The sequence below is a fragment of the Alteribacillus iranensis genome, assembly GCF_900113025.1.
GTDB classification, from domain to species: domain Bacteria; phylum Bacillota; class Bacilli; order Bacillales; family Marinococcaceae; genus Alteribacillus_A; species Alteribacillus_A iranensis.
On sequence record NZ_FONT01000005.1, the window covers coordinates 173,014 to 230,684 of the forward strand.

General features: G+C 40.4%; 59 protein-coding genes and 1 riboswitch (2 of these 60 only partly in view). Of the genes, 9 read left to right on the plus strand and 50 right to left on the minus strand.

The features are described 5' to 3' along the window. The 17 genes from BM095_RS12265 to BM095_RS12355 all read right to left on the minus strand — a co-directional run. Nucleotides 1-276, minus strand: the 5' portion of a protein-coding gene (locus tag BM095_RS12265) for a DUF2179 domain-containing protein (RefSeq protein ID WP_091662218.1). It extends 261 nt beyond the left edge of the window; 276 of the gene's 537 nt are visible here — the first part of the coding sequence; the start codon lies at nucleotides 274-276; the stop codon falls past the left edge of the window. 176 nt (nucleotides 277-452) lie between these two features. Next, nucleotides 453-992 (minus strand): isoprenylcysteine carboxyl methyltransferase family protein, encoded by a 540-nt coding sequence (locus BM095_RS12270; RefSeq protein ID WP_322787614.1) that lies wholly within the window; start codon nucleotides 990-992, stop codon nucleotides 453-455. Beyond that, entirely contained in the window at nucleotides 993-2,054 is a 1,062-nt protein-coding gene (locus BM095_RS12275) for a type III polyketide synthase (RefSeq protein WP_091662219.1), read from the minus strand. It abuts the gene before it with no gap. Between the two features lie 509 nt (nucleotides 2,055-2,563). Beyond that, nucleotides 2,564-3,874 (minus strand): NCS2 family permease, encoded by a 1,311-nt coding sequence (locus tag BM095_RS12280; RefSeq protein WP_091662521.1) that lies wholly within the window; start codon nucleotides 3,872-3,874, stop codon nucleotides 2,564-2,566. A gap of 151 nt (nucleotides 3,875-4,025) precedes the next feature. Further along, nucleotides 4,026-4,126, minus strand: a riboswitch (purine riboswitch). 86 nt (nucleotides 4,127-4,212) lie between these two features. Further along, nucleotides 4,213-5,751 carry a glutamine-hydrolyzing GMP synthase gene (gene guaA / locus BM095_RS12285; protein ID WP_091662222.1) on the minus strand — a complete coding sequence of 513 codons (1,539 nt, stop codon included), beginning with the start codon at nucleotides 5,749-5,751 and terminating at the stop codon, nucleotides 4,213-4,215. A gap of 70 nt (nucleotides 5,752-5,821) precedes the next feature. After that, on the minus strand, nucleotides 5,822-7,927 hold the full coding sequence (locus BM095_RS12290; RefSeq protein WP_245757902.1) for a transglutaminase TgpA family protein: 2,106 nt from the start codon (nucleotides 7,925-7,927) through the stop codon (nucleotides 5,822-5,824). Nucleotide 7,928: 1 nt separating this feature from the next. After that, nucleotides 7,929-9,143, minus strand: a complete 1,215-nt coding sequence (locus tag BM095_RS12295; protein WP_091662227.1) for a DUF58 domain-containing protein — start codon at nucleotides 9,141-9,143, stop codon at nucleotides 7,929-7,931. Continuing rightward, on the minus strand, nucleotides 9,144-10,100 hold the full coding sequence (locus BM095_RS12300) for an AAA family ATPase (RefSeq protein WP_091662230.1): 957 nt from the start codon (nucleotides 10,098-10,100) through the stop codon (nucleotides 9,144-9,146). A 173-nt stretch (nucleotides 10,101-10,273) separates the two neighbouring features. Beyond that, entirely contained in the window at nucleotides 10,274-10,852 is a 579-nt protein-coding gene (locus BM095_RS12305; protein WP_091662232.1) for a CDP-alcohol phosphatidyltransferase family protein, read from the minus strand. Further along, on the minus strand, nucleotides 10,846-11,832 hold the full coding sequence (locus BM095_RS12310; RefSeq protein WP_091662235.1) for an ABC transporter ATP-binding protein: 987 nt from the start codon (nucleotides 11,830-11,832) through the stop codon (nucleotides 10,846-10,848). Before BM095_RS12310 ends, BM095_RS12305 begins: the two co-directional genes overlap by 7 nt. 24 nt (nucleotides 11,833-11,856) lie before the next feature. Then, a complete protein-coding gene (locus BM095_RS12315; RefSeq protein ID WP_245757894.1) occupies nucleotides 11,857-12,678 on the minus strand; it encodes an ABC transporter permease in 822 nt (273 codons plus the stop codon). 1 nt (nucleotide 12,679) lies between these two features. Continuing rightward, nucleotides 12,680-13,552, minus strand: coding sequence for an ABC transporter permease (locus BM095_RS12320; protein WP_091662237.1), 873 nt, complete (start codon nucleotides 13,550-13,552; stop codon nucleotides 12,680-12,682). After that, complete coding sequence (locus tag BM095_RS12325; protein ID WP_091662240.1) at nucleotides 13,524-14,804, minus strand: ABC transporter substrate-binding protein; 1,281 nt, start codon at nucleotides 14,802-14,804, stop codon at nucleotides 13,524-13,526. The genes BM095_RS12320 and BM095_RS12325 overlap by 29 nt, the downstream gene beginning before the upstream one ends. 253 nt (nucleotides 14,805-15,057) lie before the next feature. After that, nucleotides 15,058-16,215 carry a TVP38/TMEM64 family protein gene (locus tag BM095_RS12335; RefSeq protein WP_091662245.1) on the minus strand — a complete coding sequence of 386 codons (1,158 nt, stop codon included), beginning with the start codon at nucleotides 16,213-16,215 and terminating at the stop codon, nucleotides 15,058-15,060. 17 nt (nucleotides 16,216-16,232) lie between these two features. Then, nucleotides 16,233-16,931, minus strand: coding sequence for a YdjY domain-containing protein (locus tag BM095_RS12340; protein ID WP_091662248.1), 699 nt, complete (start codon nucleotides 16,929-16,931; stop codon nucleotides 16,233-16,235). Between the two features lie 23 nt (nucleotides 16,932-16,954). Beyond that, nucleotides 16,955-17,644 (minus strand): glycine/sarcosine/betaine reductase selenoprotein B family protein, encoded by a 690-nt coding sequence (locus BM095_RS16770; protein ID WP_245757903.1) that lies wholly within the window; start codon nucleotides 17,642-17,644, stop codon nucleotides 16,955-16,957. A gap of 25 nt (nucleotides 17,645-17,669) precedes the next feature. After that, nucleotides 17,670-18,644 carry a lysylphosphatidylglycerol synthase transmembrane domain-containing protein gene (locus BM095_RS12355; protein WP_091662255.1) on the minus strand — a complete coding sequence of 325 codons (975 nt, stop codon included), beginning with the start codon at nucleotides 18,642-18,644 and terminating at the stop codon, nucleotides 17,670-17,672. A gap of 204 nt (nucleotides 18,645-18,848) precedes the next feature. On the opposite strand from BM095_RS12355, the gene BM095_RS12360 reads away from it, so the two are divergent. Beyond that, a complete protein-coding gene (locus BM095_RS12360; RefSeq protein ID WP_091662258.1) occupies nucleotides 18,849-19,709 on the plus strand; it encodes a YihY/virulence factor BrkB family protein in 861 nt (286 codons plus the stop codon). A 24-nt stretch (nucleotides 19,710-19,733) separates the two neighbouring features. On the opposite strand, the gene BM095_RS12365 is transcribed toward BM095_RS12360, so the two are convergent. Genes BM095_RS12365 through BM095_RS12380 form a run of 4 tightly spaced genes read right to left on the minus strand, consistent with a single transcriptional unit; the run spans nucleotide 19,734 to nucleotide 23,722 of the window. After that, nucleotides 19,734-19,916 carry a hypothetical protein gene (locus BM095_RS12365; RefSeq protein WP_091662260.1) on the minus strand — a complete coding sequence of 61 codons (183 nt, stop codon included), beginning with the start codon at nucleotides 19,914-19,916 and terminating at the stop codon, nucleotides 19,734-19,736. A 14-nt stretch (nucleotides 19,917-19,930) separates the two neighbouring features. After that, nucleotides 19,931-21,103 carry a Ger(x)C family spore germination protein gene (locus tag BM095_RS12370; protein ID WP_091662263.1) on the minus strand — a complete coding sequence of 391 codons (1,173 nt, stop codon included), beginning with the start codon at nucleotides 21,101-21,103 and terminating at the stop codon, nucleotides 19,931-19,933. Then, nucleotides 21,096-22,202: a GerAB/ArcD/ProY family transporter gene (locus tag BM095_RS12375; protein WP_091662265.1), complete on the minus strand. Its 1,107-nt coding sequence runs from the start codon at nucleotides 22,200-22,202 to the stop codon at nucleotides 21,096-21,098. The genes BM095_RS12370 and BM095_RS12375 overlap by 8 nt, the downstream gene beginning before the upstream one ends. Continuing rightward, a complete protein-coding gene (locus BM095_RS12380; protein ID WP_091662527.1) occupies nucleotides 22,199-23,722 on the minus strand; it encodes a spore germination protein in 1,524 nt (507 codons plus the stop codon). Before BM095_RS12380 ends, BM095_RS12375 begins: the two co-directional genes overlap by 4 nt. A gap of 166 nt (nucleotides 23,723-23,888) precedes the next feature. Here BM095_RS12380 and BM095_RS12385 point away from each other — a divergent pair, with 166 nt between their 5' ends. Beyond that, entirely contained in the window at nucleotides 23,889-24,383 is a 495-nt protein-coding gene (locus tag BM095_RS12385; RefSeq protein ID WP_091662268.1) for a hypothetical protein, read from the plus strand. Between the two features lie 353 nt (nucleotides 24,384-24,736). On the opposite strand, the gene BM095_RS12390 is transcribed toward BM095_RS12385, so the two are convergent. The 9 genes from BM095_RS12390 to BM095_RS12430 form a co-directional block, all read right to left on the minus strand. Then, nucleotides 24,737-26,347: a gamma-glutamyltransferase family protein gene (locus BM095_RS12390; protein ID WP_091662271.1), complete on the minus strand. Its 1,611-nt coding sequence runs from the start codon at nucleotides 26,345-26,347 to the stop codon at nucleotides 24,737-24,739. A 122-nt stretch (nucleotides 26,348-26,469) separates the two neighbouring features. Next, on the minus strand, nucleotides 26,470-27,783 hold the full coding sequence (locus BM095_RS12395; RefSeq protein WP_091662274.1) for a TRAP transporter large permease: 1,314 nt from the start codon (nucleotides 27,781-27,783) through the stop codon (nucleotides 26,470-26,472). A 24-nt stretch (nucleotides 27,784-27,807) separates the two neighbouring features. Next, a complete protein-coding gene (locus BM095_RS12400; RefSeq protein ID WP_091662277.1) occupies nucleotides 27,808-28,296 on the minus strand; it encodes a TRAP transporter small permease in 489 nt (162 codons plus the stop codon). A gap of 185 nt (nucleotides 28,297-28,481) precedes the next feature. After that, complete coding sequence (gene dctP, locus BM095_RS12405) at nucleotides 28,482-29,495, minus strand: TRAP transporter substrate-binding protein DctP (protein ID WP_177194807.1); 1,014 nt, start codon at nucleotides 29,493-29,495, stop codon at nucleotides 28,482-28,484. Between the two features lie 42 nt (nucleotides 29,496-29,537). Further along, complete coding sequence (locus BM095_RS12410; protein ID WP_177194808.1) at nucleotides 29,538-30,515, minus strand: ornithine cyclodeaminase family protein; 978 nt, start codon at nucleotides 30,513-30,515, stop codon at nucleotides 29,538-29,540. 122 nt (nucleotides 30,516-30,637) lie between these two features. Next, complete coding sequence (locus BM095_RS12415) at nucleotides 30,638-31,804, minus strand: M24 family metallopeptidase (RefSeq protein WP_177194809.1); 1,167 nt, start codon at nucleotides 31,802-31,804, stop codon at nucleotides 30,638-30,640. 290 nt (nucleotides 31,805-32,094) lie between these two features. Next, nucleotides 32,095-33,048, minus strand: a complete 954-nt coding sequence (locus BM095_RS12420; protein WP_218151633.1) for a branched-chain amino acid transaminase — start codon at nucleotides 33,046-33,048, stop codon at nucleotides 32,095-32,097. 89 nt (nucleotides 33,049-33,137) lie between these two features. Beyond that, entirely contained in the window at nucleotides 33,138-34,625 is a 1,488-nt protein-coding gene (locus BM095_RS12425) for an aldehyde dehydrogenase family protein (RefSeq protein ID WP_091662291.1), read from the minus strand. 226 nt (nucleotides 34,626-34,851) lie between these two features. Beyond that, on the minus strand, nucleotides 34,852-36,636 hold the full coding sequence (locus BM095_RS12430; protein WP_091662296.1) for a thiamine pyrophosphate-requiring protein: 1,785 nt from the start codon (nucleotides 36,634-36,636) through the stop codon (nucleotides 34,852-34,854). Between the two features lie 153 nt (nucleotides 36,637-36,789). Here BM095_RS12430 and BM095_RS12435 point away from each other — a divergent pair, with 153 nt between their 5' ends. After that, entirely contained in the window at nucleotides 36,790-37,404 is a 615-nt protein-coding gene (locus BM095_RS12435) for a Crp/Fnr family transcriptional regulator (protein WP_091662302.1), read from the plus strand. Here the strand turns inward: BM095_RS12435 and BM095_RS12440 are convergent. From BM095_RS12440 to BM095_RS12530, 19 genes are all read right to left on the minus strand, one after another. Then, a complete protein-coding gene (locus BM095_RS12440) occupies nucleotides 37,396-38,028 on the minus strand; it encodes a Crp/Fnr family transcriptional regulator (RefSeq protein ID WP_091662306.1) in 633 nt (210 codons plus the stop codon). The two genes, BM095_RS12435 and BM095_RS12440, sit on opposite strands and share 9 nt — an antisense overlap. Nucleotides 38,029-38,052: 24 nt before the next feature. Further along, nucleotides 38,053-39,333 (minus strand): TRAP transporter large permease, encoded by a 1,281-nt coding sequence (locus BM095_RS12445; protein WP_091662312.1) that lies wholly within the window; start codon nucleotides 39,331-39,333, stop codon nucleotides 38,053-38,055. Beyond that, nucleotides 39,321-39,809 (minus strand): TRAP transporter small permease, encoded by a 489-nt coding sequence (locus BM095_RS12450; RefSeq protein WP_091662317.1) that lies wholly within the window; start codon nucleotides 39,807-39,809, stop codon nucleotides 39,321-39,323. Before BM095_RS12450 ends, BM095_RS12445 begins: the two co-directional genes overlap by 13 nt. A gap of 17 nt (nucleotides 39,810-39,826) precedes the next feature. After that, on the minus strand, nucleotides 39,827-40,900 hold the full coding sequence (locus BM095_RS12455) for a TRAP transporter substrate-binding protein (protein ID WP_091662321.1): 1,074 nt from the start codon (nucleotides 40,898-40,900) through the stop codon (nucleotides 39,827-39,829). A 17-nt stretch (nucleotides 40,901-40,917) separates the two neighbouring features. Next, entirely contained in the window at nucleotides 40,918-41,439 is a 522-nt protein-coding gene (locus tag BM095_RS12460; RefSeq protein ID WP_091662324.1) for an FAD synthetase, read from the minus strand. A gap of 48 nt (nucleotides 41,440-41,487) precedes the next feature. Continuing rightward, on the minus strand, nucleotides 41,488-41,679 hold the full coding sequence (locus BM095_RS12465) for a 2-hydroxymuconate tautomerase (RefSeq protein ID WP_091662327.1): 192 nt from the start codon (nucleotides 41,677-41,679) through the stop codon (nucleotides 41,488-41,490). 16 nt (nucleotides 41,680-41,695) lie between these two features. Continuing rightward, complete coding sequence (locus BM095_RS12470) at nucleotides 41,696-42,469, minus strand: 2-keto-4-pentenoate hydratase (RefSeq protein ID WP_177194810.1); 774 nt, start codon at nucleotides 42,467-42,469, stop codon at nucleotides 41,696-41,698. Nucleotides 42,470-42,483: 14 nt separating this feature from the next. Further along, a complete protein-coding gene (dmpG, locus tag BM095_RS12475) occupies nucleotides 42,484-43,497 on the minus strand; it encodes a 4-hydroxy-2-oxovalerate aldolase (RefSeq protein ID WP_245757896.1) in 1,014 nt (337 codons plus the stop codon). A gap of 24 nt (nucleotides 43,498-43,521) precedes the next feature. After that, the gene (locus BM095_RS12480) at nucleotides 43,522-44,409 is read right to left on the minus strand and encodes an acetaldehyde dehydrogenase (acetylating) (protein WP_091662333.1); all 888 of its coding nucleotides are present in this window, start codon (nucleotides 44,407-44,409) and stop codon (nucleotides 43,522-43,524) included. A 15-nt stretch (nucleotides 44,410-44,424) separates the two neighbouring features. Next, nucleotides 44,425-45,204: a 2-keto-4-pentenoate hydratase gene (locus tag BM095_RS12485; protein ID WP_407639170.1), complete on the minus strand. Its 780-nt coding sequence runs from the start codon at nucleotides 45,202-45,204 to the stop codon at nucleotides 44,425-44,427. A 19-nt stretch (nucleotides 45,205-45,223) separates the two neighbouring features. Further along, entirely contained in the window at nucleotides 45,224-46,693 is a 1,470-nt protein-coding gene (locus tag BM095_RS12490) for an aldehyde dehydrogenase (protein ID WP_091662336.1), read from the minus strand. Between the two features lie 92 nt (nucleotides 46,694-46,785). Beyond that, on the minus strand, nucleotides 46,786-47,256 hold the full coding sequence (locus tag BM095_RS12495) for a RidA family protein (protein WP_091662339.1): 471 nt from the start codon (nucleotides 47,254-47,256) through the stop codon (nucleotides 46,786-46,788). Further along, nucleotides 47,204-48,259, minus strand: coding sequence for an amidohydrolase family protein (locus tag BM095_RS12500; RefSeq protein ID WP_091662539.1), 1,056 nt, complete (start codon nucleotides 48,257-48,259; stop codon nucleotides 47,204-47,206). The genes BM095_RS12495 and BM095_RS12500 overlap by 53 nt, the downstream gene beginning before the upstream one ends. Further along, on the minus strand, nucleotides 48,256-48,810 hold the full coding sequence (locus tag BM095_RS12505) for a 3-hydroxyanthranilate 3,4-dioxygenase (protein ID WP_091662342.1): 555 nt from the start codon (nucleotides 48,808-48,810) through the stop codon (nucleotides 48,256-48,258). Before BM095_RS12505 ends, BM095_RS12500 begins: the two co-directional genes overlap by 4 nt. A 17-nt stretch (nucleotides 48,811-48,827) precedes the next feature. Beyond that, complete coding sequence (locus BM095_RS12510; RefSeq protein ID WP_091662344.1) at nucleotides 48,828-49,583, minus strand: IclR family transcriptional regulator; 756 nt, start codon at nucleotides 49,581-49,583, stop codon at nucleotides 48,828-48,830. A 60-nt stretch (nucleotides 49,584-49,643) separates the two neighbouring features. Then, a complete protein-coding gene (hpaB, locus tag BM095_RS12515) occupies nucleotides 49,644-51,116 on the minus strand; it encodes a 4-hydroxyphenylacetate 3-monooxygenase, oxygenase component (RefSeq protein ID WP_091662347.1) in 1,473 nt (490 codons plus the stop codon). 13 nt (nucleotides 51,117-51,129) lie between these two features. Beyond that, a complete protein-coding gene (locus BM095_RS12520) occupies nucleotides 51,130-51,615 on the minus strand; it encodes a flavin reductase family protein (protein ID WP_091662348.1) in 486 nt (161 codons plus the stop codon). Nucleotides 51,616-51,807: 192 nt separating this feature from the next. Continuing rightward, the gene (locus BM095_RS12525; RefSeq protein WP_091662352.1) at nucleotides 51,808-52,572 is read right to left on the minus strand and encodes an arylamine N-acetyltransferase family protein; all 765 of its coding nucleotides are present in this window, start codon (nucleotides 52,570-52,572) and stop codon (nucleotides 51,808-51,810) included. A 19-nt stretch (nucleotides 52,573-52,591) separates the two neighbouring features. Next, nucleotides 52,592-53,476, minus strand: a complete 885-nt coding sequence (locus tag BM095_RS12530) for an alpha/beta hydrolase (RefSeq protein WP_091662355.1) — start codon at nucleotides 53,474-53,476, stop codon at nucleotides 52,592-52,594. 156 nt (nucleotides 53,477-53,632) lie between these two features. On the opposite strand from BM095_RS12530, the gene BM095_RS12535 reads away from it, so the two are divergent. Both BM095_RS12535 and BM095_RS12540 read left to right on the plus strand, forming a co-directional pair. Further along, nucleotides 53,633-54,463, plus strand: coding sequence for an MOSC domain-containing protein (locus BM095_RS12535; protein WP_245757897.1), 831 nt, complete (start codon nucleotides 53,633-53,635; stop codon nucleotides 54,461-54,463). 30 nt (nucleotides 54,464-54,493) lie between these two features. Continuing rightward, a complete protein-coding gene (locus BM095_RS12540) occupies nucleotides 54,494-55,177 on the plus strand; it encodes a phosphoribosylaminoimidazolesuccinocarboxamide synthase (RefSeq protein ID WP_091662360.1) in 684 nt (227 codons plus the stop codon). Between the two features lie 47 nt (nucleotides 55,178-55,224). On the opposite strand, the gene BM095_RS12545 is transcribed toward BM095_RS12540, so the two are convergent. After that, on the minus strand, nucleotides 55,225-55,467 hold the full coding sequence (locus tag BM095_RS12545; protein WP_091662363.1) for a YgaP family membrane protein: 243 nt from the start codon (nucleotides 55,465-55,467) through the stop codon (nucleotides 55,225-55,227). A gap of 354 nt (nucleotides 55,468-55,821) precedes the next feature. Between BM095_RS12545 and BM095_RS12550 the strand changes: the two genes are divergently transcribed. The 4 genes from BM095_RS12550 to BM095_RS12565 all read left to right on the plus strand — a co-directional run. Further along, complete coding sequence (locus tag BM095_RS12550) at nucleotides 55,822-56,553, plus strand: YqjF family protein (RefSeq protein WP_177194811.1); 732 nt, start codon at nucleotides 55,822-55,824, stop codon at nucleotides 56,551-56,553. A gap of 91 nt (nucleotides 56,554-56,644) precedes the next feature. Continuing rightward, nucleotides 56,645-57,022, plus strand: a complete 378-nt coding sequence (locus tag BM095_RS12555) for a PH domain-containing protein (RefSeq protein ID WP_091662368.1) — start codon at nucleotides 56,645-56,647, stop codon at nucleotides 57,020-57,022. A gap of 143 nt (nucleotides 57,023-57,165) precedes the next feature. Then, nucleotides 57,166-57,492, plus strand: coding sequence for a DUF3870 domain-containing protein (locus BM095_RS12560; protein ID WP_322787615.1), 327 nt, complete (start codon nucleotides 57,166-57,168; stop codon nucleotides 57,490-57,492). Between the two features lie 112 nt (nucleotides 57,493-57,604). Beyond that, nucleotides 57,605-57,671: the 5' end (the start) of a DUF819 family protein gene (locus tag BM095_RS12565; RefSeq protein WP_091662373.1), read on the plus strand. Its footprint extends 1,106 nt past the window's final position; the window shows 67 of its 1,173 coding nt (coding positions 1-67); the start codon lies at nucleotides 57,605-57,607; the stop codon falls past the right edge of the window.

Here is a 57,671-nt window from a genome sequence, read left to right on the forward strand (position 1 = left end):
AAGTGCCAGTTTTTCTTCAATTTTCATGCCAATAAGTACACCAGCCCCGAAACCAATCGCATATGCAAGTAAATTAAAAATGTTATCTAAATTATCCAAAACAAGTCCTAATCCCACGACATATATTAAGATTTCAATGACGCCCAGCCCGCCGGCAAAATACCTCTGTCCTTTTAGTGTAAATATAACGCGGAGTGTGTATAAGGACACATAAACGATATTAATTAAAAAAATAATTGCTACGAGAGACCAAGCGCTGTCATAAAAATTTTCCATGTTCATTCCTCCCACATAGGCTTTTCATTTTCAGTTTAGCCAGCGGATGATTCATCCCTTGCTGACATTCACTTTTTTCTGAAAAAATATATCACGTTTTTTATAGTGTGGGAAGAGTATAATTAACGTAATATAACAACATATTCCGACAAAAATCAGTAGATTATCGATAGGAGCTATTTACTTATCCCTTTTTCCTCTGGTTGTTCTAATTTTTCCAACGCTTTTTCTTCTGCAGGGATCCGTACTAATAATAATAGAAGGGCATTACTAATTGTAAATAGGAAGGATGTAATCCAAGCCCCAAAAATAAGTGGGAGTGATATGATTTCAAGGGCGACAATGACATAATTGGGATGGGGTAACCATTGATACGGTCCTTTCGTTACTCGTTTTGCTCCTGGCAAGACGATTATCTTTGTATTCCAAAATTTACCCAAAGACATTAATGTCCATACCCTCAGCCCCTGAGCCACAAGGAAAACAAACAAAAATAATGGCCAACCTACCCCTAGTGACGCTCCTTTTCCTAGCACTTCGAATAATAACGAAAGAAAAAATAAAACATGGAGCATGACAATCCATTTATAGTGGGATGCACCTACTTCAACCGCGCCTTCCTGTTTCATGCGTTTCTCATTATGGCGTGCGTAAACCACTTCGGCTAACCTTTGACAAATGACAACACTAATTAGAACGATAAACAATACCATCATCTATTCTCTCCATTCTAACCAAACCATTTCAGAGCTGAACCCCGGTCCTAGTGCTGTTAATAACCCTTGATCTCCATCTGATGGTCCCTGTTCCATAATATACTTTAAGACATAGAGAACAGTAGGAGACGACATGTTTCCATAAGAGGATAATATGGTTTGAGAAGGCTTTGTTTTTTCATTCGGAAAACCAAGGGATTTCTCATACGCATGGAGTACCTTCTTTCCTCCCGGGTGTGCTACAAAATGGTCAATATCTGTTTCCTTTTTTCCTAATCTATGTAGGAACTGTTCTACATTAGGTTTCAGCCAATTTTCAATGATAGCAGGAATACTTCGTGAAAAAATCACATGAAGACCACTGTCTTTTACATCCCACCCCATTACGTCTTCCGAATTTGGCATCAACGTCGATTGAGTATCTACTGTTTTGGGCTTTAAGCCTGTGTGAGCAAGTTGGTCTCCGCTCATTAATACACATGCCGCTCCATCAGCAAATAAGGAGGTCCCAACAAGGTTACTTTTTGAAAAATCTTCTCTTTGGAACGTAAGACTGCAAAGCTCAATACATAGTACAAGTACTTTTGCTTGTGGATAAGCTAGTAAATAATCATGAGCTCTGCTAACGCCAGCCGCACCGCCTGCACATCCTAATCCCCATACAGGTATTCTCTTTATGTGTAAGGGTAAAGATAATTCATTTATGATACGAGCATCTATGGTAGGAGTTGCCATTCCTGAACTCGAAATAAATATGATGGCCTCGATTTCATTTGGATCAGTGTTTGTCTGGCTCAAACAGTTTGCGATGGCTTGAGATCCCATTTTCACGGATTGTTCAATATATAATTGATTTTTCTCTTCTAATCCATGTTCCTCTTGAAACCAAGACAAGGGAGCGGCCAAATACCTGTTGTTAATTTTCCCGTTTTCAAATACTTGCAGCAGCCGTTCAATATCTCGAAAGTGATCTCCAAACAATCCACGAACAACTTCTACTGTTTCTTCCTGGGATACTCGATAAGGCGCATTTTGTGTAACGACATGTTCTATAACCGGCATTTTATCCCGTTCCTTTCTTATACCACGACCTATTTCCCGGGCAATAATAAACGACAAAAATCGACAGAGACCAACAGGGTTATATGACACTTTACGTGAAAATAGTAGACAGTATCCTTCCTATATGTAATTTCCCCAATACTAGCCTGTTCAATCCAACTTTCACGTCTTCAACTATATATGAAAAGATGTTGGGACATTCTCAGTGAAGAACGCTCTCTCTATATGTGAGTTTTTTTCCTCAAGCTGCACTTCTCTTGCTTTCACTTCGCTTTTTGCCGCAGACAAGTGAGCCTGAATAGCCATTTATGGTTGTTAGTGGATGCTAGATAATAAAATTAAAAAAAGAGCTGTCAAAAGATCATTTTAAACAGCCCCCGGAGTACTAAATTTTTGTTAATCTCATCAAACACAAAACGCTTCCACCTATCATTTTTGATAGCCGGAAGCGTTGTTTACTCTTTAGAGACCGTTTATGTCACAGCCTCTTCTATGCTTCATACATTTCATCAACCAAGAAATCCAAAGTAAGCAATAAATACAAAGAATAATACGTACATTACTGGATGAATTTCTTTTCCTTTTCCTTTTAAGAGCATCGTAATAGGATAAAAGATAAAGCCCAGCGCAATACCTGTTGCGATACTATAAGTCAACGGCATAGCCGCCACAGTCAAAAAGGATGGGATGGCAATTTCGATTTTATCCCATTCAATAAGGCGAAGGGAAGAAGCCATCAACACACCAACAAGGATAAGAGCAGGAGCGGTGACTTGCTCTGTTACTACCACCAACAGAGGTGAGAAGAACATGGATAGTAAAAATAACATCCCTGTAATAACAGATGTAAAACCAGTACGTCCTCCTGCAGCTACTCCTGACGAAGACTCGATAAAAGCTGTAGTCGTAGAGGTACCCACGATAGCACCGATAGAAGTTGCAGATGAGTCGGATAACAAAGCACGTGTCGCTCTTGGCAGCTTATTGTTCTTCACATAGCCGGCTTGATTTGCAACTGCGTATAGTGTTCCAGCCGTATCGAAAAAATCAACAAATAAAAAGGTTAAAATGACCACAACCATCTGAACGATAAGTTGGCTTGTCCATTTGATGTCACCTAATACAGCGAAGGCCTGTCCGAATGTTGGAGCTAAACTAGGAACAGCTCCTACCACCTGTTCAGGAAGTCCAATTAAACCAACAACTATCCCAGCAACAGCTGTCAACAGCATTCCGTAGAAAATACCACCATTCACGCCAAGGACCATAAGAATAGCCGTAATAACAAGCCCAACGCACGCAAGCAAAGTAGCCGGATTTGTCATATCTCCAAGTGAAACGGCGGTAGCCTCATCCGCTACAACGATGCCGGCATTTTGAAGCCCAACGAAAGCGATAAATAATCCAATACCTGAGGCCACTGCATATTTCAACTGTGCTGGAATCGCATTGATAATTTTTTCCCGGATGCCAATGGAAGTAATAATAATAAAGATAATTCCCGAAACAAATACACCAAATAAAGCAAGTTGCCACGGTAAGCCAATACCCAATACAACCGTATAAGAAAAGAAAGCATTCAATCCCATCCCCGGCGCTAACGCAATTGGATATTTAGCAATAAGTCCCATAATCAGAGTACCGATCGCAGCAGATAGAGCAGTAGCCGTGAAAACAGCTCCCTGATCCATGCCAGCGTCTGATAAAACGAGCGGGTTTACAAAAAGAATGTATGCCATAGACAAGAACGTCGTTAGGCCGGCCATACTTTCCTGCTTGTAGCTTGTACCCCATTTCTTAAATTCATAAAATCGTTCCACAACCGTTCCTCCTTCAGTAGTTATGTTATATTCTTCAAAGCCCGCTACAGCAGTATCCATCCATAAAAAAAGCCCCAGGTTTCACTACCTGGAGCTTCGACGCCAAAAAATTAATCACTCGGATCAGACGCAGGAGGACTTCACTCGCTGTCTTGAGCAGTCAATTTTTCGTAGTCAAGCTATTTACGGTAGCCTGTAGAGACTCACGAGCCGTATTCTCGTGATTATACGAAATAAAGGAATATTGTTATGCGACTAAAGTATAAGTCTTTCGTCTCCTATTGTCAACCATTTTCCGAACGATAAACTTTTTAGACAATTAATTGTTCGTGTAAAAATCATTCCCACTCAATGGTGGCAGGTGGCTTCGATGTGATGTCATAGACAACCCGATTCACATGGTTCACTTCATTCACAATGCGCGTGGATATTTTCTCTAATATGTCATAAGGGATACGAGCCCAGTCAGACGTCATGCCGTCGACTGATGTTACGGCACGTATTCCAACGGTGTAATCGTACGTACGAGCATCCCCCATGACACCAACACTTCTCATATTCGGCAAAGCCGTGAAATATTGCCAGATTTCACGATCAAGTCCGGCATTCGCAATTTCTTCCCGCAAAATGGCATCGGATTCCCGGACAATTTCCAGTTTTTCATCGGTGATTTCACCAAGAACTCGGATTCCTAACCCTGGACCTGGGAAAGGTTGACGCCACACAATTTCATCTGGCACTCCTAGTTCCGTTCCCAATTTTCGAACCTCGTCCTTAAACAGACTATTTAAAGGTTCAATCAAATCAAATTGCATGTCCTCTGGAAGTCCTCCAACGTTATGGTGGGATTTAATCGTCTGGGCCGTGTCTGTTCCACTTTCAATGATATCTGTATAAAGTGTACCTTGAGCCAGAAAATCCATATCTTTTAGTTTGTTTGCTTCTTCTTCAAACACATAGATAAATTCGTTCCCTATGATCTTACGCTTTTCTTCCGGATCAGAAACTCCTTCCAGCTTACCCAAAAACCGCTCTTTTGCATCGATTTTTATAATGTTCATATGAAAATCTTCACCGAAAGTTTTCATCACACTGTCTGCTTCATTCTTGCGCAGCAAACCGTGATCAATGAACATACAAGTAAGTTGATCTCCAATCGCTTTATGAATTAATGCTGCGACTACAGAGGAATCCACCCCTCCACTTAACGCACAAAGAACATTCTTCTCCCCTACTTGTTCGCGAATCTCTTCTACTTGCTCGTCTACAAAGTTTTTCATCGACCATTCGCCAGTGCAACCACATACCTGGAACGCAAAATTCTTTAACATGTCATCTCCAAACTGAGTATGACGGACCTCTGGATGAAATTGCACCCCGTACATGTTGCGGTTAGCATCACTCATACCTGCCACCGGGCAAGAAGGATTCACCGCGTCTACCTCAAACCCTTCAGGAGGCTCCACGATTAAGTCCCCGTGACTCATCCAGACACTTTGCTCTGCCGGCAGCCCGCTATACAATAATGACTCATTCTGAATCGTGATGACTGCCTTACCATATTCCCGATGATTAGCGGCTTCTACTTTTCCACCAAAATGATGTGTTAACAGCTGCATACCATAGCAGATACCTAATATAGGTACTCCCAGTTCAAAAATATCCGGATCCACAGATGGTGCTCCCTCTACATACGCACTGTTGGGACCGCCCGAAAATATAATTCCAGCTATGTTCATGCCCTTCAGTTCTTCTGCTTTGATGGTATGCGGATGGAGCTCACTATACACACCCAAGTCTCTAATCCTACGAGTGATCAGCTGGTTATACTGACCCCCAAAATCCAATACTGCAATCATTTCGTTTTCTTGTCCCATTTTCATCCACCTCGTTCTACTCAATCGCCTAAAACATGCCTATCATTGTAGCAGTCGCTTATAAAAGCGGTCAAGCCTTAATGCGCTGAATCATACATTCCCACACTGCCAGTAATTTATCTGGATTTCCTTCTTGATTTCCATAATGAATTTTTTCATATTCCTTTGTCAGAATTGACATATCCTCTGTTTTAAAAGTATCATCCATTCGTGCTGCATACTCTCTTAATGTTTCACTTGCCTCTTTTTTATAACCGGCAAGACCTAAAAGCCACAGGAGAGAATGAAAAGCTTTCGTATAGCCTTCGCTGTCATCTACATGTTTAAACCGCCATACGATTAGTTTCTTTAAAATTCGCATACGGAAAATATAGACTACCAAGGCTATGAGAGATACACCCAGTAGGAAAGGCCACCACGGAAATTGATTGCTATTAGCAGCAGAGGAATCCTTTGACTCCTCTTCTTCCTCCTCCTTTTCTTCTTCCTGAACAGATTCTTGTTCTTCCGGTTCTTCCGTTTCTGTATTTGTATTGTTGTAATCGAAACTGCCTGCAAAACCTTTTGTAGGCTCAAATGGCACCCACCCTACTTCCGGAAAATACACTTCCACCCACGAGTGAGCATTTGCATTGGTCACCTCATAAACAGTCTCATTTTCTTGACTTTTTATCTCTTCTCCAGAGGTGAATCCTTTTACCCAGCGAGTTGGAATATCTAGAGTCCGTAACATCACGGCCATACTTGTCGAGAAGTTATCACAATACCCACGCTGTGTTTCAAATAAAAATTGCTCAACATAGTCTTCCCCTTCTTCCGGAATAGGAATATTTTGAGTCTCATACGTGAAATCAGGTCCGTGGAAATAACTCTCTATGGCTCGGACTTTATCGTACCGGTTATCCATTCCTTCTGTTATTTCTTCCGCCAGATTCTGAATGGAAGCCGGCAGCTCATCAGGTAAAGAGAGATAATGATCTGTTATATGGCGGGGGTCCTTTTTGGGAATCTCCTTCATTTTTTCGACCGGAAATTCAGGATCTTCGTATGTTATTTGATAGGTGCGGAGCTGATAACTGTTTCCATCGATGAAAGTACGGGCTTTTCCAGAATAGCGGTCTATCTCTGTTTCCACTTCTTCTTCCGGTGCTTGCAGATGGAGAAGTTCGCCAGGATAGAAAGCAAATTGAAAGTCCCAATTCCCTTGTACACTTACTTCTATTTCCTTTTCTTCCCGCGGGACCGACTCATCATAAAAATCACTTTTATGATGGGGCTCTTGGGGCGTATTTGATTTCCAGCCATGCCCCGTATAGACATTTTTGGACTCACCGCGCCAATAGTCTCCCCCTTCTCCTACTGCTGTGAAGACCCGCGTATCATCCATAGCAAAACCGCCACCGAGTTGTTCATCATTTTCCCCATATCCAATAACGCGCGGGCTATCACCGTGTAAGTCCTTACCTTCACCCAATCCTGCAGCTGTCTTTAGGTAAGGCACGGGATCAGGCCATTGAGGGTCCATCTTGGGAGCAGTCATTCCTACACCAGCTGCAATAACTAAGATACCGAGTGAAACGGTAATCCACTTCAGCCAAACACTTATACTTCTTTCTCCAATAAAAAATGCAGAAAGGCGATCCCATTGAAGCAAGGCTAACAACAGGAACCCAATAATAAATACACGCATGATTGCAAACTGACCATCATAAACAGTAAACGTGTCCATCACAGCGATATATATTACAGTGAATACAAAAAAGAATAAGATCCTTCGTGCTTGGACCACCCAAAAGTATAGTAAGTAACTCATAATGGCTAGCAGCAATAAAAATAGAAAACTTCGAAATGAATCACTTAGATGAAACCATTCTCCTCGCAGAAGAAAATGAACGTTTTGGAAGACGTCCTGAAAAAGAACAGACCACCAGCTCATACTCAAAAATGTATTTTCGTAAAAGATAAGGTGGAGACCAAATAATAATCCTCCGGTAAAAAGTAAGACGGACGCCCACCATGGGAGAGATAAAAATGTAATAAGAAAGAAGACACCGGCAATTCCCATAAACAGTGGGAGATACCCCGTGTCTGTGATTTCTGGCAAAGGCAGGAGCCATTCCATAAAAAGCAAATACCCAAGTACATAAGACAAAAAAAGACGGGGATAATTATACATTCTATGCAAATAAAGCCCCCCCTTCTTTGTCATCCACTGTATATTTCCCACCACTCAATTGAAGCAATAAAACAGAGCCCCCTGACTGCCTGTATTTGTTTAATTCTTCTCTTTCTATGTCCGTTGCACTATGGCCCGGAGTATAAACTACTACGATATCTCTGGTTGGTGATAACATAGGTTCCAAGCACTGTCTTTCTCGAGAGGTAAACCGAGATGTAATATAAACAATGGATGGAACGTTATGATTATCGTTTAATAGGTGACTTAATTGGGACTCTCCCTCTGTCTTCTGTAAACGCGCCAGCTCTTTAAATATGTGTTGATGATACGCGCCCTGCGTTTCCATCTCTAATGTTTTTGTCGTTTGAGCCGTATCATAAAAGGTAACAGGACGTCCACTTGATAAGCTGTGATTTACTAATGAGGCTGCAAATTCGATTTGTATCTCAAAATCGTTCTCATCGAGCTTTCCTGTGTTTTCTACAATTAACACATACCCTTTGCTTGACTGAGACTCAAATTCTTTGGTTACTAATTTACCCGCGCGAGCTGTGACTTTCCAGTCAATGCTAGTCAGTCGATCACCTGCCACGTAATCTCGCACACCTGCGATCGAGAGCGCATCATTCATGAATGGAGCGGTTACGGACCCTGTTACTTCATTGGACTCCTGTAAAGCCCTCCAATCACGCAGCGGACGGATTTTTGGGAGCACGGTAAGAGTATCTGATATTCGTCTTTCCCCTTCTCTCTGATAAAAGCCAAATAAATCACCCGTACCCAGTGCTATTGTTGAAAATACGTGATCCCCTCGTTTCCCTCCCTCGATGTGGTAAGTATAATGAAGAGGGCTCGTATGAGGGAAAAAGGTAATAGTTCCAGGAGGCGTTCCTTGACCGTTCAGTCCTCCCGGTACGCTGTCGTACATACTTATAAATAGTAATGGGAAAGGGTATTTCTTTCTTATGGTTAGTGTTACTTCCGTCGTTTCCCCTAAATGGATAAGATTATTATCCAATGTACGCTCTAGATGAAATAAGCGAAAAGGGTAGATACAAAGAAGGAAATTGACGATTAATACACCACATACACTATAAAACAAAAACCAGCTGACATAACCGCCTTGGAACATCGCATAAGCATATAAAGCTCCTGTCATGAAGAGAATAGACAGGAGCTTTCCGGTTTTCAACAGTTGTCTTTTAACATTCATTTATCGCACCGCTTCCTTCTTTGTTAACGGTACCTGGAGGGTAGAGAGGATATCCTTGACAATCGCTCGCCCGCTGTTGTCAGAAACCGGAAAATCAGCACGCAAAATAATACGATGAGAAAGGGTGAAAGGTGCCAAATATTTCACGTCATCTGGAATCACATACTCTCTCCCTTGCAGAAATGCATAGGCTTGGGCAGCTTTCATCAAAGCGATAGAACCTCGCGGACTCACTCCCAGTCGAACATCTCGGTGTGTCCTTGTCTCGTTAACAATAGAAACAATGTAGCGTTTCACAGAATCTTCCACATATACTTTTGATACTTCTTCCTGCATGGTAAGCACACTCTCTAGAGAGAGCACATGATCGATTTGGTCGATGGGATGACTTTTTTCCACTCGCTTCAATACTTCCAACTCATCTTCATAAGTTGGATAGCCCATATTTAATTTAAGCAGGAAACGATCTAGTTGTGCCTCTGGGAGGGGATATGTCCCCCCATATTCAATTGGATTTTGAGTAGCCATCACGAAAAACAGTTCCTGGAGCCGTCTCGTTTCCCCATCTACTGTAATGCTCCCCTCTTCCAGGGCCTCTAACAGAGCTGACTGCGTTTTTGGAGACGTACGATTTATTTCATCAGCCAACACCACATTTCCCATCACCGGTCCTGGCCTGAACTCAAAAACTTGTTCTTTTTGATTATATATAGAGACTCCGGTAATGTCCGATGGTAATAAATCAGGGGTAAATTGAATTCGTTTAAAATCAGCTCCGATAGAACGGGCAATCGCACGAACCATCATCGTTTTCCCAACCCCAGGTACATCTTCTATAAGTACATGTCCTTTGGCTAATAGAGCCGTTAAACTTAATATGATTTCTTCACGCTTCCCTACAACCACACTCTCGATATTTTCTATCACTGAATGCAAGGCGGAACGTTCTTTGTTCACTTGGCCATTCCCCCAATAAAAGACTCGATCTCCACTAATATCTATTATTCTATCATATCATAATTTATGAGGAGCACGTAAAAAATGGTATAAGGTATCCATATCCTATTCTTTTTGAGGGGCTGCTGACTTGAACTGGTTTCATCTATTTCCGAGAGGGAAAAACGCACCAGCTACAATATTCTTTTAGCCTCTATCACTCGTTGCCCAGCAGTTATAAGAATCATAAAGAAAAACAGTAAAGTAAAGAATACTAACAAATCTGTCAACACTATCATGAAGGAGAATAGAATAAATGTTTCACTACGCTCCGCTAAGCCTGCTTGATAATAAAATGATTTCATGCCGGACTTTTCTGTCAAGGCGCCAACTGTTAAAAATACAGTCATTGACATAACAATGGAGGCCGTTAACAACAATAATGCCCACATAGCGTCGGGAAAACGAAAAGCTAACCCTATGATGATCCCTAATTCTACGAGCCGATCGAATATGATATCAAGTAACGTTCCCCATGGGGAGGTTTGTGTCTGTCTGGCAATGGCTCCGTCTACAGCATCTAGAAACCCAGACAGCCATAAGGTGATTAATGCTAGATACGTATACTCAAAATAGACAAAGACACCAGCGGAAACCCCTATTCCAAAACCTATAACCGTGACTTGATTTGCTGTTAATCCCCATCCCGACAATGTCGCAGCTGATTTATAAATAAAGGGCTCTACATATTTTCTTGCGTGTGTATCTAACATTCCCTTACCTCTCCATTAATGTTATTTAACTCGGATATATACTTTTTCTCTACAGTGAGCTGCACGGTCTCCTCTATTTCAACTTCCTCCTCACTAGGCATGATAATATACTGCGACAGATGAGGAATTTCCACTTGGTAAAATAATTGAGCGGAACGCATCCACTTTCCGAGCACGGTTCCCCTAATAGTGAATTCATTTTCATTTCCCTGCCATGACTGATTTCTTAGCCGTAAAAATCGACTTGAAATAAAATAGTGATCTTCTAGTATGATTCCTTCTGAATAATGCTTAGCAGTCACCAAGTTATCAGGATATTTATACACTTCGAGAGGGGAGCCTGTTTGATGGATCATTCCATTCGCCATGACGGCAATTTGATCTCCTACTATCATTGCCTCTTCCTTATCATGAGTGACAAATAAAGCCGTCATCCCTTCGTCCTTCAGCATGTTTCTTACCCACGTGCGAAGGGACATTCGAAGGACGGGGTCTAAGCTGCTGAATGGCTCATCAAACAACAGTAATTTCGGCTTTATAACAAGAGCTCTAGCAAAAGCTACCCGCTGCTGCTGCCCCCCTGATAACTCATAAGGGAAGACATGAAAGTAGTCTTCCATCCCCACTCGTTTGAGAATGTCCATGCTCATTTGCTGACTTCTTTCCCGCGGTATTTTCTGAAGTTTAAGCCCATAGTTTACATTTTCTAATACAGTCATATGTGGAAAGAGAACGGACCGCTGAAACATTAATACGACGGGACGGTGTTCAGGTTTATGTCGGGTTACACTCTTTCCGCCCAAAACAATTTGTCCTTCTTTCACTGGTACTAATCCAGCTATGGTACGAAGAAGGGTTGTTTTTCCCCCACCGGAAGGACCTATAATACACATAATGTCGCCTTTGGTTACACGGAAGGAGACACGGTGAAGAATTTTTTTTCCGTTATAACTGATCGATAGATTTTTGCATTCAAGCATTCGGGATGATAGCTCCTTTTATAGTCACGTTTCATCTCTCATTTGATTAGTTGTTACTACTTTCCGGCTAAGATGGCTAACGAGCTCGAAGATACAGACCAAAAGAATAGGAAGTAACACGAATAGTAATGAAAGAGCAGCGGTGACCGATCTGTCTATTCCAGCCAAGTAAGGATAATAAATCATGGCCAGAGTTACTACCTGTCCTCCTCCAATCAGCGCTGTTAACACATACTGACTGAGAGAAATGACAAAGGTTAATGCCAGGACAGCACGTAAACTAGGGAAAAGAAGCGGAACAGTGATTGTCCAAAAGGCTTTCCAGGAAGATGCACCTAAATTCCTTGCTGCTTCTTCATATCCTGCCCCTATATTTTCATAACCAGCTCTCAATATTCTTATCGTATAAGGAAGAGTAGGCAAAAGATGAATGAGCACAACGCCTGCCCAATGATCAGCCAGCCCTACCCGAATCATAGTTAAAAGCAATCCCATTCCTATGGCAAGACTCGGGATCAAGATAGGCAGCAACAAGAAAGTCTCAACTAATGACTTACCTTTAAATTCGTAATAAGCAAGAGCCTTCGCAGCTGGTAAACCTAATAGAAGGTTCAAACATACAACCATTGATCCAATAAGGACCGTCCATCCAATAGAAGACCAAATATGCGGGTCACTGAACACAACCGACCATGCCCGCAAACTGAATGAGGCTGGTATTATTTGCGGCCATCGCCATTCGTGGGCAAAACTATTAAGGAGCAGTAATAGAAGCGGTGTAACGAGCGCAAAGAAAACACATCCAAGCAAGAACATTTTCACTAATTGAACGATACTCGGCTTCATGTTACCGCCCCCTCGCAATATGCATCCGACGCCTTTGTGTGACCCAGAATGAAAGGAAGGCGATGAATAATATAATAAGAGTAGTAATGATCATAACAGCCATGGCAAGCGGGCGGTTGCTCCAATCATTTTCAAAAAACCATTGATAAGATAATACAGGGAGCATTTTCGGATAGGTAATGCCAAGCACAGATGGGACTTCAAACGCAGCTAGTGTAAAAGCAAAGAGTATAATACCTGTTTCAATTAATACCGGGAAAAGGGATGGCCATTCTGTAGTCTTAAATACGTCCCAGGAATTACCACCTAGCGTGCGAACCGTAGCTTCCTCTTCTGGACTAAATTGTTGGTAAATCGGTAAAAGCATCAATATAACAAACGGAACTTCCTTCCAGATATAAGTAAAGATAATACCAGCACTATGTTGTGATTGAATAGAGAAAGGAAAGTCAGCAATTTCATTCACCCATCCGAAATGATAAAAGAGAGAAGATAGGATGCCACTCTCTGATAAAAATAAAATAATTAAATACGCGGCTACGAAATGAGGAAAAAGCATAGGAAGCCAAACAAGAGACTTCCAACGGTAATTCATAAAATACCGCTGCAAGACTCTTGTGAGAAACAATCCAATGAGTAGAGAAGCGAGCGTAGATGAAATGGCTATATACATACTAAGGAACAGAGAATCCCAAAATGCTTCCTTCATTAGCAGCTCTTCGTAATATTGAACGGTCCATTTTCCTGTTTCCCACTCCCTAAAGCTTTCCGCTATCGCTTCCCATACTCCGTATCCTACTAAGAATCCGATCACTATTACACTTGGTAATAATAATAGCCAAGGTTTAATTGTTTCCGGATTGAACCACTTCACTTATCCAATACTCCTTTATCCATTCGGTATACTCTGGATCCATTTCATTTAGAAAAGAATCCTGCAGTTCGTCGGCAGACAACACACTTTCCCCACGTTCTATATCCTTCAGCTTCTCTTGATAAGAATCAGGCAGCTTATTTATATCGAGAACGGTGTTATCTCCCCATACGGAAGGTTCAAGCTTTTTTAACTGAGCTTCAGGAGACAAAAGTTCATTAATGGTGACTAATGCACCTGCTGTATTCGTACTGTTAAAAGGAATGGATAGAAAGTGTAAATTCCCAATAGAACCCGGCTCCATTACAAAACTTCTTGTCGTTTCCGGGAACGTACCATCAGCTATTAACCGCTCTGCTCTCCCTTCATTATACCCCATTGTAAATAACACTTCCCCCTGGCTGTATAAATGGTCCAGATCGGAAAGAGTAGACGGATACGTTTCACCTTCTCTCCATAAATGAGGTTGTAATTCATTGAGGTAACCCCAAATCTCATCTGAATGCTGCTGCAATAAAGACGGGTTATATTCTTTCCCATCTAAAGCTTCTATTCCTATTTTGTCATAAAGAACATGTTTCAAGAATCCACTCCCGCTAAAATCTTGAGCTTCCGGGTATGTAAATGTGCCGGGATTCTTTTTCACCCATTCGGCTAAATCTGCAAAACTTGCCGGCGGTTCTTCCACTTTAGCAGAATCATATAAAAATACATATTGGACTTTCCCCCAAGGAGCTTCCATCCCCTCTATAGTAGTCCCAAAATCATATTGCTGCTCTGAATTTTCTTTATTTACATATTGCTGGTAGTTTGGCAAATAATCCGTAAATGACCCCCAGAGTAAATCATTTTCCTTCGCATTTTTAAAATTTTCCCCGTTTATCCAAACGACATCAATAGAGCCATCTTCTTTCCCGGCTCTTTTTTCCGTCTGTAACTTTTGAAGGATCTCTGTTATATCCATCGGATGCCTTGTAAGTGTTATATTGTATCTCTCTTGCAGCCGGGGTGCTACCCAATCATCAATATAATGATTAATTCCTTCATCGCCCCCCCACATATAAAAGTGGACTTCACTGCCTTCTGCTTCTGCCAATGTATCTTCCCATGATTGGTTTAAGATACTTTCAGAAGTATTTTCACTTTGTTCTTCTAATTCTTCCTTGTCATCAGTTGAACAGCCAACAAGAAAGAATAAGAGGCACAACACGGCTACACAGCTCTTAGCTGATATTTCTTGGATTCTACTCATATTTCTCCCCCATTTATAACGAGCAATTAGCCCGGCATTCGAAATATCCCTCCCATTGACCTAAGAAAAAGTAAACCGCCCAAGTGATACCCTGCACACATAAGAACGGGAGTATGTCCACGGAAACCATCCAGGCAATAACACTAAATAGAATAATAAAAAGAAGCAGCGCCCAACGGATATGCCATAAAATCCGTTGTAAAAGCGCTCCTGTCTTCGCGTTCACTCTCATATTCGTCTCCTTTATTCTAACCTAAGCTTTCTTTTCTCCTAATAATTTCGGGCCTATAATGCTTCCAAGGACAGCTATTGCAATAACGACAGTAAATACAAAAAAGAGTATTTGTACACTTCCGGAAGCTGTTTCTCCTAAATAAGAATACAATAAAGTTGCCGGAAGCTGGCCAAGTCCTGTGGCCCAGAAAAAATGACTGAACTTAATAGCTGTAACACCAGAGGCATAGCTTACCAAATCGAAAGAAACAATAGGAACGAGGCGTGCAATAAATACGGAATGCTTTCCGTACTTCTCGAAAAATCTATCCCACCAGTTCAACGCACGTTTGCTTACCATTTTCTCCACGAGCGGACGCCCAAAAAACTTGGCGATGAAAAAACATAGGACAGCACCAGCCATTGCACTCGTCCAAGATAGAACAGCTCCCCAAAACCACCCAAACAATAATCCATTGGCAAATGTGATAACAAAGGCAGGTAGAGGAGCGGCTACAGATTGAAAAATCATCAAGAGGCCGGATACAACAGCAGCAAGCGGACCAAAGGATAATAAATAATCACGAAACGCTTCTACATCCGCTTCCATTAATGCACTTGCAGCACGATTAGCGCTTGCCTGCATCTCGCTTTGACCTAAATAAACGAATAACAATAGGGCACTTAATATAAAAAAGACAGATATTCCGTAACGGGACGATCTACTAAAAGAACTCCACGCCATCCTCGGCGAGCTCTTTTTGAAGTCAAGCGGGTATCTTGCAGCTCCGTAGAGTGAAAGCAGGCCAATGAGCACCCAAACAAGAATCAGAATGTTCATTTGAGGAAGAGTCAGCATGGAGTCTAGCATTAACCCTTTTCTCGTTACGTACGCCGGCATCACGAATAAAGAACTTTTAATAGCTGTAAGTATAATAATAACCGCTGCACTAAGAGGCAGTATTACTCTCATAAAGAGCGGCCGAGTCCAAATGATAAAATGACTCGCACTCATAAATAGGGCAACAAAGTAAAACCAAACACCTGTTAACATCATGACCAAGATGAAATACTCACTATCGAATCTCATATCAAGCCATTTGTTTTGTATCAACAATAAAGAAACCGCTAGACCAATTACATAAAAAAGAAAAAGGGAGGCGAGAAAATGCCCGCCAAACTTCACTATTCCTTTCATTTTCTCTCAACCCTTCCTTACTTATCAAACGAATAAGTTACGACAACCGGTTCTCCATCTTCCGGTAAAATATCTGGATTACCATGGAACTCTGCTTCCCCATCATCAAACGTACCTACAGGTTGAGCGGAGTTGCTTATCACTCCCACGGGACAGCTATCAAAACACATAAAGCAACCCGTCATGTTTTCCTTCGCATTATCGTAATTACCACCATAGCGGTAAGCAATTTCCCTACCCGTGGAGTCTACCATTACTTCGTTCACATCATATTCTTTTTCTGCACCTTCCCAGGAAATAGTCACGTTCACTGGGTCCCCTTGAATCACTTTTCCTTCTTCGGTTTCTTCAAAACCGTCATCGGAGTCCTCTCCTTTAGCCGTTGCCGGTTCCCCGCCGATCGTTTCCAATGCTTCATAGAATGATAGCGGGTTTGCATAGGATTTAAAAACGGCTTCATCTCCATAATTGCCTTCCACCCAATTTAACCCATGTCTCGTCGGTTCACTCAAATACTTCCCGTTTACAGTAGCGTATACTTTCACCGTGTTGTTCTCTTCATCTATATATATACCTTTTTCCTCTCCAAGTTCATCTTCACTGGAGGCGTAAGCTGCATCTAAATTATCTTCGTCTATCTCCGCATTAGAGGAACATGCTGCTAAACCAAGTAAAAGTAAGGCAACAGAAATATACAATATGAATAATCTTTTCATTCTAGAAACAATCCTTTCAATATTTATGATTTTTTCCACCGATATGGAAGTTTTTGGATCGTCCTCGGTTGTTGAACCGTCTCTACCGTTTCTAACATATCGAGTACAATTCTCTTTTGGAGCTCTTTTTGGCCCGCAGCCCCAAAGCTTCTTCCCAGGGGAAATCGAAGGTGCAACGCTCTAGGCACACCAACTTTTTCAGTCAAATCGGATAAATGTGTGATCGACGCGGTGGCAATTCCTGCTTTTTCCACTTCCTGCTGTATCAACCCCACGGATTGATGACATATATATCAGCCGGGAGAAAGGAGCAGAATGTTGACGTTCTCCTTTTCCAAGAGCTTGATAATTTTTGGCACAGAGTTATCAATAAGAGCTTGGGTATTCGGAATATAACCCATCATTCCAATATGCATGCTTGATAAACCGCCGATTTCTCCTTCTGCTTCTAAATCCTTTAGTTGCTCCAGTGGAAAAACACAGCTAATATCTTTCTTTGCATCGCTCGTGTCATAATGGGTGTGACTGATCATGAGATCTGTCTGCTTAGCGTTATTTGGGATATAGCGAAGACTATAATCTCCCTCTTCCACCTGAAAAATTGGATCTGACTTTAAATGAACGCCGGCTGTTGTTAAAAATGCTACTTTCCATTGGTTCCTCTCTTTTTTAGGAATCGACAATTCCACAGGCCCATCGTTTTTTTCAATCATTCCTTTTGCTTTTTGTTTAAAAAATTCATGGCGCAGTCTTTTCCGCACTTCCCCTCTCCCCCCTTTCCAGGAGGTAAAAGACCCCTCCAATTGAAGTGGCAGCCAGAACAATGACAAAGAATAGAAGAGAAACCGCAACAGAAACCGATTGCTCTACGCCAATTAACATAAATAAATAAGCGTAAGATCCTTCGCGTATCCCAAGGCCATTAATCGATACTGGTATCATTGTTAAGGCAGATATTAATGAAACAAAACCGAGCTGCGTGATAAATGGGATGGAAACACCCATTGATCGATATAATAAATCGGTAACCCACACGAAACACACTTGAAAAACTATAGAAAAGCATAAAAGTTCCAAGAACAAGCGAAGTTTTTTATAAGAATGAATGGTGTCATAAAACTTAGCTGTTTTCTCTCCAAAGCGCTTTTTCATGAGCAATGTAAAGCGGTAGTTAAATAATAGATTATACGCGATGACACACATAGCAAATACCATCACCATTTCAAACAGAAAGCTACCACTTCGATTAGCAGACAAAAGCCCCACCATCATAACGAGAAACAACGCAATACCGGCAAATACTCTCTCTGTCACGACAGAAGCGACTGCTCTCGCGCCTCCAATTTTTTTCCCCGCGTAATACATTCTCGCCCCATCTCCCCCCAAACTCCCTGGGAGAAAATTATTAAAGAAAAAACCTATATAATACCACCGTAAACATTGGAAGAAGCGTACGTTATCTTCCTGTCGGCAAAGAATATACCACTTGTAACCGCTAATCCAAATACAGAGATGCACAGCCAAAAAAGCGGACAACATATAGCCAAAGTGAGCGCGGGCCACGTAGTTCGTAAACTCGCTCCAGTCTATATAGAATGCTAAAAAAATCAATGCCCCGCCTGATATGAGCAAGCGAACAAGGAATGACAAGACTTGCCTCCAATTACTATTGTTTCTGATTGTTGTTCTATGGTTCACTTCTTGTTCGAGCATGTTGTAACCCCTTAACTCCTATGATAAGTCGTTCTCTCTATTATTATGACAAAAGGTTATAGGTGCAATAATAAATGATCATATAGAGGGTATCACGATTCTGTCACAACCACAAAGGAAAATGCTCACATAGAAATGCTCCCTATGGATTAGATACATGACAACAAGGGTATAGAAGTCATACATTGAAAGAGGAGGTACATGATGAACCAGATAAAAAAATATATAAAAGACTTAGTAGCTGAATTTCAAAAAGACAATGTTCCCTTGCTGGCTGCGGCTCAAGCTTATTATTATTTGTTGTCCATTGTCCCATTGTTAATTGTGTGCTTCTCTCTCATTCCGTATTTAAATATAAGTTCAGAAGAAGCAATGAGTTTTATTGAAACGATGATGCCAGGTGAAATGGCTACTATATTCGAGGATAATATCGTCAGTCTGGTTGAGACACCGAAAGGCGGATTACTAACTGTGGGCATTATTGGTACGCTATGGTCCGCTTCAAACGGTATCAACGCATTTATCAAAGCATCAAACGAAGCCTATGAGGTCGAAGAGACAAGATCATTCATTAAAGCACGTCTGCTCGCCTTAGGTTTAACCTTAGGACTTATCGTCTCCGTTATCATAGCGATGCTTCTACCTGTGTTTGGTAATGTTATTTTGGAATTTGTAAGTTCATTGATTGGTCTTGGCGGATCCTCTGTTGTTTTATTTCAGGTCCTGCGCTGGGCGATAAGTATTATCGTCTTAACGGCTTTATTGTTAATTCTTTATCGAGTCGCCCCTAACAAAAAACTACCTTTTAAGCATGTCTTGCCAGGCGCTTTAGCGGGAAGCTTGCTTTGGCAGTTAATTTCACTCGGTTTCTCATTTTACGTGAGCAATTTTGGCAGCTATTCCGCGACGTATGGGAGTCTCGGCGGTGTTATTATATTGATGATTTGGTTTTTCTTAATTGGCATCATCTTAATGGTTGGTGCAGAAATTAACGTAGTGTATCACCGACGTAAAACAAACCGCTATGACTATGCGAGTAGCAGATCAGGACAAATGACAACGTAAGAAAAAAATCAGCCGAACGGAGATTTAATTCTCCCGTTCGGCTCTTGTTTCCCCCATGCTTGTTTCCTCGCTTCTTTTCCATGGCGGATCCCCAAAGTCATGAAGTTTTTTATTTATTTTAAATACCGCATACGGAACGGCAAAAGCAAGAAACGTACAGAATAGACGCAGCCAATCTGTCAGACTGTTGATCAAAGTTTCTCCCATTTTCCGACCTCCTATTAATCATATTGGTAAGTTTCAGAAGTACCGGTTGATTTAACACTGACATCAACGTTAATAGTAAAATCAGCTTGAGAGAATAACTGTTTTCCGTCCGTCCAATTCCCTTCGAGTCGCTCCCACTCCTTGTAATGATGATATCTAAGTTTGTCATCAATCTGAAAAATATCCGAGTGCAACTCATTCTGCGCTTTACTAATCGTTCGTTCGATACGACTCTTCACTTGATCTTCCACCGCTTTCTCTATATCCCGGAGGCCTTTATGATCAATTTGTTCTTCCGTACCAAACACCTCTGTAATATGGCCTCCAGAGGTAATATCTACAGTGACATCGATGTTTTCTATATCTTTCGGATTTACTTTGATATTACTTTTGGTATAATCAAGCGCGTATGCAAATATGTGATCCTCTACTTTCACTTCAATCATCCCGGCATCCGTGTCTCCCTTTACTATATTTAACCCAAGGACCTCTTCCTTCGATAGCTCCCCCGATGTCGTAGTTCCTCCTCCATGAACCACAATTCCGCCTTCATAATTAATTCGATCTTTTTTTGCAGTGAACAAGGGTAGAATATAGTCATTTTTTGCTAATACGTACTCGTGAATCTCCCCTACACGGTTTACCTTCATGATACCTGTTTTATCTTCACTGTTTTCTAACAGCAAGTCGACGTACATCGACGGCAATGGTTCTTCTTCCGCCTCTATTTCTAATATTTTTTTTGCTTCCCCTTTTGCAATAAGTACTTTTATGCCACGCCGCATCTCTTGGTTCCGTATAAATATATCAAGCACACTGCTAAAGAGATGGGGTGTTTCTAAAACCTTGTCCGAGATAACAAGCACTTTTAAATGCTCGTAAAAAGGTAGTTTTCTTGTCACAGTAGCCATACGCTGATCAATGGTATATAGAGAAGTCCCTGTGTCAGTAATATTCATATAGGGTTTTTTATCCCCTCCTCCTTGCTGAGAAGGAGCGCCAACCCCCGCCGGTACGACGAACTGATTTGTCAACATCATAACGGGATCTCCATTCTCGTTTTCTCCCGCCACATCGACGGCTGTGCCAATCACAAACCCTCGTTCCTCGATGGCAACTTCATCCCAACATCCCGCAAGAACGCTCAGTAGTATAATCATGATCAAATAAGTTCTATACTTACCCACTCCCTCCCACTCCTCTTACTTTCATAATGATAAAAAGCACAATAACCATGATATAACTATAAGCGGTCGCAATAATTCCAAATATAGATTGAAAATCCTGTAATTCCTTAAAATCTTCGGGAAACATACCAATGAAAAAAATAATCGGTGAAATCGTAAAAAGTATTTTTTCTTTGGACACTTTTTTAAATAGCGGCTGTAAAGCTAACAGAGACGTATCAATTGCTAAAGCCGTAGAATTAAAAACAGCCATAATCCAAACGACGAAAAAAAGCGATTCAATTCTTTCTAAAATACCTCCTGTTATCTCCACTCGTTTCGCCAATTCAATAACAGGATATACCATATTAGATGTAGCAACATTGCCGAATACAGTTAAACAAAGGAAAAATACAATGAGATAAAAGGCAATCGGGAAGCCCATCCCGAGTGCTAACATTTTCGGTGTTTTCTCTGGCTGTTTGACGAGAAAAACATAAAAAAGAAAGATAGTAGCTCCCATATAAGCCATGACACTATCTGTCGCTGCGTTTAAATAGCCACGGATATCCGATTGAAACACAGGCAAAAAGTTATTCGGGTCTGCCCATCTCATATTAAATAACAGAACCATAAATGTTATGAAAAAGATAATAGGGAAAAACATCATATTTAAGCGAAATAAACCTGCTCTTGAACCGGCAACGGCATACACAACAACTAACAAAAAAGCAAGCGCAATCATCTCAGATGGTGTCTGGGTAAACAAATATTGTTTTGCGATATTTGTAAGTGTACGCATAATTAAAGCAGCTAAACAAATGCCTATGACCCCGTAACTAAAAGAAAGAAACATTGCTACAGGTCTGGAAACAAGAGTAGAGGTATATGTTATAAACGGCTGATTAGGAAAAGAAGCGGCAAGCTTTCCAGTGAGCCAAATCATGACCATCGTAAACAGCCCCGCCGCAAGGATGGAAATCCAGCCATCCGCAGCCGTTGTTGTTTCGGTAATTTGCTTAGGAAGAGACAGAACTCCTACTCCGATAATCATAGAAGGCACCGCTATTAAAATTTCCTTATCCGTGATTTTCTCATCACCATATTTAAAGGACTTCATGCTTTTTCTCCTCTTCGCTGATCTTTCGTCTGCAAAAATGACGGCCTTTTCACCAAAGTAGTTAACGGAGCTCTAATGACGAGATCTTTCCAATCATGTTTAAATGTTGGGGCAAAGGGGGTGGAATAAGGGATTCCAAAACTTTTTAAATTAACAATATGAATATTAACCATAATGTACACCAATACGATGCCGTAGAGACCGAAAATAGCCGCCCCTATCATGATGGCAAATCGAATAAGTCGGAAAGCAATCGCGACACTGTAGAGAGGGATAGAAAACGTAGCGATCGCCGTTAAGGCAATAACGATGACCATAATAGGGCTGACGATTCCAGCCTGGACAGCCGCATCCCCGATTACTAGTCCCCCTACAATTCCAATCGTTTGACCAATAGTCTGGGGCAGTCGTGCTCCCGCTTCCCGTAAAAACTCCATCGTAATAACCATAAGTGCCGCCTCGACGACGACAGGAAAAGGGACCCCTTCTCTCGTGGCCGCTATCGAAAAAGCTAATTCAGAAGGAATCAAATCTTGGTGATAAGACACAAGCGCAATATAAAGGCCAGGCAAGAACAAGGAAAAAAAGGCTCCTAAGTATCTCAATAATCGGATAAAACTACCTATCATCCAGCGTTCATAATAATCTTCCGGGGATTGGAGCACATTTCCCAAAGCAATAGGGGCTATGAGTGCAAAGGGACTTCCATCCACAAGAATCACTGCTTTCCCTTGGAGAATCGCAGCTGCTGACTTATCAGGTCGTTCTGTGTTTATAATTTGAGGAAAAGGAGATAGAAAGCTATCCTCAATCCATTCCTCGACATACCCGGAATCAATGGCACTGTCGATATTGATGGAGTCCAATCGTCGATTCATTTCCGCTAATATTTCTGGATGGATCACTCCATCAATATAAAAAACAGCTAATGTTTTTTTACTACGTTCTCCTATTTGATGGGTCTTCATCCGCAGGCTAGGATCATGAATTTCACGACGTATCATCGCAGCATTCGTCCCTATGTCTTCGATGAAGCCAGCCCGCGGACCTCGTATGAGAGATTCCGAAACAGGCTCTTCAATCGATCTATTTTCTCCTCCTGCTGTATTCAACACTAATATCTCGCTTATTCCATCTAAATAAAAGACCGTCCCTCCAGACAGAAGAGTACTTAGCACTTTTTCCATCGTGCTTGACTTTTCAGTGTCTGCGACGGAGATAAATTCCCTGTACAGCTGATCAAATAACGTTACCGCTTCTTTTTCTTTTAACTCGAGTGTTTTGGTTTGAAGGTTTTCAAGGATGTTATTTTGAACGAGAGCCGTGTCGATTAATCCGTTAATGTACACGATTGCGGCAGCATGTTCTTTATCGCCAACCGTGAAATAACGAACCACTAAATCGTCCGGATCACCAAGGATTTGTTTGAGATCCGAAATATTTGCCTCTATCGTAGTCTTTAGCGGTTGATCGTGTACTCTTTCTTTCTGTATATCTTTTTTCTTTTCCGTCCGTTTCATCAATGAACGTCGCAGCACGTCATCACCTTCAATCAGCCATTTGGTTGCTCTCCCTTCTTTTGCCCGAATTGGCATGCATTTATACAAAAATAACGTGTATAAAGTTGAATAAGCCCTCCAACAATAATAAAACTGTGATTTTTTTAGGAAAGCGATGGGGAATACAATGGAGACAACAAATAAAAAACAACACTACGGAAAGTTAGAAATGATATTGTGGAGCATAGCACTCCCAGGCTTTGCACAACTCTCCATGGGAAGCTATATAAAAGGAGTTTTATTCGTAGGCTTAGAAATTGCGATTAATGTCATGGCGAACTTAAATCATGTTATCTTACTTAGTTTTCATGGGCACATACAAGAAGCGGTACATCAGACAAATTATCAATGGCTCATGTTTTATCCTTGCCTCTATTTATTTGCTATTTGGGATGCCTATAAACATTCCGATGGAGACGAGGAGAGATTTGCATTTCTTCCCTTCGTTACAACTGCTTATGTCATGACTGTTGGCGTTATATATTCACCGATTTTCACTATCTCCGGACATCTCATTGGCCCGGTATGGCTTCCCATTTTATCAGCCCCCGTCGGTATTCTTCTAGGTTTATTTATTCGACGTGTTTTGCTTAACATTGAGAAACAATCAATAAAGGGCTAGCAAATAGCCCTTTTGTTAAATTCACCTTTAATTATAATAGAATCAATTGCATCATTCAGTTTAGTTTATTAATACCCGAACTATTTTCATATAGGATTGCTTTCAGTACAAGTGGATATTTTACACCACAAACAAAAGAGCGACATCCCACAGGAGTGCCGCCTATCGTTAATACAAACAGATAACTTTATTAAATAAAGAATACTCGAATAACAATGTATTTTAATGTTTTCAACCTGATGGAACACTTATGAAATGGATACATATTGATGACATCCAGGCATTTATGTGGTATTTATTTAACAGAAACGTAGTATTTTCACTTCATGTCTATGACTAAGGTACTTACTTAATCATAAAACTGCAACACTACCATCTGTCCTTGATTCAGTGCCTGCAGCTAAAACGCCTGTGCTTGGATCTCTCCATATTATTTGCCCGCGCCCAAAATTACTAGAATCTACCGCTTTATAAATCTCATGTCCTTTGCGTGCCAACCCTTGAGCGATATGATCTGGAAAACTTGGTTCAACTTCTATAACCTTATTTTTGATCCACTGCCAGCGTGGGGCGTCTAAAACGGTTTGAGGATTAAGATGAAAATCAATGCTGTTCATAACAACTTGAAAGTGGGCTTGAGGCTGAATAAACCCTCCCATCACACCGAAAGGTCCTATTGGTTTGTCATCTTTAGTTATAAAACCAGGAATAATAGTATGGTATGTTTTCTTTCCAGGCTCTAGGGAATTGGAATGTGAAGGATCAAGTGAGAAAGATTGTCCACGGTTTTGAAGACTGATCCCCGTACCAGGAATAACAATACCAGAGCCAAATCCTTTATAATTGCTTTGAATAAAAGAAACCATATTTCCATCTCTATCAGCAGTAGCCAAATAAACAGTTCCTCCTCTAACAGGCTGTCCTGCTTGCGGCAGTGTTGCTTCATGGGTGATGAGCTTCCTTCGTCTGTTGGCATATGAATCGGATAATAGTTCTTCGACTTTCACCTTCATTTTTTCTGAATCAGTAATATAATGAAGACCATCAGAAAAAGCCAATTTTAACGCTTCTATCTGTCTATGGTAAGTCTCTATACTATCCTTTTCTTTAAATTTGTATTCTTTTACTAAATTCAATGCCAGTAAGGCAACTAATCCCTGTCCATTAGGAGGGATTTCCCAAATATCAAAACCACGATAATTGACTTTGATAGGATCTACCCACTCGGGCTGATACATAGCCAAATCTAATTTAGAAAGAAACCCTCCATGTTTTTTAGAAAACTTATCGATTTTTTCAGCTATTTCACCCTTGTAAAAATCCTCGCCTTTTGTTTCCGCAATTGCCTTTAAAGTACGAGCGTGCCCTTTTGAGGACCATATCTCACCAACTTCAGGAGCCCTCCCTGTTGGAGCGAACGTATCGAACCAAGACTCGAATTCCTCTCCTTGGAGGATATTACAAAATTGCTTGTATGCCTTTTGCCAATGAAAACCTAGAATTGGGGTAAGCGGATATCCTTGTTCTGCGTACTCAATTGCTGGTTCTAAGAGTGTCGAAAAAGGAAGAGAGCCAAAACGATCCGACAAACTTACCCAGGCACCAGGTGCTCCTGGTACAGTCACGGGTGTTAAACCGTAGTTAGGCATTTCCTTGTACCCTTTTGCTCTTAAACTCTCAATAGAAATAGATTGAGGAGCAGCTCCACTTGCATTAAGTCCATGCAGTTTATTTCCCGTATATACAAGAGCAAAAGCGTCTCCTCCAATCCCGTTAGAAGTAGGTTCTAAAACAGTTAAAGCAGCTGCTGTGGCAATAGCTGCATCGATTGCATTTCCTCCTTTTTTTAACATTTCAATACCAGCTTGAGAAGCCAAAGGTTGAGAGGTAGCAACCATTCCGTTACGGGCGTAAGTTGTCATTCGTTGAGAAGTATGCGGGTTATATAAAGGATCAAATCTCATATCATTTCCTCCTCATTTTTCTATTAATACACGTATAACTACTATTCTTATAATTACGACATTATTGAACACTTATCGATATAAACCAAATAGTAAACCCATTGCGTGAACGTTTAGTTCAATTATTCGCTCATCATGCTAGGTAACCATGTCGCAACCTCTGGAAATAGAATGATGAAAGCAATAACAACCAAGTAGATCGCGATAAACGGTAAGGCCGCAGTATATATTTGTCTCATACTCGTTTCAGGTGTAACAGACTTCATGACGAACAATCCCAGACCAAATGGAGGAGAGATAAACCCAATCTCAATTGATATTAAAATCAGTACACCGAACCATAAAGGGTCAAATCCTAGAGTCGCTGCGATAGGCATGTAAATAGGTAAAGTTACCATTAAAATCGACAATCCATCCATAAAAAAACCTAAAATTAATGTTACTCCTAACAAAATCAGTAAGATATATATTGGTGCAAACTGCACGTTTTCAATTACCTTCACAAGATTTCGTGTGACTCCTGAAAATGATAGTATCTCACTAAATAATCTAGAGCCCGTAATAATTAATAAAATTCTACCTGATATTTTAATAGTACCGATCAGTGACTTCTTAAGTGTGTCCATACCAAGCTTTCGATGGAAAGCGGCCAGAATAATACTTCCTAATATACCCATAGCTGCCGATTCGGTTGGTGTTGCTATTCCGAGAAATATTAAACCAATCACAAGAAAAATTATTAAACCTAAAGGCAATATATATATAATTGTGTATTTCATTTTTTCCGATAAAGATACTGACTCTACTTCATAAACTGGAGCAAGTTCCGGCTGTAGTTTTGCTCTAATAATAACGTACGCCCCAATTGAAGCAGCCATTAATAGCCCTGGAATGATGATAGCAATCAAAAATCCACCGATAGAAATTCCACCTATTGAAGCTAGCAATACTCCAATTGCACTTGGAGGGATCATGGCAGCTAATACGCCGCTTGCTAAAATAGGCCCTATCGTCAATTGGTGTTTGTACCCTTTTTGCCTCATCTGGGGTAACAAAGTCGATCCTAAGATGGCAGTGCTCCCCATACTTGAACCAGTCAAAGTTGATAACAAAGTCCCCCCCGATACTGTCATAATCCCTAAGCGACCAGGCACTTTCCCAAACCACTTATCCAACGTCTCAATCATCCTAGGGGCCAAACCACACTGGAACATGATTTCTCCCATAAAAATAAAAAGGGGAATAGGAACAAGCGAAAATGAGGTTACGGAGGATTTAATGCTTTTCGTCACTTGTATTAATCCGGCGTCCCCTCCCCATAAATAAAGCGCTGCAATTATATTAAGAAATGTAAAAGCAATAGCTACAGGAGTTCTAATGAGTAACAATAAAAATAATCCAACCACTATGATTATTAATGTTTGTACCCACTCCATACACACCCTCCTCCCTTTTAAAACCTACCTTTTCGGAGAAATTTTCTGATATAGGCTCCGAATAAACTCAAACAAAAATAATAATGAACCTAACGGTATAATCACCGCAATATATGCTTGAGGAACCCCGAGGTTGGTCTGGCTCCGAACTCCATTCACAAAAAAATCTAACGTAGCAAGCATTCCAAACCACACAAGGACTGCACATACAAAAATACCAATAATCCCAACGATCATATCAAGAACAAATTTAAGTCGTGAAGGAATCACTTCTTCAATTAGATCCACTACAATATGTTCATTGTAACGTAGTAACCACGCCGCAGTTAAAAATGGAATATACAGAAGGATGTATTCGTTTATCTCATGCACCCAGGTATAAGAAACATTAAATAATGCTCGACTAAATACTTCAAAAATTACGGATACTGTTGAAATGATGACGAGTAACGCTGCGACTGACGCGAATAAATTTTCCGATATATCTAAAGCTCTTGAGGCCTTTTTGATCATACCGTCTCCCCCTTCTGCTAGAGTACCTACTAAGTTCAGTTTCTTTCTTACAAAATATATAGTAGTAAGTAACACGAAGCCCGCAAACCCGTGAGTGATCTTTCGACTTTAAACGAGATTTGCGGACTGAGTGCGCTATGCTGTACACGGAAGGGTCCTTATTTCTAAAATCTGGATAAAAGAATTTATTCTACTAATAAGTTTTGAACTGTTTTATAATCTTCATCAGATAAAAATTCTTCAAGATCCTGCCAAATTACATCATTTACGAGCTTGTGAAACCTTTCATTATCTTCATCAGATAACTCAATAACGTTAACACCAGAATCTGTTACAGCTTGCATCTCTTTTTCATTTGCTTCCTCAAAATAACTAATCATAGAATGTTCAAATTCTGCAGTGACTTCTTTTAATTTTGTTTGGTCCTCTTCTGTGAATTTAGCAAACGCATCAGGGTTCATAAGAATCACGGCCGATTGTTCAGCAAATTCTGCGTCAATGAGATAACTGGTTACTTCCGTCCAACCATCCTCTCTTGGTCCCAACAGAGGAAAAGCAAAGCCATCGACCAAATTTCTCTCTAATGCAGTGTAAACCTCCCCTGGCGATGTATTCACGGGGGACGCACCCAATTCATTAATAATGTCTAAATAAAAAGGATTGGAACGTATTTTCTGTCCCTCAAAATCTGCCAGTGAGTTCACCTCGTTATTCGTCCAAAAATAGTAACCGAAACCACCTAACCATCTACCCAAGTAAGTTATCCCAGCTTCTTCATACTCCTCGGATAGAAAATCAAAGTATCCTACTTCTCTTTCTTCCGCTGGAGTTAATTGAGAGAGTCTCAGGGACTCAGTAGCCGGTACTAAATCTCGGGAATCCGATCCGAAGAAAAAGGCAACGTCCACAATGCCATTTTGAACTGCACTAAATAAATTATCTTCAGGAATCGATTCGGGACCTCCAATCCACTCGATGTTTACATTATCTATTTCAGACTCAACCATATCGCTCCACATTGGTACAATATCTCTCGTATAAGCATGGTCAGTTCTTAAAAAACTAGCGACTTGGATTGTTTTTTCAGCACTTTCATCACTAGCCTCACCTTTACTAGGTTCCGATGAATTACCACATCCAGCTATCACTAATAAGCTAAGAAAGACAACACCTAAAATAATTGTCAATTTCCTATTCATTCGTAACACCTCTTTCATTTTATATTGTTAATTTTTATAAAATTAAGAAAACGGGAGAATTATCCCCACGTTTTCTTTTACGGCTTGATCATAAATATACTTGCCAAGGGTAACGTCTGTGCTTCCTATCCCATTCATAAACGCAATACCTTTTTTATCTTCTGACCACTGTAAATCACTCGACTCCATTACTTCACTTATTTCATAGATTTCTCTCTCAACTTTAGTATTTCTGTACTTTCTTTCTATTTCTCCTTTAAGAAAATTCCTATCATCCGTAACAATATAATCCGCATCCATAAATGACAGGTCCCAAGATTTGATTCCATCAAGCGAAAGAGCTAAGCCCCCTTTTCTTAAGTGTTCAAAATTAAGAAATGGGTCGGCTGAATTAGAAGTTATAGATAAGACTATATCACTCTCTTCCATGACAGACTTGGTATCTGAACACGGTATAAAATTTACATTTTTATATTGCTCCTCTAATTCTTCACAAAAATTATTTCTAGATTCTTCGGTTCTGCTAATGACTCTAATTTCATTTATCTCAGGTTTCACTGATAAAATTGCATGTACTGACCACCGTGCAATAGTCCCAGCGCCAACAATTCCTAATACTCGTGAGTCAGGGACGGAAAGCCTCTTAACAGCAACAGCCCCTGAGGCTGCAGTTCGCATATAGGTGAAATGTAATGCTTCCATAATGCAAATAGGTAACCCTGTATTAATATCGTTTAGAATCATTATGCAAGAAGAGTCTGGGAGGTTGTTTCTCGAATGATTACCAGGAAAATATGACACCCATTTCATGCCTACGCTATCAGGGTCCATTACCATAGCAGGCATTGTGTGAAAAAATCCAGAGTTGTTTGGGTGAATACCTATTTTTGAAGGGAGATGGACCTTGTCCGATGCATGTGCAATGTATGTCTGTTCAACAATATTTATTGTGTCCTGCATAGAAACATTTAGTTGTTTGATATCGTCTCTACTTAAATAACGTAGGGCTACATTTTTCATATGCGTCCTCCCATAAATAAAGTTGTCTAGGATAAACGTCACTGTGACACTATCTAAAAAATTATAAGCAGTCATATCGTAAAAAAATATTAAATTTTAAGAAAATAAAATTTAACCTTCTACTAAATAACCAGGATTTCTTGGGGAACATCTGTTATTTTCCTCGCGCCGTCTTTCTCTATTACGATTGTTTCACTGACCGCCACGCCAGTTTCAAAGTCCGTCAAAAATGGAAGAATATGAATTACCATGTTTTCTTTTAGTACTGTCTTTTCCCCTTGTTTAATACTAATTCCATCACGCCAGGACGTAAAACCAATGCCCACCGAATAACCTGTACGAACATGTGAATATTCAATAACACCAGCTTCTTCTAACGATTTTTTACTTAAATTAGCTACCTGTTCAGCAGTCATCCCTGGGTACGTGTTCTTGATGACTTGATTAACTGCATACCTGCTTCCTTCTTCAAACTCTTTAGCCAAATTAGTAGGTTCCCCAACTGATAATGTGCGCATAATCGGTGCAAAATACCTATAAACACACCCACTAAATTCTAAAAAGATAACGTCCTGTTCTTTTGCTCTATAGTTTTCCCAAGTTGGATGTCCAAATGACGACCTTTTCCCTATACCGATGATCGGATTCAAGCCACCGGGATGCTCACTTCCCAAATTCAACAAATCACTCATAACCACCGAGGCTATTTCCTTCTCTGATGGGAATTTTTTTAATTTCTTCGTTACATCTCTCATAACTTGATTTGTTAAATGGGCTGCTTCTTCAATATATTGAATTTCTTGTTTAGATTTAACTAATCTACATTCGGTAATAACGTCTGTCCCATCTACAATGTTCTCAACACTATATAATTCCCTTCGTAAAATTGACATGTGATGAGGGGTTATATATTTTGTCTTAAAGGGAATGCCAATCACTTTTTGTGAAATTCCCATTTTCTTCAATACCTGAATAGTGACTTGTAACGGGTCATCGTTATCACCGTAAAAAATAATCTCTCTGACACACGTTTGATTCTTATAGCTGGCTGCTTGAAGTTTGCGGGTTACTACAACAGGCTCTTCTGTAGGTGTAATTATTAGACATTGCCAGGGAAGAGCATCATAACCAAACGATCTATATCCTAATAGATAATTTAATTCAACTGGATCATTTACTATCAGGATATCAATAGACCGTTCATACATGACTCTTCGAACAGCGTTTAATCTATTTTTATACTCTTCAATAGTAAAAGGTAAATTCTTTTCTTGTATCATACTGCTCATCATTAACACCTCTCTCGAAATGGAAAGTTATAACATTTTCGTTTGCAACTAATATCCTAATAGATATATTTCAAATCTAGTAAAAAGATAGAATAGCATTATGATTTCATGAATAACCGCGCAAGGTCCATTCGTGATCCTATCTTTGGAGCATACAAAGAAAGAAAAATCATTTCTTTTCTTTGCTGCTCCTTCAAATAACTTGCTACACTGAATATGACACTTACTCTTTTCATAGTCTCCATATATATCTCGTCTCATTTACTGCTTATATAATACGGGTAATTTAGTTATTGTATTGACATTTTAGTAACGGGGTCCAACCATTTGGAGTATTTGGAATTTTCCCCTTTTACAATTTCGGAGAATTCCGATATTAAATGTTTTGTAATTGGCCCTGGTTTTCCGGCCCCAATTTCCCTAGCATCGACTTCTCGTACAGGTTTAATTTCCGCGGCACTTCCTGTCAAGAAAATCTCGTTTGCACTATATACTTCTCCCCTAGCAATACTTCTTACTTCAACTGTATAGCCTAAATCTCGTGCTAACTCAATGATTGACTTTCTTGTAATACCAGGTAATATTGACGAATCTAAACCTGGGGTAGCGATAACTCCATCTTTTACTACAAAAATGTTTTCCGTACATGCCTCTGCTACATTACCCAATCCATCTAACATTAATGCTTCATCAAATCCTTTATCTTTTGCATCAACTCTTGCTAACATGGAACCAATGTACAATCCAGTGGCTTTTGCTGCTGAAGGAACCATTTGAGAGTGCACTCTAATCCATGGCGAGAAACAACAACTTACGCCTTTTTCTATTGTTTCTGCCCCGAGATAATTCTCCCACGGCCACGTCGCAATCACCACATCCACAGGACAATCAAGCGGATGAACTCCCAAAGAATGATAACCGAAAAATGCCAAGGGTCTAATGTAACAAGACTCTAACTTATTCTCAATGATAGTATTATTGATTGCTTCAATTAATTCTTCATCGCTGTACGGTATTGTCATCCTTATTTGTTTAGCAGAGTCTCTCCATCTTTCTATATGCTCCTTGACTCGAAAAGTTCTCGGACCGTCAATCGTGTTGTAGCAGCGAAGTCCTTCAAATACCCCTGAACCATAGGCAACTCCATGTGACAATACATGAATTTGTGCTTCCTCCCACTTCACTAACTTCCCGTTAAACCATATTTTTTCTACATCTGGAAACCATTTGTTTTCTTCCATCATCACTTACCACTCCCTGTCTTTATTTTTAGCCGAATTTTTTTATATTTATATACCACTGCAACCGCGAATTACAATATACCTTTAAATTTTTATTTAAAGAAACCGGCTGGCGGCAATTGGTATCCTGCAACAATTGTCTTTGACTGGGTATAGCTATCTAATGCCTCTTTACTGTACTCGCGACCGACTCCGCTATTTTTATAACCGCCAAATGGCGCCCCAGATTGGAAGTTAAAATACTGATTGATCCATACACTTCCTGCTTCAAGCTTGTTTGCCGTATTGAGTGCGTTCTCTAAATCTTCCGTCATAATTCCAGCGGCAAGTCCATAGTCAACGTCATTCGCTATTTGAATCACTTCCTCTACGTCACTCCACTTTGTCACCGTGCATGCCGGTCCGAATATCTCTTCCTGAGAGATTCTCATATGAGGCTCTGCTTCAATAATAGTCGGTTCAATGAAGTAGCCGTATTCATGATCTGTTACTGTTACTCGATTACCCCCATACAATATTTTCGCCCCTTCTTCACGGGCAATATCAAAGTAGCCGAGGACCCTTTTGCCTTGTTTTTCATTAATAAGAGCCCCTAATCGAGTCGAACGGTCCGATGGATCACCAATTTTTACCTCTTTTGCTCTATCAATAAGTTTTTCAACAAATTGATCATATATATCTTCATGAACTAATAACCGAGTTCCGAGAATACAACTTTCCCCATTAAAGAAGGTATAGCCAAGTGTCGCGTTTTCTACGGCACGATCAATATCTACGTCTGGGAACACGATATGGGGTGCTTTTCCTCCCAACTCAAGAGTGACCGGTAAAATTCGCTCTCCCGCTGTTTTCCCAACAAGACGACCAACTTCCACACTTCCCGTAAAGGCGAGCTTGTCTATGTCAGGATGATCAATAAGGGACTGTCCGGCTTCATGTCCATATCCTGGCACAACATTCAGTACACCTGACGGCAAAATGTCTTGGAGAAGTTTGGCTAGTTCCATTGTCGATAGACTTGCGTCTTCCGCAGGCTTTAATACAACCGTATTTCCTGCAGCCAGAGCTGGTGCAAGCTTAAATGACACCATGATCATTGGTACATTCCATGGAATAATCTGTGCACAGACACCAAGTGCTTCCTTTTTAACAATAAGGTGACCATTTTGAACAGGACGGGAAGCACCTTCATATGTCAAAATAGCCGACGCGAAATAACGGAATTGGTATATAGCAAGCTCGTAATCTAAGTCAAACTCATGAAGCGGACGTCCAGTATCTAAACACTCTATCATTTTTAAACGTTCTTGATTTTCTTCTATCACATCGGCTACTTTATGCAAAAGAGCGGAGCGTTCTTCGATGGTTGTGTCGGCCCAATCCGGAAAAGCTGCTCTCGCTGCTTTTGCTGCTCGATCGATATCTTCTTTCCCTCCTCGTCCAATCCGAGATAGCATTTTTCCATTTGACGCATTAACCGCATTAATATAACCGTTAGTAGGTTGTTGAAACTCTCCTCCAATAAATGGTCCATACTCAGCATCCAATGAAATATTTACAGCTGTACTTTTCGTTTCCATTTACATCCCTCCATAATTTATTTGCTTTTTCATAATAGCACGTTTTACATAAATTCTTAACAGTGAATAAATTCCGCCATTTTTTCGACTCAATCGACTACAGCAATAACTCGGTGGGGCAATTGAATGGCAGGAATTTGTTCATAACACTTGTGACAAATCAATAACTTCTACTTTGTCCTCTTGCAAGCTACTTAATAGATCACCAAGAACGTTTTTTATACACTCATTTTTCTACCCCCATTTCTGCTATGTTGTCTTTTATACTCATTGAATAGATAGTCTCATCTTTAAGGTAAACATGAGGAATACTCACATTAATAACAGCTGAACGGCCTTCCTTAACCGTATTCAAACCTTTTCGTAAGGCTGTTTTTAATTCGCTCTTACTATCTACATTTAAAGGTTTTGCATTACCTGCCGCTTCTGCAATCGAAGCCAAATCTGCGCTTGGGTCAAAATGAACGAAAAAATCTTCCATTTCATTAGCTATCCCTCTTGGGTGAACCCCTAACGTTGACATTCTAGGAGCCTTCCAGCCTGAATTATTGTAAATAACTGTTAAGAATGGGGCATGATATCTTTTTGACATCCAATGAACAGAAGACGGGACACTAAACAAATAAGAGCCATCACCTGTCAAGCTGACAACTGTTTTTTCAGGCTTTGCTAGTTTCATTCCTACTGCTGCCCCACCATTCCATCCTAATGACCCTGCTCCGCTGCCATAATAAGATCCAGGAGTATTTAGCTCAATGTGGTTAGAGATAGCGCCATAACTAGTGATTCCCTCATTTAAAATGATAGTCTCTTCCTCATCAATGACATCTCTTACACAGGCCGTAAGATATTCTGGGGTAATCATGTCACTTTCGGCTTGTTCCAGTTTTCTTTTCTCTTCAACCATACGTTGATGGATACTTGAATATTTCTTCCAACGTTCATTAATTATTGTCTTATTCAATGTACAGTTCTCATCAATAAATTGATTGAGCTGACTTAAAACTGTATAAGAATCCGCTTTCAAGAAACGTTTCGAAGGTATATACCAAAGCGGCATTTCCTCTTTTAAAGGATCGACATCTAAATAGTAAACTACGGCTTTTTCTGAAGGTTTGTTTTTCATTTGTATCCACGGTACATCACTATCAATAACTAAGATAAAATCGGCTTCGGCCAGATGTTCATTTTGTTCGGCCGTATTCCATTGAGAACCTAAATGCATCGGATGGTCAGCAGGAAAGTTCATTTGATGAGGAATCGATTCAATGACTGGGATAGCTGTTTTATCACATAACCGTACAAGTTCTTTTACAGCCTCTGAGTTTCTTCCTAGATAGGATGTAATAATAAGAGGTTTTTCTGCTCTTAGTATATCAGACGTAAGTTCTCCTAATTGATTAGGCGCAATAGCTCCGGGAGAAATTGGCTCCCATAATTCAGGACTAAGGGTAACTGGTTTTGCTTCCTCCTCCATTACTTCTCGAGGTCCCATCAAGTATACTGGGCCGGTTGGATCACTTTTAGCAATTTGCAGAGCACGATACACGAGTTGTTTTACATTAGAGCCTGATCTAATTTCATTGTCATACTTTGTATATCCTCGAATAATACCACGTTGGTCAGGGACATCTTGGATCCAGTGGATAAATTCATTACGACTACCTGTCAATTCACCCTCTTGTGTGTATGGTGAAGCTCCTGCAAATATAAGCACAGGGACTCTACTTCGTGAAGCATTATGAATGGCTCCTCCTAAATTTTGAGTTCCGCATTCTACATGTACAAGGACTGCTTGTGGCTCACCGGTAGCTTGAGCATACCCATGTGCTGCACTTAAAGCAGCAAATTCGTGAGGACACGTGATAACTGTCGGCAATGCTTTTTTCTCTTTTTTTGCTTTAGCTAAACTTTCAATAATTGCTGGATGGTCACTCCCTAAATTTGCGAATATATAAGATACACCCGCTTCTTGGAGTGCTTCTAGAAAGGCAGCGCCGGTTGTATACATTGCCTTGATCCCTCCGATACTTTTAATAAATACTATAATAGGTTAAAAAATATTGCTTATACGTTTATAATAGAGAGTAACAACATGACTGTCTGTTAAGTAATTAACATTTTTCAAATATTTTTACTTTTCTACCTATTGGGAGGGGTGTGAATGAATACGCCTACATTCACCTGGAGGAACGTCAAGCATTACGGCCAAAGACTAACCATACCTAAAAAAGAGATAATTTATCATCAAGGGGAAGAGGGCAAAGGTTTTTATTTTTTGGAAGAAGGAGAAGTAAAAATATCCATAATAAGAGATGATGGTTACGAGCGTATCATTGATTATGTAACACCGGAACAATTAATTGGAGAACAAGGAATCAGCAACGATTCTTATGTTACTACCGCCGAAACAATCACTGATTCTGTCCTTTATTATTTTACTAAAAATAAGTTTCACCAATTATGTAAAGAAGTTCCCGAAGCTGCTGAAGCGTTTAGCATCTCCTTCATTACTAAGATCCGTCTGCTTGTAGATGCACAATCCTTATTAGATGCACCTGTAGACGTACAATTAGCTCATTACCTTCTGCTTCTCTGTCAAAAACATAACAGCTTCTGGATTGAAATAAATAAAACAGCTATGTCTCGATATTTAGGGAAGTCTCGTGTGACCATTTGGAAAATCTTGAAGCAATGGGAAAAAAAAGACATCATTAGGCTTCAGGACCATTTCGTTCATTTGAAAGATGTGGCTGCCTTGAGAGATTTTTTAATGTGAGAGGACCCTCTTTATACTATCCAAATCTGTTATTACTATTTTTTTATTTTTAGTCTTAACCACCTCTGGCCCCCACTTCTTTAGAAGCTTATAAATTGTAATCCTAGTTAAGCCTGTATATTGGGTTATCTCGTGTTGTGATAAAGGGAGTATACTTTGGTTATCGTACTTTTTACTGATTTCTACCAATGTGTGGGCTAGAATTTTTTCAGCTGGCAACGAATGTAAAACGATGTTGTTCAGCAACAGTTCCAGCTTACTTCGTAAAGATTTAAACATTAATTGTCTAAACGTTTGGTCCTCTTTTACTAAAGCTTTCGTTACCTCACTAGAAAAGCGGTATACTACAGCATCTTCTAAAACAATGGCAGTTGAAAAATATGGTTTCTTATCCACGGTTTGCTCGCCAAAAGCCATGCCGGCATGTAAGATTTCCAATGTCCTTGTCTTCCCGGTAAACGCTGCAGTATACACTTTCACTTTTCCTTTTTCTAAAAAATATACATCTCCTGTTCCCCTCGTTCCTTCCTCATAAATCAGCGTCTCTCTTTTTAAAAATTGTCTTTCACCTAAATGAAGATAATTAATCCATTTCTTTGACTTTGTTTCAGAAAGAGGTAACAAAAAACCACCGCCTTATTCCATTCATTATAGACCGAGCATCCTTGGAATTAATAACACAGCATCTTCCCAGTAGGTAATAATAAAAAGCACGATGACCCCCATAGTCAGAAAAGGGAATACACTTTTGATGAGACTCTCAAACTTCACTTCAGCAATAGAGGAAACAATAAATAAGCCTGTACCAATTGGTGGTGTCAATAATCCAATTGTTAAGTTGATACAGATAATGACACCAAAATGAATCGGATCAATTCCATACGTCATGAGAAGAGGCATAAAAACAGGTACCAATATAATTAAAGCTGCAATCCCATCCAACACTGCTCCTAATAACAGTAAAAATATGTTTAAAAGCAGTAAAAACACAATTGGATTCTCAGATAAAGAAAGCATACCGTTTGCAATAGTTTGAGGTATTTGTTCAAATGCAATCATCCAACCGAAAGCACCTGCCATTGCAATTAGAAAAGTTACTGTAGCAGTGCTTACAACAGTGTTAAATAAAATGTTTGGAAGTTTGTTCAGCTTTAGTTCTTTGTAAAATAAGAACCCAACGAGAAAAGCGATCACACAAGCAACAGCTGCCGATTCGGTTGCTGTAAAAGCACCACTTAAAATCCCTACAATAATTACTAAGGGTACAAGAAGAGCTGGAAGTACGGAAACAGTGCTTTTCAACATTTCATGAGATGTAGATTTTTCGCTTTTCGGAAAATTGTATTTATATCCCATGAAGGCGATCAAACCGACAAAGGCAGCACCATATATAATACCAGGTATGATTCCCGCCATAAACAATCCACCAATAGAAGCCCCCGACAGGGTACCATAAATAATGAAAATCATACTAGGAGGTATAATTGGCGCTACTATGGAGGAAGACAAAGTTAATGCAGCAGAAAACCCTCGGTCATATCCTTCTTTTTCCATTTCTGGAACCATTGTTTTACTCATCATGGCTGCTTGAGCATTCGCAGAGCCTAAAATGGAGGCTAAGAACATATTAGCTATTACCGTTACGTAGGCAAGCCCGCCACGAAAATGACCTAATAACACACGTGCAAAACGTACTAATTTTGAGGTAATACCACCACCATTCATCAATTCCCCAGCCAACATAAAAAGAGGAATAGCTAGTAGACCATAGTTATCTAAGCTTGAAAACAGTTGTTGCGGCATGGAAGTGAGCAATTGCGGGTCACCTAACGTAAAGAAATAAAGTAATGTCATCAACCCAAGTACTAGAGAAATAGGCACTCCAATTGCCAAGAAGACAAAAAATAACAGTATAACTATGATTTCCATTCGCTTTCCTCCTTCCTGAACAACTCTTCTACGTTTGCTAAGATATGAATAAAGGCGCAACTTAAACCAATGGGTACGGCACTAAAAGGGATCCACATTGGTAGTTGAAGATTATTAGATTTTTGTGCTAAGACACTAGAAGATAACACCCACTGGTAGCTGTAATATAAAACGATGACTAAAAACAGAATAATTAGTGTATTCCCTGTAATTAAAAGTGCTTTTCTCCACACTGATGGTATGGCATCGAGCAATATAGTAACAGAAGCCTGGGCTTTATACTTAAGCCCAAGACTTCCGCCAATAAAACTAATCCACACTAATAAGAATACTGCGGCTTCACCAGCCCATGATAACGGGGAATTCAAGAAGTAGCGAAATAGCACTGCTAGTGCCATAACTGTCGTCATAGAGAACATCAGTACGATGGCAACATATTTTTCTATAACGGCCAATCCGTTACTGACAATTTTCAATGGACTCCCTCCCATCGCTACTCACGGAATTCAGTGATGAATTTTTCTATTAGTGGATCTTTTTCTTTGTACACCTTATCAAAGTTCTCAATCTGCTCAGCAAATACTTCTTTGTCTAACTCGTAAATAGTCATTCCTTCGTCTGATAACGTCTGTTTAAATTCTTCTTCTTGATCGAATCGAGTGTTCACTGCGTAATCGGCTGCTGTTTCTAATGCATCCTTAACAATTTGCTGATCCTCTTCTGTTAAAGCGTTAAAAGTATCAGAGTTAACTACCGCTACTGACGGCCATACCATGTGATTCGTAACTGCTCCGTAATCTACTACCTCGAAAAACTTGTTAGTGATTGTAGCATCTAAATCCATATCCATCCCGTCAATAACACCTGTTTGAACCGCAGAGTATACTTCAGGCAGAGGGATTCCTTCTGTAGAAGCACCAGCGGAATTATAAAATTCTAACATAGGTGGGCTAGGGGTGACTCGTAGAACCAAACCGTCCATATCCTCAGGACTTTTTACTTCTGTATCTTTGAATAACATTACGCGTTGTCCAGCAAATAAATAATCCAAACCTGTCATACCGTAGGAATCTAGCGTTCCTAACATTTCTTGAGCTACCTCGGACTTACGTGCTTCGTGGGCATCCTTAATTGTTTCAAATAGATAAGGAGTAAACCAAGCGGAAAAAGCTTCCTCACGTGAGCTTATTTCTGCAGCGGTAATAAATCCAAAATCTAAGGAACCGGATTCTATTTGTTGTAACATGTCACTTTCATTTCCCAGTTGTCCTGATGGATATATTTCAAGAGTCATGTTGCCATCGGAGTTAGCTTCTAATTCCTCTTTAAATTTCTCAGCCGCTTGATGCCACATATGAGCAGGAGGAGTAATTACTCCAAGTTTAAAACTATATTCAGCATCAGCTAATGCCTCAGTAGTGTCCTCAGTCGAGCTATCGCTCTCAGCTGGGTCAGATTCAGCCGATGATTCTTCACCGCCGTCACCCCCACCACCACAAGCAGTCAATAGAAATGCCAAGCTTAACGTTACGGTAAAGCTTTTCCAATACTTTTTCAAATCACCCATCGTAAATGCCCCCTTTTTTAACCTAATAGATTAGAAGCTTCTTTTATTTCTCCCACATTTATCAACCTTCTAATTCGTGTGGATGAAATCACTTTACCTTTTGGACAACGGACAGGATCAACCGGCCTTACGTTAAAATGTTGTTTCAGAAGCTGTACATTTCCACTTCTACCCCTGCCAAATCGAAAATCATTTCCGACTAATATTTCTTTTGGATGGAGCTTGGTTAATTCGTGCAAGAAATCTTCAGCACTTCTATGAACATAACTCCTATCAAATGATGCTATAATCGTTTGATCAATGCCCATTTCACTTAGTATCTCTACTTTTCGAGCTACATCCGTGAGAATGATAGAATGTTGAAAGTAAGCTCTCGGCGGTGGATCAAACGTATACACGATACATGGAACATTATGACAACGGCTTCTATCGATAGCTTCACTTATGACAGCCTGGTGACCAAGGTGCATCCCGTCAAAGGCTCCAATGGCAACAACAGAGCCATCCAATCTGGGAGTGCTCTTTTCGTGAACGATCATGTCTGCTGTCTCCTTTCTTCCTTTGAAAACGTTAAGAGTATGATAATTTTATTGATTTTCCTCTCTCTTTGTAATCCCACCTGTCGCCCAATCGTCCTCTGGTATTTCGTGCAACAAGATTTTTATTTTACTTTTATCGGCTCCAATACTTGAATGAATAGCACCTGTCACTTCTTCAATAAGCTTCTTTTTTTGCTCTGTTGTTCGTCCTTCCAAGATGTGTATATGAGCAATTGGCATTGTTGGTCCTCCTGTTTTACTCTTTCATCTCCAGTGTCAAAGTATCGAGTCCTTCATAAATGACTTCTAATGTATCCCCCGCCTCCACACTGACCGCTTCTGTTACTGCTCCAACCAACACAATCATACCTGGTTTGATAGACAGATTTTCTCTACTAATCATCTTAGCCAGCTCTCTAACCGAATGGACAGGATGGTCCAAAACAGCGCTGCCATAACCTGACTGGACTTCCTCCCCATTTTTTAGCATGGTAGTTTTCACTTTATTCCAAGCCGTTTGTGAGGGGGCATATACTTGGGTTCCTAAAATAAATTTAGTCGATGATGCATTATCTGCGATAACATCCGGTAAGGTGAATTTAAAATTTTCATATCGGCTGTCAATCACTTCTAACGCTAAATAAACCCCTTCTGTTGCTTCCCATACATCCCTTGGACGCAAATCGGCTCCTTGTAGTTCTTTGTTGATAACAAAAGCGAATTCCGGCTCCACTTTTGGATGAATCAACTCACCTACATGGAGGACGGGATCTCTTAATTCCATGGAATCTGTTAATCTACCATAGATCGGCTCATCCACGTTCATCGATACTTGCTTCGCTTTACTCGTCAGCCCCATTTTCCAACCTACCATTGGATCATTTCTGTCCAAGTATCTATCAATGGACAGCTTTTGAATTTCGTAAGCTTCCTCAACAGACAATTCAGGGTAATCATTTGTGATTTTTGTCATTTCCTTACCTAGCTGTTGGTGTTCGTCCATTTTTGCTGCGATTTGGTGTAAATCCAACACTTTCACCTCTATTAAGAAATTTTATAGCCGGCTAACTCACTTGCTACGTCAATAATCATGTCTTCCTGTCCGCCGACCACTTTTCTCTTTCCTAGTTCAATTAAAATATCTCTTGGATCTAAGCGGTATTTTTCTGCAGCACGATATGCATGAAGAAGGAAACTGGAATATACACCGGCATATCCTAGTACCAAACTACCTTTAGTAATCTCCTGCGGTTCTTGCAAAATAGGTGCGACTATATCTTCAGCCAAGTCCATCATTTTATAAATATCAATACCTGTTTGAATGTTCAGACGATCTAGAACTGAAACAAGTACCTCGGTTTGTGTATTGCCAGCCCCCGCTCCTAAACACCGAACACTTCCATCAATTCTTGTTGCGCCTTCTTCAATAGCTGCTAAAGTATTTGCCATCGCTAACGACAGATTATTGTGAGCATGGAACCCGACCTTCACTGATAGATTTTCTTTTAATAGACTAATTCTTTCCCTTACTTCATGGGGGAGCAACGCACCTGCAGAATCGACAACATAAACTGTGTCTGCTCCGTAGCTTTCCATCAGTAAAGCTTGTTCCAATAATTTTTCAGCTGGAACCATGTGAGACATCATCAAGAAGCCTACTGTTTCCATTCCTAACTCTTTTGCTAATTGAATATGCTGCTTCGAAACATCCGCTTCTGTAACATGCGTTGCAACTCGTACCATTTTAGCCCCTATTTTCTCTGCTTCTTTTAGATCTTCGACTGTTCCGATCCCCGGCAGCAGAAGAACAGCTATAGCTGAACGCTCAGCCGCATTTACTGCCGCTTCAATGAGTTCCATTTCGTTTGTCTTCGAAAATCCGTATTGAATTGAAGATCCTCCGAGACCATCCCCATGGGACACTTCTATATAAGGTACATTTGCATCATCCAGGGATTTCACTACATTCGTTACTTGTTCTGTAGTAAAACTGTGACTAATAGCATGACTACCATCTCGTAAAGCAACTTCGGTAATAACAACTTCTCTCTCACTCACTGGAATTCTCCTTCCTCTCATAGTTCACATGTTCTCTGATACACTTAATTGGTGCTTTGCTAATTCTTCCGCTACTTTGATCGCTGATGCCGTCATGATATCTAAATTACCAGCATAGGATGGGAGGTAATCCGCCGCTCCTTCTACCTCAATAAATACGGTAATTTGATCGCCATCAAAAATAGGTTCTGTTCTTAGTTTGTAGCCAGGAACATATTGCTGTACTTGAGAAGCCCGATTCCTTATCGCTTTTATGAGTTCTTCTTGGCGCTCCTCGGCTCCAGGGGCAATACATTGCACGGTGTCTCTCATGATAATCGGCGGCTCTGCTGGATTAAGTATAATAATAGCTTTTCCTTTTTTCGCCCCGCCAATTTTCTCAATCCCTCTCGCCGTTGTATAAGTAAATTCATCGATATTTGCTCTCGTCCCAGGACCTGCACTTTTGCTGGCAATCGTTGCTACAATCTCTGCGTAGTCTACCGGGCAGACGGAATGAATAGCGTTTACAATCGGTATTGTTGCCTGACCTCCACAAGTAATCATGTTAATATTTTGCTGGTCCAAATGTTCATTTAAGTTTACAGTTGGGACCACAAATGGCCCAATAGCTGCTGGAGTTAAGTCTATAATTTTTTTATTAATCTTCTTAAGTTCCGATGCATGGTACGCATGCGCTTTTGCTGAGGTTGCGTCAAACAATATATCAGCTGTTTCAGGATCCTCTAAAAATCCATCGATACCATTATCATATACACAGTGACCATGGTTCTTCGCACGGTGCAGACCGTCAGATTCTGGGTCAATTCCAATCATCGCCGACATTTCCAAAAAGTTCGAGCGCTCCACCTTTAACATTAAATCTGTTCCTATGTTACCGGAACCGATAATTCCTACTTTGATTTTTTTCATCCTCTCACTACTCCTTTATGCAAAACTCACTTCTACTTCCCCGAGGTAAGGAAAGACAGCTTTGAACTGGTCACCTGGTGCGGCATCTACCGCGGCAGATAATGCCCCGGAAAGGATGATTTCGCCGGCTTTTAATGTAATATCATATTCAGATAACTTATTGGCGAGCCAAGCAACACAATAAGCTGGATTTCCTAACGCAGCAGATCCTTTCCCGCGATTCATTTCTTCATCATTTTTGTAAAACACCATTTCTTCTTCGACAAGATCGATTTCATTAAGACTTCGTTTATTATTGCCTAATATAAATAAACCTGATGAAGCGTTGTCAGCAATTGTATCAGCAAGTGTGATTTTCCAGTCTTGAATCCGGCTGTCTACAATTTCAAGAGCGGGAGCAACAAATTCGGTTGCTTCCAGTACATCTTCTGTTGTTATTCCAGGGCCTTTCAAATCACGCTTCAGTATAAATGCAATCTCACCTTCTACTTTCGGCTGCATGACCTGTTTTCTGGAGATAATTCCTTTGTCTTTGACTTCCATACTTGTTAGTAGATGGCCGTAATCTGGTTCACTTACACCTAATAGTTCTTGCATGGCTTTTGAGGTAAGTCCAATCTTCTTACCAACGATGGCTTCGCCTTTGGAAACCTTCTGTTCAATAGTTGTTAATTGAATATCGTAAGCCTCTCTAATAGCAAGATCAGGATTTAAGGAAGTTACTGGTTCGACTCCTTTTCTCTCCTTTTCCGCAGAAGCTAAGTGTTCTGATAAAGACATTACTTTTTCATTCACTTCGTGGCCCTCCGTAACCTTACATTTTTATCGTGACGTTCGATAGTTCGCTGTAAAAGTCAAAGCTGTGAGCTCCACCTTCACGTCCGATACCGCTGTTTTTCATACCTCCGAACGGCGTTCTAAGATCTCGTAAGTACCAGGTGTTAACCCAGATAATTCCTGCTTCTATTTGTTGGGCTACGCGATGAGCGCGCCGTAAATCATTTGTCCATATTGTAGCTCCCAGTCCGTAATGAGTGTCATTTGCCTGTTTAATGACTTCCTCTTCTTCTTGAAACGGAACTACCGTGACAACAGGCCCAAAGATCTCTTCTCTGATGCAGCGGGAGTCCCTGTCCAGGTCTGTAATAATGGTCGGATTGATATAATATCCCTTTTCCATGTTTGCCGGACGTCCACCGCCTGAGAGGAGGGTTCCGCCTTCTTCTTTTGCGATATCGATGTAGCTCATTACTTTTTCATAATGTTCTTTACTTACCACTGCTCCTACACGTGTCCCTGATTCAAAGGGGTCCCCTACTTTTAAATCCTTGGTCGCGGCCGTGAATTTTTCAAGAAATTCTTTATACATACCTTCTTGAACGTAGATTCTAGATCCACAAAGGCATACCTCCCCTTGATTCATAAAGCTAGATTTCAAGGTCGTTTCAATGACTTCATCTATATCAGAATCGTCAAAAATAATATTTGGATTTTTACCACCAAGCTCAAAAGAGAGCTTCTTCAGCGTAGGCGCCGCCGCCTGCATAATGGCCGTTCCTGTTTTCGTCTCCCCTGTAAAAGTTACCGCATCCACATCAGGGTGCTCCGTAATAGCCGCACCTGCCGAATTGGCTCCAAAACCGTGGACAAGGTTAACGACGCCATCCGGCACTCCAGCTTCCTTACAAATTTCCGCCAGTACAGTCGCTGTCATCGGCGTCCATTCAGCTGGTTTCATTACGGCTGTGTTTCCAGCCGCCAGACAAGGTGCTAATTTCCAAGTTAAGAGGAGAAGCGGGAGGTTCCATGGATTAATCATCCCGACCACTCCAACCGGGCGACGAATGGCGTAGTGTAAAGCCTGTTGATCTTGCTGGTACGCTTCCGTCCCCATCGACGTCAAATAGTCGGCAAAGAAATAGAAGTTATAAGCCGCTCTCTTGATGTCCATTTCAAGCGCTATTTCATATGGTTTCCCCGTGTCCAACGCTTCAAGGACAGCCATTTCCTCTTGTCGTTCAGTAATTAAATCACCAATACGACGCAAGATGTTTGAGCGTTCTCGGTTTGTGATCGTTTTCCATTCTCCATTTAGCGCTTTTCTAGCTGCTTTCACTGCCCGGTCAACCTCTTTTTTTCCTCCTTCTTCTACTGTTCCTAATACTTCTTCCGTCGCCGGATTGATATTTTGAAATTGAGTGTCGGAGGAGACGAATTCTCCGTCAATGAAATGAAAACAATTAATCGCCTCTACTTTGTTTTTAGGAATTTCTTTCACCTGCATGATGCATGCCTCCTCTCTTGAACTCCTCCCACTTCCTTAACAGTAGAAGTAGGAGATTTCAGCGCACAGCAGAGTTACGTGGATCTCTTCAATTAATCGCTGTCTTCTTCCACCTCTACGATCATTTCTATTTCAATCGCAGTGTTGTTGGGAAGCTGCTGCATGCCCACTGCAGAGCGGGCATGTTTTCCACGATCTCCAAAGACTTCCACTAGTAAGTCGGAAGCTCCATTCATCACCTTAGGCTGTCCAGTGAACTCTTCCGTGCAATTTACCATTCCTAATATTTTGACTACTTTTTTTACTTTATTTAAATCTCCTAACTCCGCTTTCAGTACACTCAATAAATTAACCATCGATTCACGGGATGCTTGGTAACCGTCTTCCTCTGTTAGATCCCCACCGACTTTCCCGTGATAATTATCGACTCCTTGCCCAGAAGTAAAAATTAAGTTACCAACACGCTGATGACTAATATAGTTGCCAGCTGCCGGCCGAACGTCTTTTAATTTAATTCCCAGAGCTTGAAGCTTCTCTTCCGGCGACATCACTTGTGAGCTCATTGATTATCTTTTTCTCCTTTACATTTAAAAATTGAATGGCATTCTCACCTAACATTCGTTTCTTTTGTTCCGTTGTTATATTGTCCATTTGATCTATCACTTGACCTGGAGGTATTTCACGTAATAAAAACGGATAATCCGATCCCATCATAATCCGATCATGACCAAAACGATCGATGAGATACTGCAGGTTCAGTGGATCATAATTAAGGGAATCAAAATACAAATTATCTATATAATAACTTGGTGGATGACTCGTTAAACGTAAGTGCGGCCATACTTTCCAACCTTGGTCCAGTCGAGGCAAAATGTAAGGAAACGAGCCTCCTCCATGTGAGAAACAAATCTTGAGACGTGGATATTTTTCAATCACGCCACTCCATATCAAGCTCGCCGCCGCAAGTGCTGTTTCACTAGGCATGCCAACCGTATACATAAAATTATGGCGTGGTGTACGATCTCTAGCCATTGTCTCCCACGGGTGAATAAAAATGGGTACATCCCATTTCTCAGCCATCTCAAAAAAAGGAGCGAATTCCTTGGCATCTAAGTTTATTCCATTAACATTGGTCCCAATTTCAATCCCCGATAAATTCAAGTCATGCACGCATCGATCCATCTCAGCGATAGCTGTATCGGTATCCTGCATGGGCACAGTTCCAAGTCCTAAAAATCTTCCCGGGTGTTGGTTGACAGTATTTGCGATAAAATCATTTTGAATGCGGGCCATCTCTAAGGCTTCCGAAGCAGGGGCCCAGTACGAGAAAGTGACAGGAATCGGGGAAAGGACTTGCATATCGACTCCCTCCCGATCCATGTCTTTGATTCGTTTCTCCGGATCCCATACTTGATCAGTGACTTCCCTAAATACACTGCCGCCCACCATAATATTCGCACCGCACGTACAGGTCTGGTGCAAAGTTGGCCAACGGTCTTGACCATATTTTTCACTGAAATCCGGAATATCCTGCGGAATGATATGAGTGTGAAAATCTACCCTCATGTCCATTCCCTTGCTTCCGGAGGCATTTTATGGCCACAGTTATCACATGTTCTTAATTTTTCATTACTGTTGAATTGTTCAATAGCTCCCTTGACTTGCGTTTCTATATTTGACAGCTGAACCGTAACGCGGTGCATTTCGTGATCGCAATCATCGCAGAACCATACAAAATCTTCGAGTTCTCCTTCCTTCCGTTTCCTCTCAAGAACGATACCGTACGTATTTGCCGGACGGTGAGGAGAATGCGGGACATTCGCAGGAAGCATAAAGACCTCTCCCTCCCCAACTGTTACAACTTCTCTTTCACCTTTATCATTAATACATTCGACGTGGCAGCTCCCCTTTACTTGGTAGAAAAATTCATCCGATGGGTCCACATGAAAATCCCGTCTTTTATTTGGACCGCCAAGTATCATCGCAATAAATTCGGAGTCTTCCCACATTACTTTATTGTTAACAGGCGGCTGGAGGAGGTCTTTATTGTCTTCAATTGTCTTCATTAAATTAAAGCATCTTGTACTCAAATTCGTATTTTCAGACTTTAAAGCCATTAAAATCTTCCTTTCTATTATTGTTCTTCAAAAATATATCCCAAATCTTTTGAAATACTGTCCGCGACTTTCGTAACGTGCCGTATCATTGCTTGTTTCTCCGAACCTTCAATATATGAAATTGGCCCTACCATGTTTAACGCTGCAATATTTTTACCACTATAGGATTGGATGGGTGCCGCAATACCATAGACACCAAATTCATTCTCATTGTTGCTTACTGCGAACCCATTGTTACGTACTTGATTCAGTTCAACTTCAAGTCCTTCTAACGTGTCAATGGTATTCGGTCCTCTTTTTAATAGATCTTCTGAAGTGAACTTTTTCATTAGGGAAGGATTGGAAGACAATAAAACCTTCCCTGTACTAAAACAGTAGGTTGGCTTCCTCTCTCCAATAAAAGTAGGAACTTGAAATGCTTCACGAGCGGCGACTTTTAAAACGAAGATAAAGTCTCCTTTTTCATCAAGCATTCCTATATGAACAATCCCCTTAAACCTTCGTGTCAGTTCCTCAATTCGGGGAACCGCCTCGTTATAAATATCCTGTTGATACATAACCATGTTACCAAGCTCTAATAGTTTCCAACCAAGTCGATACCTATTACTACTGTCCTTAATCAACATTCCCTCGTTACATAAACTTTGCACTAATCGATACACAGTGCTTGTGCTCATGTCTAATTTTTTTGCAATGTCCAAGTTTCTTAAAGCCGGTTCATCTTCCGTAAAACAATTAAGAATTTGCGCCACTTTACGTACAGATGAAATCACACCGCCCTACCTCCTAATTTGTATTCAATATAGCAGCCATAGGGCCTAAAAATTAGAATTTTAATTCATGGATAAGTTCTCGGACTTATCAAGCTGTAGTGCTCGATCAACCATAGTAAATTGATTTTCTTGTTTGTATTTATTATAGAACATTCCTAATTTTCTGACCGGATCACCGGAATAATACCTCTCGTATTGAACGAGACGCTGTCCGAACGCTTCACCGGAGAGGTCCCAAGCCAGCTTAAAGAGTCTGATTCTGTCATAAGCCTCGACACTTTCACGACCTCCATAATATCTGTTAATATCCTCCCGAAGCTCAGGATGCTCCACATCAAATCCTGTCGGCGATAATAATAGTCCTCCTGCCCCTATTGTTTGTATCACTTCAATAGCACGCGGATATGCTTTTGGTAAAATACCACGTATCGTCTCTAATGAAGTGAAAGAAGGGACTGCTTCACCCTGCTCATTAATGGCATATTCATTTTCCGCTGTACGTAATAACGCTCTAATTGTTTCCACAGATTGAGCTAATTCACCTAATTGCGTCTGAACATTCAGAAATCCATCCACACCAATAGCATCAGCTACTCGAGAAGCCACTTGCTGTGCAAATCTTAATTTCACCAATCCTCTTACACCGTTTTGATGTGTATTTTGACTGAGACCGGTTTGCGCATAAACGGTATTACCCGCTTCCAAGTTATTGTGTACGAATACTCTATTCCATGGAACGAGTACATCATTGAAAATTAATACCGCATCCATTTCTTCAAAACGTGAAGCTAATGGATGATCAAATACTGGTCGTTTCCCACTTTGCATCGGTTCACGACAGACAATCCGTAACCCAGGTGTATCTATTGGAATGGCAAACGATAACGTATAGCGTTCATCCCCTTTTCTAAAACCTGGAAACGGATAAATAATAACTTCATCTGTTATAGGAGCCAGTGTAGCCAGCATCTTAGCTCCACGTACTACAATTCCTTCGGACGTTTCTTCAACAGCTCCCAGGTGGGTAAACGTGTCTTTTTGTTCATGAGCAGCTTTGCTGCGGTCGTTTTGTGGGTTAATTAACGCATGAGTCAGGAACAGATCGTTATCTCGAATGTATTTATGGTAATTGACGATATTCTCCGCCCATTTAGAGTTATATCTTTCAAAGAATTTATAATTGCTTGCCATGGATGTCACTGTGACATTTAAGAAGTCTGGAGATCTACCCATGAGTCCGAATGTAGCTTCCGCCCATGCTTCGTATAAGTTTCTTCTCCTCATTAAGTCATCAAAACTTTTAGGAACGAGAAACGCATTTGATACTCTTTCACCTGTTTCTTCACAAATGTCTGTTATTTTCTCCTTATACTCTGGGTCATGCTGCATATCATATAGCTTTGCTATTTCTTGAATTGGCTGACGAAAGTTAGGTTCATTAAGTAAGTCTGTCACTCTTCTCCCTTCAAGCCATACTTCACGCGGTCTTGATTTTAACCCGTTAATGTAGTCCTGTCCCGTACGAATACCCACTCACATACACCCCTTATGATTTTTTTGTTAGTTGATTCCCATCATTCGTCTTAGAAAATCCACCTTTAAAAAACACAAGTCCCTCTTTATCCTTTGAAGAAAAATACTCTACTTTCCCAACGTATAGCACGTGATCGCCACCATCATATTCCTGCCAAGGAGAACATTCAAATGTGGCTAGTGCTCCAGCCAATTTTGGTCCAATATTGGAATCTTCCCATTGAATATCTAAGTCTGGCTGTTGCCGCCCTGCAAATTGCCAAGCGACTTTTTCTTGATCTCCAGACAATATATTGACAACGAACTGTCTTCCTTTCAAACCTTGACAAGCTTTAGCCTTGCGATCAATAGAGACTAATATTAATGGCGGGTCAAGAGACACAGAAGTGAAGGCGTTTACAGTAACGCCATTTCTCTCTCCCTCGTCTCCAAACCAAGTAACTACGGTGACCCCTGTTGCAAATTTCCCAAGACAATTTCTCAGTTCCCTAGTATCCATATACTCCCTCCTCCTTTTGTCTAAGTTATTTACATTGTAGAAGCCGTCGTTTTTTTACTCAATTGAAATATTTCACTATGTGGAATTTTCTGAAATAATTTTAAAAATTTTTTTGGGTGAGTGGTATTTTATTACCGGTCCATTATACTCGGGTTAAGGTTACTATTAATCTTAAATATTATTTTTGAATTGTCAACTAGAAGATAGATCCTCTAACTCGATCCCGAAGTATTTTTTTAATATTTTACATTTCTCTGTTGGATGTATCGTTCGCTCTGTTTTATTGTCATTCTCTATTATTTTTAACGTGTTATCAAGCAACGTCACGCGTCCTCTTTCAAGCGCCTTTGTCGCTATACTTTCTTGGGTAAATCGAGAATTCGGGGACGTTTGATTATAATGACACATGGGTGTAAAATCACTTAAGTTTTTAGGTTCGGTGCGGAAGCGGTAAAGCGTAACCCATTCTTTATTTTTCTCCACTTCGAATAAGAAATCTTCTTTTCTTTCCTTTACTCGGTACACCCCAACACCATCGTCGATAACCTCCCCCGACAAAGGGACCGGTATTCGGACGGAGTCACCAAACCCAACATCCACTAAGTACGGCTCATGCAGGGAAACAAGTATAGCAGCATGGCTATCGTCGAGAGCCCAAGAACCATCTGGTTTCCTGACTGTTCCGCTAATCAAGTGAGAGGAATAACCTAACTCTTGCAGTAACCAATGAAATAGTCCGTTTAATTCGTAGCAAAACCCCCCTCTATTCCGCAACACTATCTTTTCATAAAACTTCTCTATATCTAAATGGATAGGAACGTGACGCATGACATCTTGGTTTTCAAATGGAATATGGAGCATATGTTGGTACTGCAGGTGACGTAGAAATGTTAAACTACCTTCGCCTTTTTTGCCCTCATCAACGTTCATTCTATTTAAATACAAATATGGATCCATATCTTTCCTCCTCTACCTTTCACATAAGAGATTTCAACTGCTCAATCCTTGAAATAGAAAAATTTCCAATCTCTTCCTGACATAACACCTTCTTGAGAAACTTTAATACTTCGGTAGCTACTATTGTATTCGGATAATCTTTCATTCTACCGCCCTCCACCTTTGGCAACAGATTAAACCAAAAGTGTCCTTTATCTGATATCTCAAAAGTTTCCGTTTGAATACCAGCATTTCTTAATTTTTTCGAAAAATTTACAGATTGGGTGGGAGGAATGACTTTATCCGTTTTACCCCACGTTAAAAAATAACGCGTATCGAAAATTGGATGAGTCAATGCTTTTTCAATAGAATGAATGGGTGACGCTTCTATATAGATACTACGATTATCTTCATAGGAAGCACCTAATAATCTTTTTAGTCGCACTTGATTGTCAGTAGAGGTCTTCCATAGCTCTTTTAAATGATACACTCCATATGCTCCTACAACTGCACGTATTTTAAAACTCGCATTGGTTGCGTAAAGAAGAGAAAACTGAGAAGCCAAGTGACCTCCTGCAGAATCTCCGATTAATCCTAATCGCTGCGGTTCAACTCCCCATTCGTTTGCATGTCTGATAATAAAATTGATAGCAGCTTGTATGTCATCTAAAACAGAAGGGTAAATGGAATAAGAAGGAGTCATTAAGCGATAATTAATTGCCATAGCTGCTACCCCTGACTCTGCTAAGTATTGTCCCCATTCTCTATACATTTCTTTAGAGCCTGATTGAAACCAACCTCCGTGAATTAGAATAACGATGGGTATGTCTTTCCCTTCTGAAGGACGGAATATATCAGCTGTTAAAAGTTCACGTTCTGTCTTTCCGTACACAAGATTTTTTTCCATAACAATTTTCAGAGCCATGCTCGTCCTCCTTCCTCTTCTTTTACTTTCAAACTACATTTTGACACTAACTATTACAATGTAATTATCCCACATAGCGAAATCACTTGATACAAAAGGATGCAGGACTCTTCACCATCTATCTTGTATAATTATAGTAAAGGAGGATGGAATTTTTTGAAGAATATAAACGTTGTATCATTAAGAAGATATCCCGTTAAATCAATGATGGGAGAAGAATTAAACGCATGTGAAGTAACAGAAAAAGGTGTTCTTGGTGACCGTGCTTACGGTATTATCGATAAAGAAACAGGAAGACTTGCGAATGCAAAAAACCCAAAAAAGTGGCCGAATATGTTTCAATACAGAGCCTCATTTGTAGAGCCTCCTCAGCAAGAGGATGCCATACCACCCGTACGTATCACATGTCCCGACGGAACTTCGGTCACCCATTCAGATCCTGAGGCGGAAGACATTCTATCGAGGAGCTTTCAGCGTAATGTATTTGTTGGCACCCCTTCGACCTCGGATCGTGAGTTCGAAGGATTGATACCTGAAAATGTAAGCGGGCTGGAAAACCCCGGCAGTGTATTCTCCAAAGCAGCTCCTGCAGGCACATTTTTCGATATTGGAATGGTACATATCGTAACTACTTCATCCTTAGAGGAATTAGCAAGACGAACCCCTGGAAGCCGAATTGAAGCAAGAAGATTTCGGCCAAACCTCATTCTCAATGTGGAAAACGGTGAGTCATTTGAAGAAAATAGTTGGGTCGGAAAGACTCTCTCTATCGGTAATGAGGTCAAATTGAAGATAGTACAGAATACAAAACGTTGTATTATGACTACACTTCCACAAGGAGACCTTCCCAATGATCTTAACGTGCTGCGTTCTGCTGTGAAGGAAAATGATGGCAATATCGGCATTTATGCGAACGTACTGCAATCAGGAACCATCCATATCGGTGATCGTGTTACAATAGACGGGGTAACAAACGCTTCATCTTAAACAATTATCAACAGGAAGGAACTTCGTTTCATGAAACTTATCTATTCTGGGAAGACAAAAGATGTGTATGAAAATGATGATCATTACGTATTGAAGTTCAAAGACGATGTTACCGGCGAGAATGGCGTCTTTGACCCAGGGGCTAATTCCGTGGGACTTACCATGGAAGGCGCAGGAAAAGCAGGTTTGCGTTTAACCGTATTCTTTTTTGAGAAGTTAAAAGAAGCAGGTATCCCTACTCACTATATCGATGCAGATATCGAACAAGCTGAAATGTCTGTGAGACCCGCGTCTGTATTTGGGGAAGGGTTAGAAGTCATTTGCCGCTATCGTGCGGTTGGAAGCTTTTTACGAAGATATGGAAAATATGCAAAAGAAGGGCAACCCCTTGATGCTTTCGTAGAGGTTACGTTGAAAGATGACGAAAGACAAGACCCTCCTATCAGTGCAGATGCGTTAGAAATGCTCGGTATTTTGGATCATGAAGAATACAGCCGTTTGAAAGAGTTAACCCAAAACATTAGCGGCGTGGTAAGAGATGAACTAGCTAAAAAAGATATAGAGCTATATGATATCAAACTGGAATTTGGGCGTTTAGACGATGGTACGATTGTGTTAATTGATGAAATATCAGGTGGTAACATGAGAGCCTATCAAAACGATGACTATATGGAACCTCTTGAGCTCGAACAAATGATGTTGTCTAGCAAATAACAATCCCCACCGGCTGCCTTGAATGATGCAGCCGGCTTTTCTCTCTATTAAGGTAGTACAATGTTTCCTGATTGGCTATCTTCCTCTTCCTTTTTATTCTTAACTATCAAATCCTTGATCGGACAATACCTCATGATCCCTTCACCCACTTTTTGAGCACCTAATGCTGCACAGAGAATGTGGACGGAAGGTGACTTATCTTTTGCCATTTCTCCTGTTGCCCAGGCAATCAACGTTAAACCGCCAGTAATTCTCAAAATAGCTTCCCCTGTGCCGACGTTTTTTTCCATATTGAACACCCTTCCTTTATATATAGTACAAATTCATTTCCCTGCCCCTGCTGCCCTGAAACCAAATGCTCTCAAGTCTTTCAAACATTGGCCTCCTCATAAAACGACAATGCAATGGGTAGGTTGGAGACCCTGAGCCTCCTGGGGCAGCAGGAGTGCTATTTCAGAGAGAACACTAGCTCAGAAGATGCTATGAATTATTCACACTACTACCCAGGAAGAAAAGAAGTTATTGCTGGTTTTCTGTCTTTAGAGCATGGTTATATATTTTCAGAAAGGGAACATTTAAATATAAAATAAAGAAAATGCTCGTCAACTACTGAGAATAGGAGAATGATAGAAAGGGGGAGAATCATGTTTCAACATGTTTTAAATAACACTTCACATCGTACATCTCCGCTGCCGACAGGCCCCTGGGTGATGACACAGCGCTGGGATCACTTACTGTTTATGCATTGGCCTGTCACTCCCGAAATTATAAAGAAACATGTACCAGAAGGAATGACAGTAGATACGTTTGATAGAAACGCTTGGATCACTATTATTCCATTTAAAATTGGTGATATGCGTTTTCGAAAACTTCCTCCGTTCCCATTTTTAAAATCGATGCTTGAAGTAAATGTGAGAACCTACGTCCGCAGAAATGGTGTGCCTGGTATTTATTTTTTTAGCCTCGAGGCTAGTAAACTTCCGGCTGTGATTGGTGCGAGAGCGGCCACCCTTCCCTATTATCATGCAGATATGCACATGAAATCTATAACTGATACTTTCTATTATGAAAGTAAAAGAAAAGGCTCACAAGCCGCTTTAAGCCTTTCTTATCGTCCTGTCTCTGCTCCCTTCTTTCCTGAGGAAAATACTCTTGATGAATGGTTATTAGAAAGATATTGGCTTTGGACAAACCGAAACGGAACGATCTACTCTGATGGCATACATCATAAAAAATGGGAAGTTTATCACGCAGAAGCTAGCATAGAAGTTATGAGCCTGGCTTCCTTTCTTCCTGAAAACATTTTTGAGCGACCACCTCTCCTCCACTATGCCCTAACAAAAAGAGTTTTGTTTTGGCCAATAAGAAAAGAATAATAAGTTTACTGTTTTTTAATTTATGAGTGTACATTGAAGCTGCTTTCCCTATGTTAAAATAAAAATAAAATGAATAAAGAGGAGTGTTACAATGGGAATTTTTGACGGTATAATGGGAAATGCCTCCGAAATTGATGCCGGGAAGGCTGAGAAAGAATTAAATGAGCTTTTAGCAGAATCAGAAACTGTAGAGCATGCTTACCAGCTTATCCGTGACATGTTTATTTTTACAAACAGACGGCTTATCCTAGTAGATAAACAAGGGGTCACCGGTAAGAAAACAGAATATCATTCTATCCCATATGGAAATATTACTCATTTTTCTGTAGAAACGGCAGGTTCCTTCGACTTAGATGCGGAATTAAAAATCTGGCTGTCAGGCAGCAGTGCTCCCATCGAAAAAACATTCAATAAACAACTAAATATTTTTAAAGTGCAACGTGTACTTGCAGAATACGTAACGAAGTAGATCTTCTTAATTTTAAAAATATAATAAATTTATGTTTGAAACCGTTAACATGATTTGTTACAATTATGTCGAAATCATTAACATTCCATAATTATCCTTTGTCTTTGTCCGGATAAAGTCCATTGTGGAAGATGTTAAGGAAGATGAGACAATTGTATCCTAAAGAAACAGTATATATTGTAGGAGAAGCAAAATCTCCTCAAAATAATCCAATCACAAAACAATACCATACTTTCTTCGTCGGCTTTGTCATCGATGAAACAAACAATCGAATTGTCGATGTTGATTGTACTTCCATTCTTGGGTTAACGAAGAGATTTATCCAAGATCTATTTATAGGGGAAGTGTTTTGGGATAGTGAAACTATTATTCAAAGTATCGAAAAGAGATATTTAGGATCATCCCAGAAAGCACTCATTGTCGCTTACAAAAACGCCAAAAAAAAATATAGACAAGCACTAGACGAGTGAATGACTGCTTTGTCTGTTTAATCACGCAGATGAAACCCAGTCAGTAAGAAATGAGCTTTTTTCTTACTGGCTGGGTTTTTATATGCTTGTATTCATTGAAGGAGGAGCACACATGATTCAAGATAGTTTTTTATATTTAGGGGTATTAATGGGATTAGCTGCTATTGTAGCTTATCTGG

Coding starts and splice junctions, on each gene's coding strand:
- BM095_RS12295 (WP_091662227.1), bottom strand. CDS start 9,143: ATGAATGTTAAAAGACAACTGTTGAAAACCGGAAAGCTCCTGTCTATT.
- BM095_RS12415 (WP_177194809.1), bottom strand. CDS start 31,804: ATGAGCAGTATGATACAAGAAAAGAATTTACCTTTTACTATTGAAGAG.
- BM095_RS12465 (WP_091662327.1), bottom strand. CDS start 41,679: ATGCCAATTGCTCATATACACATCTTGGAAGGACGAACAACAGAGCAA.
- BM095_RS12505 (WP_091662342.1), bottom strand. CDS start 48,810: ATGGCTTTAAAGTCTGAAAATACGAATTTGAGTACAAGATGCTTTAAT.
- BM095_RS12325 (WP_091662240.1), bottom strand. CDS start 14,804: ATGAGTAGAATCCAAGAAATATCAGCTAAGAGCTGTGTAGCCGTGTTG.
- dctP (WP_177194807.1), bottom strand. CDS start 29,495: ATGAATAGGAAATTGACAATTATTTTAGGTGTTGTCTTTCTTAGCTTA.
- BM095_RS12310 (WP_091662235.1), bottom strand. CDS start 11,832: ATGCTTGAATGCAAAAATCTATCGATCAGTTATAACGGAAAAAAAATT.
- BM095_RS12500 (WP_091662539.1), bottom strand. CDS start 48,259: ATGAGGGTAGATTTTCACACTCATATCATTCCGCAGGATATTCCGGAT.
- BM095_RS12420 (WP_218151633.1), bottom strand. CDS start 33,048: ATGATGGAAGAAAACAAATGGTTTCCAGATGTAGAAAAAATATGGTTT.
- BM095_RS12490 (WP_091662336.1), bottom strand. CDS start 46,693: ATGCAGGTGAAAGAAATTCCTAAAAACAAAGTAGAGGCGATTAATTGT.
- BM095_RS12315 (WP_245757894.1), bottom strand. CDS start 12,678: ATGAAGCCGAGTATCGTTCAATTAGTGAAAATGTTCTTGCTTGGATGT.
- BM095_RS12270 (WP_322787614.1), bottom strand. CDS start 992: ATGATGGTATTGTTTATCGTTCTAATTAGTGTTGTCATTTGTCAAAGG.
- BM095_RS12530 (WP_091662355.1), bottom strand. CDS start 53,476: ATGGCTCTGAAAATTGTTATGGAAAAAAATCTTGTGTACGGAAAGACA.
- BM095_RS12340 (WP_091662248.1), bottom strand. CDS start 16,931: ATGAAAAGATTATTCATATTGTATATTTCTGTTGCCTTACTTTTACTT.
- BM095_RS12410 (WP_177194808.1), bottom strand. CDS start 30,515: ATGAAAAATGTAGCCCTACGTTATTTAAGTAGAGACGATATCAAACAA.
- BM095_RS12555 (WP_091662368.1), top strand. CDS start 56,645: ATGGGAATTTTTGACGGTATAATGGGAAATGCCTCCGAAATTGATGCC.
- BM095_RS12360 (WP_091662258.1), top strand. CDS start 18,849: ATGAACCAGATAAAAAAATATATAAAAGACTTAGTAGCTGAATTTCAA.
- BM095_RS12375 (WP_091662265.1), bottom strand. CDS start 22,202: ATGAAGTCCTTTAAATATGGTGATGAGAAAATCACGGATAAGGAAATT.
- BM095_RS12365 (WP_091662260.1), bottom strand. CDS start 19,916: ATGGGAGAAACTTTGATCAACAGTCTGACAGATTGGCTGCGTCTATTC.
- BM095_RS12435 (WP_091662302.1), top strand. CDS start 36,790: ATGAATACGCCTACATTCACCTGGAGGAACGTCAAGCATTACGGCCAA.
- BM095_RS12480 (WP_091662333.1), bottom strand. CDS start 44,409: ATGAAAAAAATCAAAGTAGGAATTATCGGTTCCGGTAACATAGGAACA.
- BM095_RS12290 (WP_245757902.1), bottom strand. CDS start 7,927: ATGTATAATTATCCCCGTCTTTTTTTGTCTTATGTACTTGGGTATTTG.
- BM095_RS12390 (WP_091662271.1), bottom strand. CDS start 26,347: ATGAGATTTGATCCTTTATATAACCCGCATACTTCTCAACGAATGACA.
- BM095_RS12460 (WP_091662324.1), bottom strand. CDS start 41,439: ATGATCGTTCACGAAAAGAGCACTCCCAGATTGGATGGCTCTGTTGTT.
- BM095_RS12385 (WP_091662268.1), top strand. CDS start 23,889: ATGGAGACAACAAATAAAAAACAACACTACGGAAAGTTAGAAATGATA.
- BM095_RS12400 (WP_091662277.1), bottom strand. CDS start 28,296: ATGATCAAAAAGGCCTCAAGAGCTTTAGATATATCGGAAAATTTATTC.
- BM095_RS12275 (WP_091662219.1), bottom strand. CDS start 2,054: ATGCCGGTTATAGAACATGTCGTTACACAAAATGCGCCTTATCGAGTA.
- BM095_RS12520 (WP_091662348.1), bottom strand. CDS start 51,615: ATGGATACTAGGGAACTGAGAAATTGTCTTGGGAAATTTGCAACAGGG.
- BM095_RS12395 (WP_091662274.1), bottom strand. CDS start 27,783: ATGGAGTGGGTACAAACATTAATAATCATAGTGGTTGGATTATTTTTA.
- BM095_RS12355 (WP_091662255.1), bottom strand. CDS start 18,644: ATGCTCGAACAAGAAGTGAACCATAGAACAACAATCAGAAACAATAGT.
- BM095_RS12455 (WP_091662321.1), bottom strand. CDS start 40,900: ATGGGTGATTTGAAAAAGTATTGGAAAAGCTTTACCGTAACGTTAAGC.
- BM095_RS12525 (WP_091662352.1), bottom strand. CDS start 52,572: ATGGATCCATATTTGTATTTAAATAGAATGAACGTTGATGAGGGCAAA.
- BM095_RS12540 (WP_091662360.1), top strand. CDS start 54,494: ATGAAACTTATCTATTCTGGGAAGACAAAAGATGTGTATGAAAATGAT.
- BM095_RS12560 (WP_322787615.1), top strand. CDS start 57,166: ATGAGACAATTGTATCCTAAAGAAACAGTATATATTGTAGGAGAAGCA.
- BM095_RS12430 (WP_091662296.1), bottom strand. CDS start 36,636: ATGTATACAACCGGCGCTGCCTTTCTAGAAGCACTCCAAGAAGCGGGT.
- BM095_RS12305 (WP_091662232.1), bottom strand. CDS start 10,852: ATGTTAGATACACACGCAAGAAAATATGTAGAGCCCTTTATTTATAAA.
- BM095_RS12545 (WP_091662363.1), bottom strand. CDS start 55,467: ATGGAAAAAAACGTCGGCACAGGGGAAGCTATTTTGAGAATTACTGGC.
- BM095_RS12550 (WP_177194811.1), top strand. CDS start 55,822: ATGTTTCAACATGTTTTAAATAACACTTCACATCGTACATCTCCGCTG.
- BM095_RS12495 (WP_091662339.1), bottom strand. CDS start 47,256: ATGAGCTCACAAGTGATGTCGCCGGAAGAGAAGCTTCAAGCTCTGGGA.
- BM095_RS12445 (WP_091662312.1), bottom strand. CDS start 39,333: ATGGAAATCATAGTTATACTGTTATTTTTTGTCTTCTTGGCAATTGGA.
- BM095_RS12380 (WP_091662527.1), bottom strand. CDS start 23,722: ATGAAACGGACGGAAAAGAAAAAAGATATACAGAAAGAAAGAGTACAC.
- guaA (WP_091662222.1), bottom strand. CDS start 5,751: ATGGGACAAGAAAACGAAATGATTGCAGTATTGGATTTTGGGGGTCAG.
- BM095_RS12425 (WP_091662291.1), bottom strand. CDS start 34,625: ATGGAAACGAAAAGTACAGCTGTAAATATTTCATTGGATGCTGAGTAT.
- BM095_RS12335 (WP_091662245.1), bottom strand. CDS start 16,215: ATGAAAGGAATAGTGAAGTTTGGCGGGCATTTTCTCGCCTCCCTTTTT.